At 30.0% G+C, this 57671-nt stretch carries 44 protein-coding genes, 1 tRNA gene and 1 pseudogene (1 of these 46 running past the window's edge); 26 read left to right on the forward strand and 20 right to left on the reverse strand.

The features are described 5' to 3' along the window. Positions 1-305 precede the first annotated feature (305 nt). A complete protein-coding gene (locus tag ACFQZW_RS11990) occupies positions 306-1013 on the reverse strand; it encodes a DUF4294 domain-containing protein (RefSeq protein WP_386783267.1) in 708 nt (235 codons plus the stop codon). 159 nt (positions 1014-1172) lie between these two features. Here ACFQZW_RS11990 and ACFQZW_RS11995 point away from each other — a divergent pair, with 159 nt between their 5' ends. The 4 genes from ACFQZW_RS11995 to ACFQZW_RS12010 all read left to right on the forward strand — a co-directional run bounded on the left by ACFQZW_RS11995 (position 1173) and on the right by ACFQZW_RS12010 (position 5706). After that, positions 1173-2258 carry a M42 family metallopeptidase gene (locus tag ACFQZW_RS11995; RefSeq protein ID WP_298265860.1) on the forward strand — a complete coding sequence of 362 codons (1086 nt, stop codon included), beginning with the start codon at positions 1173-1175 and terminating at the stop codon, positions 2256-2258. Further along, positions 2259-3008 carry a lysophospholipid acyltransferase family protein gene (locus ACFQZW_RS12000; protein ID WP_386783270.1) on the forward strand — a complete coding sequence of 250 codons (750 nt, stop codon included), beginning with the start codon at positions 2259-2261 and terminating at the stop codon, positions 3006-3008. It begins immediately after the preceding gene. Between the two features lie 119 nt (positions 3009-3127). After that, positions 3128-5044, forward strand: coding sequence for a DUF294 nucleotidyltransferase-like domain-containing protein (locus tag ACFQZW_RS12005; protein ID WP_386783272.1), 1917 nt, complete (start codon positions 3128-3130; stop codon positions 5042-5044). After that, positions 5041-5706, forward strand: a complete 666-nt coding sequence (locus tag ACFQZW_RS12010; RefSeq protein ID WP_386783274.1) for a 3'-5' exonuclease — start codon at positions 5041-5043, stop codon at positions 5704-5706. Before ACFQZW_RS12005 ends, ACFQZW_RS12010 begins: the two co-directional genes overlap by 4 nt. 54 nt (positions 5707-5760) lie before the next feature. Here ACFQZW_RS12010 and dsrP read toward each other — a convergent pair whose 3' ends face one another. The 14 genes and pseudogenes from dsrP to ACFQZW_RS12080 form a co-directional block, all read right to left on the reverse strand. Continuing rightward, positions 5761-6984 carry a sulfate reduction electron transfer complex DsrMKJOP subunit DsrP gene (gene dsrP / locus ACFQZW_RS12015; RefSeq protein ID WP_372802083.1) on the reverse strand — a complete coding sequence of 408 codons (1224 nt, stop codon included), beginning with the start codon at positions 6982-6984 and terminating at the stop codon, positions 5761-5763. A gap of 159 nt (positions 6985-7143) precedes the next feature. Next, a complete protein-coding gene (locus tag ACFQZW_RS12020) occupies positions 7144-8196 on the reverse strand; it encodes a 4Fe-4S dicluster domain-containing protein (protein WP_298288493.1) in 1053 nt (350 codons plus the stop codon). 32 nt (positions 8197-8228) lie between these two features. After that, positions 8229-8858, reverse strand: coding sequence for a cytochrome c3 family protein (locus ACFQZW_RS12025; RefSeq protein WP_298265880.1), 630 nt, complete (start codon positions 8856-8858; stop codon positions 8229-8231). Positions 8859-8870: 12 nt separating this feature from the next. Beyond that, complete coding sequence (locus ACFQZW_RS12030; RefSeq protein ID WP_298288498.1) at positions 8871-9542, reverse strand: cytochrome C; 672 nt, start codon at positions 9540-9542, stop codon at positions 8871-8873. Positions 9543-9544: 2 nt separating this feature from the next. Continuing rightward, positions 9545-11872, reverse strand: a complete 2328-nt coding sequence (locus ACFQZW_RS12035; RefSeq protein ID WP_372802079.1) for a molybdopterin-dependent oxidoreductase — start codon at positions 11870-11872, stop codon at positions 9545-9547. A 7-nt stretch (positions 11873-11879) separates the two neighbouring features. Beyond that, positions 11880-12110, reverse strand: a complete 231-nt coding sequence (locus ACFQZW_RS12040) for a chaperone NapD (RefSeq protein WP_386783280.1) — start codon at positions 12108-12110, stop codon at positions 11880-11882. 257 nt (positions 12111-12367) lie between these two features. Then, positions 12368-14353, reverse strand: coding sequence for an acetate--CoA ligase (gene acs, locus ACFQZW_RS12045; protein ID WP_363317305.1), 1986 nt, complete (start codon positions 14351-14353; stop codon positions 12368-12370). After that, positions 14339-16210: pseudogene (locus ACFQZW_RS12050) on the reverse strand (propionyl-CoA synthetase); the annotation flags it as partial. The gene acs and the pseudogene ACFQZW_RS12050, both read right to left, overlap by 15 nt. 35 nt (positions 16211-16245) lie before the next feature. Continuing rightward, a complete protein-coding gene (locus ACFQZW_RS12055) occupies positions 16246-16614 on the reverse strand; it encodes a response regulator transcription factor (protein ID WP_298265891.1) in 369 nt (122 codons plus the stop codon). Position 16615: 1 nt separating this feature from the next. Further along, positions 16616-19246 carry an ATP-binding protein gene (locus tag ACFQZW_RS12060; RefSeq protein WP_372801491.1) on the reverse strand — a complete coding sequence of 877 codons (2631 nt, stop codon included), beginning with the start codon at positions 19244-19246 and terminating at the stop codon, positions 16616-16618. A 264-nt stretch (positions 19247-19510) separates the two neighbouring features. After that, a complete protein-coding gene (locus tag ACFQZW_RS12065) occupies positions 19511-21217 on the reverse strand; it encodes a sodium:solute symporter family protein (protein WP_386783283.1) in 1707 nt (568 codons plus the stop codon). A 23-nt stretch (positions 21218-21240) separates the two neighbouring features. Continuing rightward, on the reverse strand, positions 21241-21495 hold the full coding sequence (locus ACFQZW_RS12070; RefSeq protein ID WP_298265898.1) for a DUF4212 domain-containing protein: 255 nt from the start codon (positions 21493-21495) through the stop codon (positions 21241-21243). An 11-nt stretch (positions 21496-21506) separates the two neighbouring features. Beyond that, positions 21507-22685 (reverse strand): hypothetical protein, encoded by a 1179-nt coding sequence (locus tag ACFQZW_RS12075; RefSeq protein WP_372801488.1) that lies wholly within the window; start codon positions 22683-22685, stop codon positions 21507-21509. A gap of 118 nt (positions 22686-22803) precedes the next feature. Next, positions 22804-23223, reverse strand: coding sequence for an IS1/IS1595 family N-terminal zinc-binding domain-containing protein (locus tag ACFQZW_RS12080; RefSeq protein WP_298265902.1), 420 nt, complete (start codon positions 23221-23223; stop codon positions 22804-22806). A 168-nt stretch (positions 23224-23391) separates the two neighbouring features. Between ACFQZW_RS12080 and ACFQZW_RS12085 the strand changes: the two genes are divergently transcribed. The 5 genes from ACFQZW_RS12085 (at position 23392) to ACFQZW_RS12105 (ending at position 31728) form a co-directional block, all read left to right on the forward strand. Further along, the gene (locus tag ACFQZW_RS12085) at positions 23392-24177 is read left to right on the forward strand and encodes a sulfite exporter TauE/SafE family protein (RefSeq protein WP_298265904.1); all 786 of its coding nucleotides are present in this window, start codon (positions 23392-23394) and stop codon (positions 24175-24177) included. A gap of 170 nt (positions 24178-24347) precedes the next feature. Further along, the gene (gene gltB / locus ACFQZW_RS12090; RefSeq protein ID WP_386783287.1) at positions 24348-28853 is read left to right on the forward strand and encodes a glutamate synthase large subunit; all 4506 of its coding nucleotides are present in this window, start codon (positions 24348-24350) and stop codon (positions 28851-28853) included. A gap of 2 nt (positions 28854-28855) precedes the next feature. Then, positions 28856-30316 carry a glutamate synthase subunit beta gene (locus ACFQZW_RS12095; RefSeq protein WP_298288514.1) on the forward strand — a complete coding sequence of 487 codons (1461 nt, stop codon included), beginning with the start codon at positions 28856-28858 and terminating at the stop codon, positions 30314-30316. Positions 30317-30631: 315 nt separating this feature from the next. After that, positions 30632-31156, forward strand: a complete 525-nt coding sequence (locus tag ACFQZW_RS12100; protein WP_386783290.1) for a hypothetical protein — start codon at positions 30632-30634, stop codon at positions 31154-31156. Between the two features lie 14 nt (positions 31157-31170). Beyond that, positions 31171-31728: a PepSY-associated TM helix domain-containing protein gene (locus ACFQZW_RS12105; RefSeq protein WP_386783292.1), complete on the forward strand. Its 558-nt coding sequence runs from the start codon at positions 31171-31173 to the stop codon at positions 31726-31728. Between the two features lie 41 nt (positions 31729-31769). On the opposite strand, the gene aroC is transcribed toward ACFQZW_RS12105, so the two are convergent. Both aroC and ACFQZW_RS12115 read right to left on the reverse strand, forming a co-directional pair. Continuing rightward, positions 31770-32819 carry a chorismate synthase gene (gene aroC, locus ACFQZW_RS12110; RefSeq protein WP_386783294.1) on the reverse strand — a complete coding sequence of 350 codons (1050 nt, stop codon included), beginning with the start codon at positions 32817-32819 and terminating at the stop codon, positions 31770-31772. A 69-nt stretch (positions 32820-32888) separates the two neighbouring features. Next, positions 32889-33641, reverse strand: a complete 753-nt coding sequence (locus ACFQZW_RS12115; protein ID WP_298265916.1) for a sulfite exporter TauE/SafE family protein — start codon at positions 33639-33641, stop codon at positions 32889-32891. 114 nt (positions 33642-33755) lie between these two features. On the opposite strand from ACFQZW_RS12115, the gene ACFQZW_RS12120 reads away from it, so the two are divergent. After that, positions 33756-33840 (forward strand) — tRNA-Ser (locus ACFQZW_RS12120). Positions 33841-34090: 250 nt separating this feature from the next. Then, positions 34091-35335: a site-specific integrase gene (locus ACFQZW_RS12125; protein WP_386783297.1), complete on the forward strand. Its 1245-nt coding sequence runs from the start codon at positions 34091-34093 to the stop codon at positions 35333-35335. Position 35336: 1 nt separating this feature from the next. Here the strand turns inward: ACFQZW_RS12125 and ACFQZW_RS12130 are convergent, their stop codons facing one another. After that, the gene (locus tag ACFQZW_RS12130; RefSeq protein WP_386783299.1) at positions 35337-36044 is read right to left on the reverse strand and encodes a LytR/AlgR family response regulator transcription factor; all 708 of its coding nucleotides are present in this window, start codon (positions 36042-36044) and stop codon (positions 35337-35339) included. Continuing rightward, positions 36041-36898: a sensor histidine kinase gene (locus ACFQZW_RS12135; RefSeq protein ID WP_386783301.1), complete on the reverse strand. Its 858-nt coding sequence runs from the start codon at positions 36896-36898 to the stop codon at positions 36041-36043. The genes ACFQZW_RS12130 and ACFQZW_RS12135 overlap by 4 nt, the downstream gene beginning before the upstream one ends. 402 nt (positions 36899-37300) lie before the next feature. On the opposite strand from ACFQZW_RS12135, the gene ACFQZW_RS12140 reads away from it, so the two are divergent. The 14 genes from ACFQZW_RS12140 (at position 37301) to ACFQZW_RS12205 (ending at position 56548) form a co-directional block, all read left to right on the forward strand. After that, on the forward strand, positions 37301-38710 hold the full coding sequence (locus ACFQZW_RS12140) for a TolC family protein (RefSeq protein ID WP_386783304.1): 1410 nt from the start codon (positions 37301-37303) through the stop codon (positions 38708-38710). Between the two features lie 5 nt (positions 38711-38715). Beyond that, positions 38716-39786, forward strand: coding sequence for an efflux RND transporter periplasmic adaptor subunit (locus ACFQZW_RS12145; RefSeq protein WP_386783306.1), 1071 nt, complete (start codon positions 38716-38718; stop codon positions 39784-39786). A gap of 20 nt (positions 39787-39806) precedes the next feature. After that, positions 39807-42962, forward strand: a complete 3156-nt coding sequence (locus ACFQZW_RS12150) for an efflux RND transporter permease subunit (RefSeq protein WP_386783309.1) — start codon at positions 39807-39809, stop codon at positions 42960-42962. Between the two features lie 14 nt (positions 42963-42976). Next, positions 42977-44560, forward strand: coding sequence for an ArnT family glycosyltransferase (locus ACFQZW_RS12155; RefSeq protein ID WP_386783311.1), 1584 nt, complete (start codon positions 42977-42979; stop codon positions 44558-44560). Between the two features lie 138 nt (positions 44561-44698). Beyond that, on the forward strand, positions 44699-45178 hold the full coding sequence (locus tag ACFQZW_RS12160) for a hypothetical protein (RefSeq protein WP_386783313.1): 480 nt from the start codon (positions 44699-44701) through the stop codon (positions 45176-45178). Positions 45179-45271: 93 nt separating this feature from the next. Next, entirely contained in the window at positions 45272-46036 is a 765-nt protein-coding gene (locus ACFQZW_RS12165) for a patatin-like phospholipase family protein (RefSeq protein ID WP_386783315.1), read from the forward strand. A 3-nt stretch (positions 46037-46039) separates the two neighbouring features. After that, a complete protein-coding gene (locus tag ACFQZW_RS12170) occupies positions 46040-46660 on the forward strand; it encodes a TetR/AcrR family transcriptional regulator (RefSeq protein WP_386783317.1) in 621 nt (206 codons plus the stop codon). 91 nt (positions 46661-46751) lie between these two features. Next, the gene (locus ACFQZW_RS12175; RefSeq protein ID WP_386783320.1) at positions 46752-47591 is read left to right on the forward strand and encodes an RteC domain-containing protein; all 840 of its coding nucleotides are present in this window, start codon (positions 46752-46754) and stop codon (positions 47589-47591) included. A gap of 116 nt (positions 47592-47707) precedes the next feature. Beyond that, a complete protein-coding gene (locus ACFQZW_RS12180) occupies positions 47708-47986 on the forward strand; it encodes a helix-turn-helix domain-containing protein (RefSeq protein ID WP_386783322.1) in 279 nt (92 codons plus the stop codon). A gap of 35 nt (positions 47987-48021) precedes the next feature. Next, positions 48022-48837 (forward strand): transcriptional regulator, encoded by an 816-nt coding sequence (locus ACFQZW_RS12185; protein ID WP_386783324.1) that lies wholly within the window; start codon positions 48022-48024, stop codon positions 48835-48837. A gap of 73 nt (positions 48838-48910) precedes the next feature. Continuing rightward, entirely contained in the window at positions 48911-49516 is a 606-nt protein-coding gene (locus ACFQZW_RS12190; protein WP_386783326.1) for an AAA family ATPase, read from the forward strand. A 170-nt stretch (positions 49517-49686) separates the two neighbouring features. Beyond that, positions 49687-50685, forward strand: coding sequence for a type IV toxin-antitoxin system AbiEi family antitoxin (locus ACFQZW_RS12195; protein ID WP_386783329.1), 999 nt, complete (start codon positions 49687-49689; stop codon positions 50683-50685). Next, positions 50660-51499, forward strand: coding sequence for a nucleotidyl transferase AbiEii/AbiGii toxin family protein (locus tag ACFQZW_RS12200; RefSeq protein ID WP_386783331.1), 840 nt, complete (start codon positions 50660-50662; stop codon positions 51497-51499). The genes ACFQZW_RS12195 and ACFQZW_RS12200 overlap by 26 nt, the downstream gene beginning before the upstream one ends. Before the next feature lie 6 nt (positions 51500-51505). After that, the gene (locus tag ACFQZW_RS12205; protein WP_386783333.1) at positions 51506-56548 is read left to right on the forward strand and encodes a hypothetical protein; all 5043 of its coding nucleotides are present in this window, start codon (positions 51506-51508) and stop codon (positions 56546-56548) included. 317 nt (positions 56549-56865) lie between these two features. Here ACFQZW_RS12205 and ACFQZW_RS12210 read toward each other — a convergent pair whose 3' ends face one another. Beyond that, complete coding sequence (locus ACFQZW_RS12210; RefSeq protein WP_386783336.1) at positions 56866-57012, reverse strand: hypothetical protein; 147 nt, start codon at positions 57010-57012, stop codon at positions 56866-56868. A 454-nt stretch (positions 57013-57466) separates the two neighbouring features. Between ACFQZW_RS12210 and ACFQZW_RS12215 the strand changes: the two genes are divergently transcribed. After that, a protein-coding gene (locus ACFQZW_RS12215; protein ID WP_386783338.1) for a toll/interleukin-1 receptor domain-containing protein crosses the window boundary here: on the forward strand, positions 57467-57671 show its beginning. 296 nt of this gene lie beyond the right edge of the window; only the first 205 of its 501 coding nucleotides appear in the window; the start codon lies at positions 57467-57469; its stop codon lies beyond the right edge, outside the window.

The raw sequence follows: 57671 nt of genomic DNA on the forward strand, positions 1-57671 counted from the left end.
AGCGGCTGCAAATGTAAAACCTTTTTTTAAATCACCAAATAAAAATTTAGCTTTTTTTAATCTTACTTTTTCAACAAACTCTTTAGAACTTCGTACCAACCCGTTTCCTCGTTAGCGGCTGCAAATATACCACTCTTTTTTATTCCTATACAAACTTTTTTTAACCTTTTTTTGAAGTTTTTTTATTTAAAAAAACAATCAACTGATAAATAGCTATTTATATTATTTAAAAAAATACTTTGGAGTGCGTTCCTTTTAAAAGGACAGCTAATATAATTCAAATTAAGCAAACTTGCAATAGTAATTTAACTTTTCTTTGATGCTTTTAACTTAGGTTTTGGAACATCAATTACTCTTGAACCGAGTTCGATATAGTTAAAATTTAATTTTGAAGGTTGTTCTTCGAGTACACCATCCACAAATGCTCTTTGTAAAATGTCTTCAATTAAATAGTCAAATTTGTTTTCTGCGGGATTGTATTCATCTTTTAATGACAATTTAAACAAGTTAGCGGTAGTGTTGTACCAAAAAGCTTTCCACCCACTTCTATAATCTTTCACTAAATCAAATGCTGTTTGACCTGTTTGTCTATGAATTAACTTAATTAAAATTTCTCCTTCAGTACGAGTTAACTTCTTTAATTGGTCTGTAAATTCTCCTTCTAAGTACTTTTGAATTCTTTTGGTATAGATTTTTTTTCTTCTTTTTGATTTAATATTCTCCAATCTTTCATTTAAAACTTGAATTCTATCCGCTGCCAATTTTGCGTATGGGTATGCCTTTAAAGTTTTTTTTCGATACCAATAATAGTATCTTCTGTCATAATTAGTTTCAAACTTTAATTTTTTAAGTAATAAAACTTCATCTAATTCTATTAATAGAGTATCTCCTTCAAAAACTATATACCTTTCAGATAATGGTATTGAATCTTTAGTTTTTTCTTCTTGTGAAAAAATTGAAGTACTTAAAAGTACTATTAATATATAGGTGTGTTTTTTCCAGTTAATTTTCATCATTTCATAGTTACATCAAAAAAGATTCCAAAAATACAAAAATACAAAGTCTGTTTTGAACAAATTTTCAAAAGTTTAAACTTAAATACTCATAATAAATTGTAAGCATATATAACATTTTGTTATCTTCGTTTTCTTTAATAATATATATGTATACAAATGAGCAAAAAAATATTGAATAAAAAGTCGATTGCATTTTTAGAAAAGTATTTAAATAATGCATCTCCTACAGGTTATGAAAGTGAAGGGCAAAAAATATGGATGGAGTATTTGAAACCTTATGTTGACAATTTTATTACCGATAGTTATGGAACTGCTGTTGGGGTTATAAATCCAGATGCCAAATTTAAAGTTGTGATTGAAGGACACGCTGACGAAATTTCATGGTATGTAAACTATATAACTCCCGAAGGATTGATTTATGTAATTAGAAATGGAGGAAGCGATCACCAAATAGCTCCTTCAAAAATAGTTAACATTCATACCAAAAAAGGAATTGTAAAAGGAGTGTTTGGTTGGCCAGCTATACATACCAGAGTTAGTGGGAAAGAAGAAACTCCTAAATTAGATAATATATTTATTGATGTTGGCTGTAAAAAGAAAGAAGAAGTCGAAAAATTAGGTATTCATGTAGGGTGTGTAATTACTTATCCTGATGAATTTTTTATTTTAAATAAAAATAATTTTGTTTGTAGAGCACTTGATAACCGAATGGGTGGTTTTATGATTGCTGAAGTGGCTCGCTTGTTAAAAGAAAATAATATTAAACTTCCGTTTGGATTGTATATTACAAACTCGGTTCAAGAAGAAATTGGATTACGTGGTGCAGAAATGATTACACAAACTATTAAACCAAATATTGCCATTGTAACTGATGTTTGTCATGATACTACCACCCCAATGATTGACAAAAAGAAAGAGGGAGAAACCATTTCTGGAGATGGACCTGTAATTAGCTATGCTCCTGCGGTTCAAAATAATTTAAGAGATTTAATTGTTGACACTGCAACTGCTAAAAAAATTCCTTTTCAAAGAATGGCATCTTCAAGATCAACAGGAACCGATACCGATGCTTTTGCCTATAGCAATGGAGGAGTACCATCCGCTTTAATCTCTTTAGCACTTCGTTATATGCATACAACTGTGGAGATGGTTCACAAAGACGATGTTGAGAATGTAATTAAATTAATTTATGAAACACTTTTAAACATAAAAGAAGGAGAAAATTTTAGTTATTTCAAATAAATGATACTATTAAGAACCCTTTTAGCAATAATTAGACTTATTTTATTTGCATTAACTACCATAACTATTTATGGTATATTGTTAATTACCAATATTTTTTATAAAAGTAAAGTTAAAAAAGTAGAACGTGGTATTATTTATAGACGTACCATTATACGCTTACTACATTATATTGTAGGTTCAAAAATTAAAGTATATGGAGAAGAACCTAAAGAAAGTGGTTTAATAATTTCAAATCATAGAACTTATTTTGATTCTATAGTTATCTTAAAAAATATTTTAGGATATCCAATAGCTAAAAAAGAAGTAGCTTCTTGGCCTTTAATTGGAAATGTTTGTAAAACAACTGGTGTTATTTTTGTTGATAGGGAAAATAAAGCTGAAAGAACTGAAACTAGAAACAAAGTTTTAAAAACCTTAAAAAATGGTTTTTCAATTTTAAATACTCCTGAAGGAACTACACATATAAAACCTACAACTATTCACTTTAAACCTGGAGCTTTTATTTTAGCAGCTCAATTAGGTGTGCCTGTACTTCCAATTGCAGTAGATTATAAAAATTTAAGTGATGCTTGGATTGGAGATGATACGTTTTTACCCCACTTTATCAGATGTTTTGGAAAATGGAGAACTGAAATTAAGGTAAGTTATTTAAAACCTGTTAAATCTGATAATCCTGAAGAATTAATTCTTACCTCTAAAAAACTAATTGATGATGAGCTTTTAAGGTTTAGAAAAGAATGGAATTAAAATAAATAATTGTAAACCAAAAAGCCTATTCAAAATTTTGAATAGGCTTTTCTTTTAATTAGATAGAATGGTTACAACTAATTTTGTATTTTTAATGTTTATCATCACATCAATTTATTATGAAAAATACCATTGCTGAAAGGATTTTTGATTTTTTAAAAAACTTCCCTCCTTTTGATGTGTTAGAAAAAGATCAACTTTATAAAATAGCTTCAAATGTTAAGGTTACCTATTTAGAAAAAGGAAACTTTATATTTAAACAAGAAGAAAACCCTCATGAAAATTTCTACATTGTAAAAGATGGCGCTATTGGATTATACAGAACCATGGGAGAAGATCAAATTTTAGTAGATATTTGTGATGAAGGAGACATTTTTGGATTGCGCCCACTCATTCAAAATGATCATTATTTAATGAGCGCGAAAGCAAATGAAGAATCTTTATTATATGCCATTTCAGTAGAAATTTTAAAAGAGATTATTAAAACCAATGACAAAGCAACTAAATTTATAACCGCAAGCTTTGTTTCTAATATTAAAACTCCTTATGTCAATAAAGCTAACAGCCATTTGTTTGCAAATGTAGATTCGTTAGAAAAAAACAATGCATTTACCGAAGTTCAAACTGCTCAATTTAGTAAAAATCCCATTACTTGTTTAAAAACTTCAACTATTAAAGATGCTGCATTAATCATGAGTTCTAAAAGAGTTGGCTCTATTTTAATTGTTGAAGACAACAAACCAATAGGAATAATTACCGACAAAGATCTTCGACTTAAAATTGCAACTGGTTTAATTTCTATTGAAGAAAAAGTAACTGCAATTATGTCTTCTCCGGTTATTACTTTTCCTAAAAAAATTACTATTGCAGAGGCTCAAATTGCTATGATAAAGCATCAAATAACCCATTTATGCATTACAGAAAACGGGACTTCAAATTCTGTTTTAATTGGTATATTATCTGAACACGATATTGTAGTGCTTCATGGAAACAATCCCTCTGTTTTAATTAAAGAAATAAAACGTGCAAAAAATGTCAATTCTTTAAAATATATTAGAGAAAAAGCGTCAAGCTTATTAAAAGGTTATATTGAACAGCGTATACCAATTGTATTTATTTCAAAAATTATTTCAGAAATAACAGATGCCATAACTATCAAATCTATAGAACTATCATTAAAAGAAATGAAAACTAGCCCCCCAGCAAAGTTTAGTTGGTTGGCTTTAGGCAGTCAAGGTAGAAAAGAGCAACTTTTAATTACCGATCAAGATAATGCTTTGGTATTTGAAGATGTAACTGATGAGATTTACAAATCTACCCAAGAGTATTTTATGAATCTTTCAAAAAAAATTACTGAAAAGCTACATATAATCGGATATGAATATTGCCCTGCAGAAATGATGGCAAGTAATTCTAAATGGTGTTTATCTTTAAGTGAATGGAAACATCAATTTAATACATGGATTACAAAGCCTTCAGAAAAATCTATTATGCTTTCTACCATATTTTTTGACTATAATTTAGTATACGGAGAGAAAGAGTTGGTAAAAAAAATGTCTAAAAGCATTTTTAAATCCATTAAATCTTATGAGATTTTTTTAAATTTTTTAGGGAGAAATGCTTTAGTAAATCCTCCACCACTTGGCTTTTTTAGACAATTTTTAGTTGAGAATGACGGAGAACATAAAGATCAGTTCGATTTAAAAAGCAGAGCTTTAATGCCTTTGATTGATGCCGCTCGCTTACTTATACTTTCACACAATATAAAGAACAAAAACAATACTATTGACAGATATAGAAAATTAGCAAAAATTGAACCTCAAAATAAAGAGTTGTATTTATCTTGTATTGATGCTTTTAAAATATTACTCCGTTATAAAACTGAACAGGGTATAAAACATAATGATTCTGGTAGGTTTGTTGACTTAAATCTTTTGAATAAATCTGAAAAATTAAAACTCAAAGGGTGCTTTAAACCTATTAAAGATATTCAAGAATTGTTAAATATTAGATATAATTTAGCTCAAATGATGTGATATTTTCTTGGTTTAAACATAAAACGTATCCTGATTTTTGGAAAAATTACTTAAAAAAAATCAAACAAAAACAGTCTCAAAAAATTGAAACTACAACCTTTGTAGTTTTCGACACAGAAACTACTGGTTTAGATATTAAAAATGATAGAATTTTATCTATTGGAGCTGTCAGTATTACAAACAATATAATAGATGTATCTAACAATTTTGAATTGTATTTAAAACAAGATAAATTTAAAGTTGAAACTGTCCAAATTCACGGAATTTTAAAAGAAGGAAACATTTCCAAAACTTCAGAAAAACAAGCGATTCAGCATTTTATAAATTATATTGGAAATTCCGTTTTAGTTGCGCATCACGCAGCTTTTGATATTGAAATAATCAATACCGCTTTAAAACGATTTAACTTACCTAAACTTAAAAATAAAAGCATTGATACTGGAATTTTATATAAAAAATTAGCTGGTAAAAAAGACAATCATTTTAATTTAGATGCTTTATGCGCTGAGTTTAAAATTCCTAAACACGATAGACATACCGCATCTGGAGATGCTTATATTACCGCTCTTTTATTTTTAAAAATAATAGCTAAATTAAAACAAGAAAGAAATATTCATTATTCTGATTTATTTAGAAGAAATCAGAAAAAAGGACTATTATAAAAAAGTCTATTCAAATTTGAATAGACTTTTTTATGATGTTGATTGATTTGGTCGTTAATTTTTCTTTTTATAAACTAGTTGACCTAGTTCAACTGCGATACCTGTTTTTGCTAAAATTGTAAATATAAATGCTCCCATTGCCCAAATACCTAGTGTTACTGAAATTTCAACTAAAGTTGGAGTGTATTCAGCAATTTTACCCCAAGGTCCAGGAATAAATCCAGGAACAATTAATCCAAATCCTTTTTCTATCCATATTGCAATAAATAACATTCCACAAACAACATATAAAATATTTAAGTTACTTCTTAATTTATGAAACGTTAAAACAATTGTTGCTACAACATTTAAACTAATAGAAGTCCAAATCCAAGGTAATAAAGCTGTTTTTCCCTCTAAACCAAAAAACAAATATACTGCACTTATACTATGGTGTGTAGGAGCATAAAACTCTTTAAATAATTCAGAAACTAACATAATTAAATTAATTTGAGCAGCTACAGTAACTATCATACTAATTTTTTTAATGGTAGTATCTGGTATTTTAAAAGCTGTAAATTTTCTAATTATGGCTAATACAATTATAATTAAAGCAGGTCCAGCTGCAAATGCAGATGCTAAGAATCTTGGTCCTAATAAAGCATTATTCCAAAATGGTCTAGCTTGTAATCCTTGGTATAAAAATGCTGTAACCATGTGGATACCGACCGCCCAAAAAACAGATAAAAACACTCCTGGTATATAAATTTTAGGATTAGGAGTTTTTCCTTGATAACGCATAATTAAAATATACATTGGAATGGTAATATTGATAAATAAATACCCATTTAACACCAATACATCCCAAGTAAGCATTGAATTTGGAAAATTAAACACCCCAATAACGGGTATCATATGCCATAATCTAGCAGGACCACCCATATCTGCAATTACAAATGCCAAACACATACATAAAGCTGCAACTGCCAACCCTTCCCCTATTAATACTGCCTGTTTAAAATCTATGTTTTTAAGTACATAAGCTGGTAATACTAACATTACTGCTGCTGCTGCCACTCCTACCAAAAAAGTAAAATTAGAAATGTACAATCCCCAACTCACACGATCTGTCATACCTGTTGCACTTAAACCTTCTTCCAACTGAATGCTATAACTATACATCCCAACCAGCATTATAAAAGATAAAACTGCCATCCAAACATGATAAGCTTTACTTCCGTGAGTAACTTCTAAAAAACCATCTTTAATTAAATTTCCAAAAACTTTTAATGTCTTCATTTTTTATTTTTTATTTGGGCGTATCCTTTTAATTCTAAAAGGTTGGGCTTTCGCTTCTCGCTTTTTTATTTTCTAATAAAAAGAGCTCAAACAAACCGCTCTATCCCTTACGCAATAATGTAACTAGATCAATCTTAAATAAGAACAACTCTAATTTTATTAATCCATATAGTACCAAAACTTTGGTTCGGTACCTAAATCTTCTTTTAATCTAAACACTTTCTTATTTTCTAAAATCCAACGAATATTACTTTTAGGATCTAATAAGTTTCCAAATGTTCTTGCTCCAGTTGGACAAGCTTCAACACAAGCTGGATTTTGACCCTCACGTGAGCGCTGTATACAGAAAGTGCATTTTTCCATAACACCTTTTTTACGAAGTCTGTTTCCTAAATAATGTTGTTTTTTGTTTACTTCTTGTTCAGGAACTTCAGGTGTTTTCCAGTTAAATCTTCTTCCGTCGTAAGGACAAGCTGCCATACAATATCTACAGCCAACACACCAATCGTAATCAATTACAACAATGCCATCTTTTTCTTTCCAAGTTGCTTGTACTGGACAAACCTCAACACAGGGTGGGTTATCACAGTGAAAACACTGTGTTCCCATATAAAAATGTCCTTCGGCTGGAACCTCATGGTAATAATTATCATCAGATTCCTCAAAATTAAATCCTTTTCCATCTTCCATCTCATGGATTCTAATGTATTGCATTTCAGTAGCTCTGTCTTGGTTATTTTCTTCAACACAAGCATTTACGCAATCCATATAGCCTTGGCATTTAGAAATATTGAATGCATAACCAAATAATACATCTTTTTCAGCATCTTTAGAGGTCATATTTATTTTTTCTCCAGTACGCAATTCATAGGATCTTGTTAAGCGATTCACAGTTTCCTCTTTTTCTTTATCGGTCATTAACTTATAATTTCCTTTAAAGTACTCCTCCCATTCTATACCTGATTTCTCTTTGTTTTCATCACCACTCACAACACTACAAGAAGAACTAACCGCTCCAGCTCCAATTAAAAAACCTGCAGTTATTTTTTTAAATGCTGCTCTTCTACCCATAGATACATTCATAACTTGATCGTATCCATCTTTTGTTTTTTCACCTGAACAAGAGCCTGAATTATTTCCGCATCCACAAGAATCTACTTTTGGAGATTTTTTTAAATTTAAAGAATACCATTTTTTATTATCGTTATTCATTGTTTAGTTTATTTATTAAAACAATTGTTCTATTATTGACGCTCTTTAACTTTCTGCGTATTGAACCTAACTGGCCAACGTTTTTCAAATGCAGGTTTATGTGGGTTATGACAATTTACACAAGTATTAGATAATCTAGGTGGTGCCCAACCTCCTAGTTGTTTTCCGTGTGCGCCACCTTTCCAGTCTTTAAACTCTTTTTGGTGGCATTGGCTACATAATTTATAACTGTAATTAAAATCTATTTCGCTATTGGTTAAGCTATGTAAATTATCCATATTACCGTTTGAATGACACGTTGCACAATTCATAATTTCAACTCCAGCGTGAGCTAGTTTGATATTCCAATGTGCTGCTTTTTCACCAACTTGATTTTGTTTTAATTTTTCAATTGGTTGTGTATGGCATTCTGTACAATTGTATGATGTGATTTGACTTTTTCTTTCAGGAATTAAAAATTCATAACCATCTTCTGCAAACTTTACTGTCTTTATATTTTCATTAAAGGTTTTAGAAGTAATAGTTAAATTTTCTGGTGAAACAGTTTTTGCTTCAATTTTATCTGTAACTGTATGATAGTTATTTTCATGACTATGTTTACAAGAGATTACAAATAAACCTATAACTATTATTAATGTTTTTACTACTATTTTTTGTATCATTTCCTTCATCTTTTATCTAATAAAATCTCCAATATCCGTTGTTTCTTTATTGTTTAATACGTGACATTGTCTACAATTTGAACGTTCTGGATGCAATACTCTTATTTCAACTGGAGCTGCTGGTCCTGCGTGGCAAGCCAAACAATTTTCGTGTAATTGAATTTGATGAGGAATTACAGGTGGAGCTCCTATAAAAGCTTCGTTATTAATACTTGGAGTTGGAAATTCTCTTGAATGAATTGCTTTAAACAATCCTGTTGTTTTTTGAGGAACGTGACATTGTCTACAATTCACTTTTTCAGGATGAGGAACAACAGGTGTAAATGCTTTGAACTTTGCTACATAACCACCGTTTTCATGACATTTTAAACAGCTTTTACCTCCCATAGTTAGCTCATTTATAATTGGGTGAGGAATGCTTGGGGGTGCTCCGTGATATGCTCTATTATCATAATAGGTATCTAAACTTCTTCCTCCTTTATAATCATCACGCATTGTAGCATAATCATTGGCAAATTCAGAGCGTTCAAAAACTCCTTTTTCAGAAGGAATTAAAGCAGTACCCTTTTCAACAGGAAGTATAACATAAGCTTCTTCTTGTTCAGTATAATAACTTTTTGACCAAATAAAAATAGTGGTTATTGTTAGTAAAGCAAATATTCCTATAAAATATAATCGTTTCATAATTATACTTTTTCAATTTTTACTGCACACTTCTTATAATCGGGTTCTTTAGAAATAGGACAAAAAGCATCAAGAGTTACATCATTAATTAGCAAACTTTCATCAAAAAAAGGAACAAAAACTTGTCCTTTTGTTGGTAAACCTCTTTCATTGATTGATGCAGGCAATGTGCATGAGCCTCTTCGTGAAGTTACTTTCACTTGCTCTCCATTTCTAATTCCAAGTTTCATTGCATCTTCTGGATGTAATTCTACATAAGCATTGGGCATTGCTCTATGCAAAATTGGAATTCTTCTAGTCATAGAACCTGTATGCCAATGTTCAATAACTCGTCCTGTATTTAACCAGAATGGATATTCTTGATCTGGCATTTCAGGTGCATTTTCATATGGACGTTGCCAAATAATTGCTTTTCCATCTTTTTTTCCATAAAAATGAAAATCTTCCCCGTTTGTACAAGCTGGATCATATTTTGCATTAAACCTCCATTGTGTAGATTTTCCATTTACATAAGGCCAAATTACACCAGATTGCTTTTTTAATACTTCTAATGGAGCCATTCCATGTTTTGCTCCTTCGTGGAATTGACGATATTCATTATAAATTTCTTCTGCATGATTTTCTTCACTGTATGGAAATAAATCTCCGTATCCCATTCTCTTAGCTACTTCAATAGTCATCCAAGCATCTGGCATAGTTTCACCTGGACCTTCAACCATTTTATCCCATTGCTGTGTTCTTCTTTCAGAGTTTCCATACATTCCAGATTTTTCAATGTGCCAAGCTGCTGGTAAAATTACATCTGCAACATCTGAAGTTGGTGTTGGAAAGACATCTGAAACGACTACAAAACAAGATTTTTTTTGCATTGCCGGTCTATAACGACCTGTTTTTGGCAAGGATACTAATGGATTTGTAACTTGAGTCCAAATAAATTTAATATCTCCACGATCTACAGCTCTAAACATTTCGGTTGCATGGTACGTTGGTTTTGATGGAATTCTTTCAACTGGTACTTTCCAAATTCTAGCAGCCATTTCACGATCTTTTTTATTCATCACCACTCCATGTGGTAATTTATGAGTAAATGTACCTACTTCACGAGCGGTTCCACAAGCTGATGGCTGTCCAGTTAAAGAAAATGGCCCATTTCCAGGTTGTGAAATTTTACCTGTTAGTAAATGAATATTATAAACTAAATTGTTTATCCAAGTTCCTCTAGTGTGTTGGTTCATACCCATACACCAGTATGACACTACTTTGTTATTTGGGTTACCATAAATATTCGCTAAATACTTAATATCTTTTACAGATACTTTTGAATATTTTGCAACTTTTTCAGGCGTATAATCTTCTAAAAATTTTTTGTATTCTTCAAAATTAATTTCTTCAGGCTTATCATTAAATTTGAAATTATCTTCAAGCCCATATCCCATATTTGTTAATCCCTTATTAAAGTTACAATGTTTTTCTACAAATGATTTATTTACCCAACCATTATTAATAATTTCATAACAAATAGCATTTGCAACAGCCAAGTCTGTTTGGGGCTCGAATAAAATAGATTTATTAGCAGCCATACTAGAACGTGTTGTTCTGGTAGCAAAATCAATAATTTTTGCTCCTCTACTATTTTTTTGCTCTAACATTCTTGAAAATAAAACTGGATGCATTTCTGCCATATTATTACCCCAAGTTATAAAGTAATCGGCATGATCAATATCTTCATAACACCCCATTGGTTCATCAGCACCAAAAGTTGTTAAAAATCCAGCAACTGCACTTGCCATACATAAGCGTGCATTACAATCTAAATTATTAGTTCCAATAGCTCCTTTCATTAGTTTTGAAGCTACATAACCTTCTGGAATTGTAGATTGTCCAGATGTATACATTGCAACCGAATCTTTTCCGTGATCTTTAATTGTTTGCTTCATTTTATTAGCAACAATATCTAAAGCTTCATGAATCGGAGTTTTTACATAGGTTCCATTTTTTTTAACCAACGCATATGTTAAACGATCTTTCGCCTGAATACACATTGTTTGGTGGTATCCTTTTACACAAAGAAGTCCTTTATTTACAGAACTATTTGGATCTCCTTTTACCGCAACTGCTTTCCCATTTTCAACTCCAACTAAAATACCACAACCAACACCACAAAAACGACAAGGTCCTTTTTTCCAATCTAAATTTCCTCCTTTAGGTAAATTTTCAAGTTGTTCAGAAGCAAAAATTATTCCTGGGAACATTGTTGCGGCAGCAGTCATTGCTGCAGCAGCAGCCATTTTTTTAATAAAAGATCTACGATCTACGTTTGTTTGTACCATATTAATTTTATTTAGCATCAAATCCTGAAACCAATGACAAATGTTTCAAGCCTTTCATTTCTAATAGTTGATTATATATTTTTGTATCTGATTCTTCTGATTCTGTATCTGTTACAACAATAATTATTTCATGATTTTGAGCAGGAATTACCTCGCATTCGGAAAGTTTATGAAGCTCTTTTAGTAATTCTTTTTTACTATTCTCTTCACAATGAAGAACATAACTTTTTATTGGCATCGTATTTTATTGTAACTTAAGTTACAAAAATATGTATTTAAATATTTTAAAATATGATATTTATCATTTAAGAGTTTAAGATCTTCTAATTTGAAATTACTCTAAATAAGGTTTTAAAATAATCTACCAAAAGAAGCATTATTTAAAGATTAAAAGTTTAGATTTTCTCATTTACCAAAAAATACTGAAATTTATTTCACAAAAAAAGCGTTTCCAAAAATTATGAAAACGCTTTAGATTACATTTAAGGTTATAATTTATTTCACCAATGAACCATCCATAATTGCTTGTACTACATCTGGGTTTAGTAAGGTTGAAATATCTCCTAAATTAGAAGTTTCGTTTTCAGCAATTTTACGTAAAATACGTCGCATAATTTTTCCTGAACGTGTTTTAGGTAATCCAGGCACAAATTGAATTTTATCTAATTTAGCTATTGGTCCAATAGTACGTGCAATTAAATCGTTAATTTCATGACGTAAAAAGTCATCATTCTCAGGTGTTTCATAAACTATTACATAAGCATACAAAGCATTTCCTTTAATATCATGCGGATACCCAACAATAGCAGATTCCACCACATTACTATGCTCATTTATTACATTTTCAATTGGAGCTGTACCTAAATTATGACCAGAAACGATAACTACATCATCTACTCTACCTGTAATTCTATAATTTCCTTCTAAATCTCTAAACGATCCATCTCCGGTAAAATATTTACCAGAAAAAGCTGTAAAGTAGGTTTCTTTATAACGATTATGATCTCCATAAATAGTTCTTGCCATAGAAGGCCAAGGGTATTTAACACACAGCCTTCCTTCTGCAGGATTGGTATTTAATTCTTCTCCATTTTCATTAACCAAACAAGGTTGAATACCTGGTAAAGGTCTTGTTGCAAATGTTGGTTTTGTTGGTGTAACCCCAGCTAAAGGAGAAATCATAATTCCACCTGTTTCCGTTTGCCACCAAGTATCTACTATTGGAGATTTTTGTTTCCCAATTTTTTCATCATACCAGTGCCAAGCTTCTTCATTAATAGGTTCTCCAACAGTTCCTAAAACTTTAATTGAACTAATATCATGTTTATCAATTAACTCATTAGGTTGCGCAGCTAATGCTCTAATAGCTGTAGGTGCAGTATAAAATTGATTTACTTGGTGTTTTTCGACAATTTCCCAAAAACGTCCATAATCTGGATAAGATGGAATTCCTTCAAACATTAAAGTAGTTGCTCCGGCAGCTAAAGGTCCATAAACGATGTAAGAATGGCCAGTAATCCAACCAATATCAGCTGTACAGAAATAAACATCACCATGTTTGTATTGAAAAACGTTTTTAAAACTATATGCTGTATGGATCATATAACCCGCACAAGTATGAACCATTCCTTTTGGTTTACCTGTAGAACCTGAAGTATATAAAATAAACAACATATCTTCGGCATCCATTTCTTCTGCTGGACAAATATCTGATACTTTTGCTAACTCTTCATGCCACCAAATATCTCGTCCTGCTTTCATGGTAATATTTGCATTAATTCTATTTAACACAATAGAGGTTTCAATAGATGGTGTTGATTCTAAAGCTTCATCAACAATCCCTTTTAAATCAACTGCTTTACTTCCTCTATACACTCCATCAGTTGTTAAAATTACTTTACACTCCGCATCATTGATTCTTGTTGATAATGCTACTGAAGAGAATCCTGCAAATACCACAGAGTGCACTGCTCCAATTCTAGCACACGCTAATACAGCAATTGCTAACTCAGGGACCATAGGCATATACACACAAACTCTATCCCCTTTTTCTACTCCGTTATTTTTTAAAACGTTAGAAAATTTACTTACTTCTGCATGCAATTCTCTATACGTGAAAGTTCTATTGGCTTCATTAGGATCGTTAGGTTCCCAAATAATAGCCAAATCATCACCTCTTTTATCCAAATGTCTATCTAAGCAGTTTTCTGTAATGTTTAACTTTGCTCCTTTAAACCATTCAAATTTAGGTGTTTCCCAATCATATTCAACAATTTTATCCCATTTTTTACGCCAGGTAAAAGTTTCAGCAATTTGTGCCCAAAATCCTTCTGGATCATTTACACTATGTTGGTAAGATTTATAATATTTGATGAAAGAATCTACCTGTAAATCATCCAGCGTTTGTTTTTCTTCCTCAGTAGCATGTTCATAAATACCAATTTTATGTAATTTTAATTCATGAGTTATTTCTGAAACAATTTCTGGATCATCAATTGTTGAAGGAATTGTATATTCAACACCATCTGCTATATTTCTAAGTAATTTTCGAAGAATTTTTCCTGAACGTGTTTTAGGCAAACGCTTAACAATTAATACTTTTTTTAAGGAAGCTACCGGCCCTATTTGTTTTCTTACTTCTTGTACAATATTATATTCTAACTCGAAACTCGAAACATAATCACCAGATTTTAAAACAACTAAAGCCAAAGGTACTTGCCCTTTCAGTTCATTCTGAATTCCAAAAACAGCGCATTCAGCCACAGAAGGATTTGATGAAACCACCTCTTCCATTTCAGCTGTAGATAATCGATGTCCGGCCACATTTATTACATCATCAACTCTTCCAGTAATATATACATAACCATCCTCGTCTTTATAACCTCCATCACCAGAGAAATAATACCCATCAAATCTTTTTAAATAGCCATCAACAAAACGTTCAGTATTTCCCCAAATGTTTAAAAGTGTTCCAGGAGGTAGTGGTAATTTTACCGCAACAAAACCTTCTTGATTTGGTTCTAATTGTTTGCCTTCAGAGTTTAAAATTTGGATATCATAACCTCCAACTGCTTTTCCAGCAGAACCAGGTTTAACAGGCAAGGCTTCAACCCCCATCATATTGGATAGCATGGGCCATCCAGATTCCGTTTGCCACCAATGGTCTATAACAGGAATATTTAATTGATTTTCTAGCCAATTAAGGGTAGCAGCATCACAACGTTCACCCGCTAAAAATTGATATTTTAAACAACTTAAATCATACATTTTTAACAATTCACCATCAGGATCTTCCTTTTTAATTGCTCTAATTGCTGTTGGAGCTGTAAACATAGCCTTCACCTTATTTTCACTAATAATTCTCCAAAAAGTACTTGCATCAGGTGTTTTTATAGGTTTCCCTTCAAAAACTATGGTTGTATTTCTGTTTAAAAGTGGTCCATAAACAATATAACTATGTCCAACTACCCAACCTACATCCGAAGCAGCCCAAAAAGTATCTCCTTCATCTACTCCATAAATATTTTTCATTGAGTATTTTAATGCCGTAGCATAACCTCCTGTATCTCGTAAAATTCCTTTTGGTTTTCCTGTTGTACCTGAAGTATATAAAATGTATAATGGATCGGTTGCATTCATTGCAACACATTCTACAGGTTTTGATTTTTTTACAAGTTTTTTATAACTAATATAACGTTCTGTTTTTGGGTTTACTGCTCCTAAATTACGTTGATATACAATTACTTTTTCTGGCTTGTGTTGAGCTAATTTAATAGCTTCATCCACCATAGGTTTATACGCAATTAACCGATCAACTTCCATTCCAGAAGTTGCTGTTATAATTGCTTTTGGTTTACAATCGTCTATTCTAATAGCCAATTCATGAGGAGCAAAACCACCAAAAACAACAGAATGTATGGCACCAATACGTGCACAAGCTAACATACTAAATGCTGCATGAGGAATCATTGGCATATATATAATAACGGTATCTCCTTTTTCTACACCTAAATCGCGAAGTCCGCCTGCCAAACGCTCCACTTTGCTTTTAACTTCATTATAAGTGTAGGTTACTTTTTGTTGAGTAACTGGAGATTCATAAATAATGGCTTGTTGTTCTCCAAAACCATCTTCAACATGTTTGTCAACTGCTAAATAGCACATATTCAATTTTCCATCGGCAAACCAGCGATCAAAACCATTTTCATCTTTTGATAAAATAGTCGTTGGGTCTTTATACCATTTTAAGTTGCTTGCCTGTTTTTTCCAGAATTTTTCAGGATTTTCAATACTGCTGTTGTAATGTTTTTGATAACTCATACTATTAATTTTTGATTGTGTACTTAGTTGCTTGTATTAATTGCAATAAGCATTTATTTTTTAGTTAATAATGTTTTTACTTCTTTTACTAGTTTTTTTGTTGAAAAAGGTTTAGACAGGTATTTATCTGCCCCTAATTGTAATCCTAATTCAACATCTGATATTTTATTTTTGGCTGAAAGAAAAATTACTTTTATTTCTTTTAGTTTTTCATTGGATTTTAAATAATTTAGTACCTGATAACCATCTACATTAGGCATCATAATATCTAACAAAATAATATCTGGTATAGTAGTTTCAGCTATTTCAATTGCCTCTTCACCATCACGTGCAATAAAAACTTCAAAATTTTCTTTTTTAAAAATGTACTCTAATGACATTACTATGTTGGGTTCGTCATCTACTATTAATATTTTTCTCATGTTAATTAGAATTTAAGGGTAATGTAAATGTTAATCTTGCTCCGTTAGGCTTGATATTTTCTGCCCAAATTTTACCATTATGACTTTCAATAATTTGTTTACTAATAGCCAACCCCAATCCCGTACCCTCAGGTTTAACCACAGTTTGATTTTTTGATTGGTAAAATTTATTAAATATCAAATCCAACTCATCTTGAGGTATTCCCTTTCCATTATCTTCAACAGAAATTTCAATTTTATTTTCATTTATGTATGTAAAAATTGCTACGGCTCCATTTTCTTCATTTGAGAACTTGATAGCATTGGATAAGAGGTTTAATATAACTTGTTGTATTCGATCTTCATCATATAATAATGTTGTATTTTTTACCCCTTCTTCATTAATTTTTACTCCTTTTTTAAATGCTAATTGTTGAACAGCATCAATTGATTTTTGGATGGTTGTTTCAATTGAATTTTTATTTAAGTTTAATTTTTGTTTTCCAGTTGCCAACTTTTCTAAATCTAAAATATTATTAATCAACCTACTTACACGATCACTTTCACTTACTATACTTGTTAAAAATTTATTTTTAGTAGTAGTATCAATTTCTTCATCGTCTAACAAAATTTCAGAAAGTGCTCTAATTGAAGTTATTGGAGTTTTTAATTCGTGTGCTACTGTATCTAAAAATTCGTCTTTTTGTTTGTCTCTTTCTTTAAGTTCTTTATTAGATGCTTTCGCTTTTTGAGTTTCATCTAAAATATTTAAAACTTCTGGCAAACTAATTTCTTCTTCTTTTACTACTGATGAAATTAAAATTCTTGAAGAAGCACTTCCAATACTTCCTGTCAATAATTTTTCAGAAAAATTTACCAACCTAGCATCTGCATATTGAATATTTTTATTCAAATTATGCTTCATATAAAATAAATTTAATGCTCTTTCGGTTCTTTTATCACCTAAAAAACGGGTTAACACCTTCTTAATATCTTTAACATACGCTTCTCCTTTCCATACATACGCATCTTCATGCATTGAAGCATATTTATTACTATCAACAAACATTTCAGCAAAATTTCGTTCTCTATAACTTCCTTTTATTGCAACTGAAATAGCTGCATAAATTAAAAAGTTAAAAAATAGACTCCAAAAAAAAGCATGAGGTACAGGATCAAAAATTTGCAATCCAAAAAGCTGATACGGTTTTAATATGTTACTACCAAATAAACCTTCATTAATTAATGATGTTGAAATTAATTGAGAGTCTATTGTAAATGGAATTACTAAAGTGTAAATAGTAATTATAACACCTGCAATAATTCCATAAATGGCTCCTTTTGAAGAACCTCTTCGCCAAAATAAACCTCCAAAAAATGAGGGTGCCAACTGTGCTATTAACACAAATGAGATTAAGCCAATAGAAACCAGAGACCTATCTAACGTAAAAAATTTATAAAAAAAGTACGCAACAATAATTAATGAAAAAATAGCTAAACGTCTAATTGTTTTAATAGATTCCGTATTCTCTTCCGATTCACCTTCACTATATTTTCTTAAAAAACCATAAGGAATTATCAAGTTATTACTTAACATAGTTGAAAGTGCCAATGTTGAAACTACTACCATTGATATTGCCGCAGAAAAACCTCCTAAAAAAACTAATAAGGCTAAAAATTCGTGATTATTATTTAAGGGCAGTAATAAACTAAATAAATCTGCATCTACTTGTTGGTTCTCAAAAACTACTTTTCCTCCCCAAGCAATAAATACTACAAAAACATTAAATAATAATAAGTACAAGGGAAACAGCCAAGTTACTTTTTTTAAATATTTTTCGCGTTCATTTTCAACTACTGTAACCTGAAATTGTCTTGGTAATAACATAATGGCTATCATTGATAAAATGCTTAACAAAAACCAATTAAACCCACCTTCAACACCATTTATTGTTTGCTGAATTTCAAAATTTGGCAATTTTGAAACCTTACTATAAATATCTGTTGGACCATTAAATAAATAAAAAGTAACATACAAACCTATTATTAAAAAGAACACCAATTTTATAATAGATTCTAAAGCTACAGCAGTAATAATTCCTTTATGTCGTTCCGTTGCATCGGTATGTTGTGTACCAAAAAATGCTGCAAAAATGGCCAACAAAATGGCTATATAGAAAGTGGTATCATTAATAATAGAGTTTCCTATAATATGGTGCTTAGTTATTACATTAAATGTTTCAGAAATAGCCTTTAATTGTAAAGAAATATAAGGTACGATAGCTAAAACGCACACAAAAGTGATTAACGCTCCTAAAAAGCGATTATTTCCATAACGCAAAGAAACAAAATCAGCTATTGAAGATATTTTATTGATTTTTGAAATCCTAATAACCTTTCTCATTAAAATAATCCAAACAGGAATAATAATAACAGGTCCTAAGTAAATTGTTAAAAAAGTTAATCCCGAAGTTGCAGCCAATCCTACACTTCCATAATAGGTCCAGGCTGTACAATAAACAGCTAAAGAAAGCGTGTAAATATAAGGATTGTTTACCCATTTGCTTTTTGAGTTTTTTTCAGCCCAAAATGCTACATAAAATATGACAGCTAAATAAACAACAATAATTAAAATAACTAAAAGACTACTCATAATACTTTTTTAAAATACTATAGGAAATTATAATACTTATAATCCATACCATAAAAATGTAAAAGTAAATTAGTGGAAACCCTAATATGGTAGCTCCACTATTAAATATTAAAAGTATAGGTATGTTAAATAAACATACTAACAATACCGTTAAAACAATTAATTTTTGTTGGTGTCTTTTTTTCAATTGATTAAAAAATTAGCTTTAAATATAACAAAAACAGCACTATTAAAAATAATAATGCTGTTTTAACTAACTATTTATTAGTGAGAAGTAGCTTCTCCTGCTCCAGATGGAATTCTAATATCCTCAACAATGTCTTGTACATTTTGTGGTGGAGCTACTGTAATTCTTGAAACGACAATAGATACAATGAAGTTTACAATCATTGCCACTGTTCCAAAACCTTCTGGTGAAATTCCAAACCACCAGCTTTCTTTCAACCCAGCAACCGCTTCTTTTCCTCCATCAAAAATTCCAAATTTAAACTTTAGCATATAAAATAACATTAGCGCTAACCCAACAATCATCCCTGTTATTGCTCCTTCTTTATTCATACGTTTATCAAAAATACCTAACAAAATTGCTGGAAAAAATGATGCTGCAGCTAAACCAAATGCCAAAGCTACAACGGCGGCCACAAAACCAGGTGGATTAATACCAAAATAACCTGCTATACAAACTGCTATAAAGGCACTAAAACGAGCTGCTACTAACTCTCCTTTTTCAGAGATGTCTGGCTTGATAATTTTCTTAAATAAATCATGAGAGATTGACGAAGCAATTACCAATAATAAACCCGCGGCTGTTGATAATGCAGCAGCCAATCCTCCTGCTCCAACTAATGCTACTACCCAGTTAGGTAATTTTGCTATTTCTGGATTTGCCAACACCATAATATCTCTATCAATCACCAATTCATTTACTTCATTGTCTGCGACATATTGAACCACTCCATCTCCATTTTTATCATCAAACTTAAGTAAGCCTGTCTTTTCCCAATTTCCAAACCATTCTGGTAATTCTTCATATTTAGTATTACTTACTGTTTCAATTAAATTGGTTCTTGCAAAAACTGCTACTGCAGGTACTGTTGTATAAAGTATCGCAATAAATAATAATGCCCAACCAGCTGAAACTCTTGCATCTTTTACCTTAGGTACCGTAAAAAAACGCACAATTACGTGTGGTAATCCTGCTGTACCTACCATTAAAGCTACTGTAATTGCAAAAACATCTATCATACTTTTGCTTCCAGAAGTATATTCATTAAAGCCTAACTCTCGCTGTAAACCATCTAACTTATCTAGTAAATAAATTCCATCTTCACCTGAACCTCCAAATCCTAATTGTGGAATTGGATTTCCTGTCATTTGAAAAGAAATAAAAATTGCGGGTACCATAAATGCAAATATTAGTACACAATATTGAGCAACTTGGGTATAAGTAATTCCTTTCATTCCACCCAAAACTGCATAAAAAAGTACAATTGCCATACCTATATAAACTCCTGTGTTGATATCTACTTCTAAATAACGAGAAAAAACAATACCTACACCTCTCATTTGTCCTGCTACGTATGTAAACGAAACTATTAAAGCTGCTATAACAGCTACAATACGTGCTGTATTTGAGTAATATCTGTCACCTATAAAATCTGGTACCGTAAATTTTCCAAATTTTCTTAAATAAGGTGCTAATAAAAGTGCTAATAACACATAACCTCCTGTCCATCCCATAAGATAAACTGATCCGTCATATCCTGTAAATGAAACGATTCCTGCTAGCGATATAAATGATGCTGCTGACATCCAGTCTGCAGCTGTAGCCATACCATTCATTATTGGTGGAACTCCTCCGCCTGCTACATAAAATTCTTTTGAAGACCCTGCTCTTGCCCAAATTGCAATTCCAATATAAATTGCAAAAGTGATTCCAACAAGTATCCAAGTCCAAGTTAATATTCCCATGATTTAATTTTTTATACGATTAATTATTCATCAACTCCATATTTTTTATCTAGTTTATTCATCAATTTTACATAGACGAATATTAAGATAACAAACACGTACATTGAACCTTGTTGCGCAAACCAAAAACCAAGTTTAAATCCTCCCAGTTTAATGGTATTTAACTGATCTACTAATAAAATTCCAAACACATAGGAAACTAAAAACCATATACTTAACAAAATTGCTAAATAACCAAGGTTTTCTTTCCAATATGCTTTCATATCTTTTTTTGACATAGTGGTAAGTTTTAAAATTTATATATTGCTGTAGTTAGTAATCTAAAATTATTTACGGCATCAACACCTGTGGTGTTTATATCGCCGTTTCCGTCAATTGATCCGTATTGAGCATTTGTAAATTCTCCTTCAACACCTATTTTTAAATTGCCTGACTTCCATCCAATTCTAGGTGAAATTCTAAATGCACTTTCAACTCCACTGCCTAAAAATCCATTAACGTAATTAATAGCTTCTCCAAATCCATCATTTTTAGTATAACCTCCAAACAATCCCCACTCCATGGTTTCAGAAAAATCACCTTGAAATTCTGTCCATATGGATAATGTGTTATTATTTACATAATCTCCATTTGCCAAACCAAATCCTCCTACTTGTAAAACATCTGTCATATTTTGACCATAAGTAACTTCGGCTTTCCAAGTAGCATCTCCCAATTTTGTTCTAAAATACCCTATAAAAGCAGTACTTGTTAAATTATCTTCCCCCAATTGTGGTCTTGAATTTTTCAAATTAAATCCGACACCTCCTAAAGTTTCAGTTGCTTTTCCAAATTGTAATTGAGCGTGTACTTGAGGAATTCCAGATTGACTAACACTTGCTCCTCTAGTTTTAAAATCTCTTTCAGTAAATAAAACTCCAATAAATTTAACGGTTCCTTTAGTTGTAATTCTTAATTGTGGGTTTCTAGAAAAAGGTTGAAAAGGAACTCCTGTATTGAATGAATATACCCCAGGAAAAACTGCAGTTACAAACATAGGATGCCAATATTGCCCCATTAAAATTTCAAGATTCTCATTTGATAGTTTAACAAATGCATGTCTCAGTCTAAATTCTCCCGTTGATCCGTCTGAGTTTCCAAAAAAAGCTGCTTCTATAACTCCTGAGGTTTTCATCCCAAAGAAATCAGGACCTGTGATAGCTCCTTTTAACCTGGACTGAATCGCCAAAATATTAAAATTTGCTTGATCATTAATATCTTCTCCATTAACCATATTTACCGAAGTAGGTAAAATATTAAAGTGACCTTCTCGGGCATTTACAACCTGACGTGTGTCATACATAAAATCTGCCTTTACAAAGCCACTCCAATTTATTCCGATTTTTTTATCAGCATTTCCAGATTGACTATAGCTGAGTGATGCTAATCCCATAAATGCAATTAACAAAATTGAAAATTTGTTTTTCATAAAATAAAGTTGGTTAGTTAATAAATATTTTGTTAAAATGTTCATTTTTAACCATTACAATATGAAAATAATAATGCTTGAAGCTAAATTTAATATAGATTTTTGTAAATTAGTATAGTTATTCTTTAAATCGCTCCCACCGAATTAACATAAACTTGTCTCCTAGCTCAGTAACAATAACACCTGCACCAATTAAATTTTTATTCTCAGAAAAATACTTGGCTAGTTCTTGAGCGTTTAAAATTTTATACGTAGAATGATATTCAAAACTATAAGGTCGTTTGATATTGTACTTTTTTACCCAGTTTATGATACTCACATGTGAAACCCCTAGTATGCGTTCAATTTCACGATAACTTAACCCTTCTAAATATAACTGCAATGCCTTATTTACATAATAGGAATCTATTTGCTTTCCCATTTTATTTACTGTAAAATAATAGTTGCATTTTTTACACTTATACCGTTGTCTTTTTTTTACAACACCGCTTTTAACATACTCATTTGAGCCACAGTTTGGGCAAAAATCTACTTTCATATATATAAATTTTGCATAAATATACCTTTTTAGCATAAAAATTCAAAATAAAACAAGTAATACAATTAAAGTCTTCTATTTTTTCTAACATTTTAAAAATTTGCATGTAATCACAATTACTTTATCAAAAGGTATTTTGTCTATTTTTGTTAACTTAAAAATCATTTTATGATAACTCTTCAAACCGTAATAGAAACCATTAGCTTTAACTGGGAAATAATAACACTCTTCTTTTTGATAGCTATTTTATACTCCTCTGTTGGTTTTGGAGGTGGTTCAAGTTATTTAGCCGTACTAGCATTATCATCATTAGCATTTACACAATTAAGAGCAATTGCTTTGCTATGTAATATAGTGGTGGTTACAGGGAGTACCTATATTTATATACAAAATAAACTTTTCAATTGGAAAAAAATTATCCCTTTAGTACTTGCAAGTATACCTATGGCTTTTATTGGAGGGTACTTAAAAATTAGTCAAACTTTTTTTTTCATTCTTTTAGGTATTACATTATTAGTTGCTGCAATTTTTATGTGGACATCTAAATACATTACCAAAAAAGGAAATCATCTTCATTTTAAAAAATCAATTAGTAAAGATATATCTTATGGCAGTGGTATTGGTTTTATTTCAGGAATGGTAGGTATAGGAGGTGGTATTTTTTTAGCTCCCTTATTACATCTTACAAAGTGGGATACTCCAAAACGCATTGCAGCAACTTCAAGTTTTTTTATTTTAGTGAATTCTATTGCTGGATTATTTGGTCAATATTTAAATCCCAATTTCTCTATAGAACCAATAATTACTATCATTTTAATGTTTACAGTGTTTGTAGGGGGTCAAATTGGATCTAGATTGAGTGTAAAATTAATATCTCCAACACTCCTTAAAAAAGCCACTGCAATTTTAATTGCATTTGTAGCTTTAAGAATTTTATGGAAACATTTGCTGTAAACTATCACTTTACTAATTAAATAAATCATAAAAAAATCTATATTTTTTCATATTTGATTATTTTCAACACTTTAATTATTTATTTGAGATAATTACAACGTTTTCGTAGTTTTTAAAAATTATATTTAATAATTTATCTATTTTTGTGATAATTCAAAAATTACTTAAACATGATAAAACAAGGACTTTACTTACCAGAATTTGAAAGAGATAACTGTGGCGCAGGATTCATTTGCAATCTTAAAGGTGAAAAGTCTAACGAAATAATTCACGATGCCCTTGAAATTTTAATAAAGCTAGAACATAGAGGAGCTGTAAGTTCTGATGGAAAAACTGGTGACGGAGCAGGTATTTTAATAGACATTCCGCATGATTTTTTTGTAAAAAACACCTCATTTAACCTGCCTAAACCTAGAGAATATGCTGTAGGCATGACTTTTTTACCTCCAAATGAAAATCAACTTAATTATTGTAAACAAATTTTTCAAACTGAAATACAAAAGCAAAACTTATCTATTTTAGGATGGAGAAAAGTTCCTGTAAACAAAGCACATTTAGGATATATGGCCTCAAAAAGTGAGCCATATATTGAGCAAGTTTTTATTGGTAAAAACGATCAAAATTTAACAGAGAAACAATTCAATGCTAAATTATTTGCAGCTAGAAAAATAACTGAACATACTATAGAAAATTCTAAGCTATCCGATAGAAATAAATTCTATTTTCCAAGTCTATCATCAACAACCATTATTTACAAAGGTTTGTTAATACCAGAAGACATTAGAAATTATTATACCGACCTTTCAAACCCAGAATTGGTTACACGCCTAGCTTTAGTTCATCAACGTTTTTCTACCAACACATTTCCTTCATGGGATTTAGCTCAACCGTTTAAATTCATGTGTCATAACGGTGAAATAAACACCCTCCGTGGAAATGTAAACAGAATGAAAGCTCGAGAAGAATTGATGAAAAGTGACATTTTTGGTGAAGATATTAAAAAATTATTTCCGATCATTTTAGAAGGAAAATCAGATTCTGCTTCCATGGATATGGTTGTTGAACTTTTATTAATGACTAATAGAAGTTTGCCTGAGGTAATGATGATGATGGTGCCTGAAGCTTGGGAAAAAGATACTACAATGAGTGATGAAAAGAAAGCTTTTTACGAATACAACTCATGTGTTATGGAACCTTGGGATGGTCCAGCTTCCATTCCTTTTACTGATGGAAACTACATTGGAGCCCTTTTAGATAGAAACGGATTAAGACCATCCAGATACACTGTAACCAAAGATGGAAATGTAATTATGTCTTCAGAAACAGGCGTGTTAGACATCAAACCTGAAAATGTGGTTAAACATGGCCGTTTAGAACCTGGAAAAATGTTTTTAGTTGACATGAATGCAGGTCGGATTATTAATGATGATGAAATTAAACAAAAAATAGTTTCAGAAAAACCTTATAGAGATTGGCTAAATAAAAATTTATTACCTCTGGCTAATGTTCCATATACAGGCAATAAAACTCCTCAAGAGAAAACAAATTTACTAGCTCGTCAAAAAATATTTGGGTACACCATAGAAGAAATTAACAAAATAATTACTCCAATGGCCATTCAAGGAAAAGAAGCTATTGGATCTATGGGAAACGACACTCCTTTAGCTGTTTTATCGGATCAACCACAATTACTTTACAGTTATTTTAAACAATTATTCGCTCAAGTTACCAACCCTCCTTTAGACGGAATTAGAGAAGAAATTGTTACAGATTTTAGTTTGGCTATTGGTGGTGATAAAAATATTTTTAAAGTCACCGATGAACACTGTAAAAAATTAAAAATTGAAAACCCTGTCATTTCAAATGAAGATATAGATAAATTAAAAAATATAGATCATCCTGATTTTAAAGCAATTTCTATACCTGTTTTGTATGATATTACCAAAGGATTAAACGGTATTGAAGCAGCACTTAAAAATATTGTTAAAAAAACATATCAAGCTGTGACAGATGGTTGTAATATAGTTATCTTGTCAGACAGAGGTGTAGATAAAAATAACGCTCCTATTCCTATGCTATTGGCTTGTTCTTATGTTAACAATCAATTAAATAAATTGGGTAAACGCTCTAGTTTTGGTATTGTTATTGAATCTGCTGAACCACGAGAGCCTCATCATTTTGCCACCTTATTTGGTTATGGTGCTAGCGCCATAAACCCTTATATGATTAACGAGATTATTCGTCAACAAATTCAAGAAAATATTATCACCAATTTAAGTGAAGAAAAAGCCATTGAAAACTACAACAAAGCTATAGCAAAAGGAGTTTTAAAAATTATGAATAAAATTGGTATTTCAACTTTACATTCATACAGGGCTTCACAAATTTTTGAAATTTTAGGCCTTAACAGCCAATTTACTAATGAATATTTTCCAAATACACCCTCTCGTATTGAAGGAATCGGGTTGTATGAAATTGAAAAAGAAATTTATTTACATCACAGAAATGCTTTCCCTAAAACAGCAATTTCTGGAAGTCAAAGCTTAAACATCGGAGGTGATTATCGCTGGAGAAGAAATGCAGAACGCCATATGTTCAATCCAACAACTGTTGCTAAATTACAACAAGCCGTTAGAACCAATAACTACAAAAGTTACGAAGCATATTCCACCGCCGTAAATGAACAAAGTAAAGAATTAATGACCCTTCGTGGGATGTTTGAATTTAACAACTACGATCCAATTCCTTTAGAGGAAGTTGAACCTTGGACAGAAATTGTAAAACGTTTTAAAACTGGAGCCATGTCATACGGTTCTATCAGTCAAGAAGCTCATGAAAATTTAGCTATTGCTATGAATAGAATTGGTGGTAAAAGTAATTCAGGTGAAGGTGGCGAAAACAAAAATCGTTTTAGGAAAGATCTAAATGGAGACAGCAAAAATAGTGCAATTAAACAAGTTGCTTCGGGAAGATTTGGAGTATCTACTAACTATTTAACCAATGCTCAAGAAATTCAAATTAAAATGGCTCAAGGAGCTAAACCTGGAGAAGGAGGTCAGTTACCTGGAGAAAAAGTATTACCTTGGATTGCAGAATGTAGAAACTCTACGCCTTATGTTGGTTTAATTTCACCTCCTCCACACCACGACATTTATTCCATTGAGGATTTAGCACAACTTATTTACGATTTAAAAAATGCCAATAGAGATGCTAGAATCAATGTAAAACTCGTTTCAAAAGTTGGAGTTGGCACCATTGCCGCTGGAGTAGCAAAGGCTAAAGCAGATGTAATATTAGTTTCAGGCTACGACGGAGGCACAGGAGCTTCACCTTTAACCTCTTTAAAACATTGTGGACTTCCTTGGGAGTTAGGAATTGCCGAAGCTCAACAGACATTGGTTTTAAACGGACTTAGGAATAGAGTTGTATTAGAATGCGATGGACAATTAAAAACAGGTAGAGATGTTGCTATTGCGGCATTACTTGGTGCTGAAGAATTTGGTTTTGCGACTGCTCCATTAGTAGCTTCGGGTTGTATTATGATGCGTGCTTGTCATTTAAATACTTGCCCTGTTGGGATAGCCACACAAGATCCTGAACTTCGTAAAAATTTCAAAGGAACCCCAGAGCATGTAATTAACTTTATGTACTTTATTGCCAAAGAGTTAAGAGAAATTATGGCACAATTAGGCTTTAGAACCTTAAATGAAATGATTGGTCAATCTCAAAAAATTGACATCAATAAAGCCATAGAGCACTACAAAGCAAAAGGATTAGATTTAAGCTCTATTTTGCACAAGCCAACAACAACAAAACCTCTTTATAATACAGAAACTCAAGATCATGGCTTAAACAATGTATTAGATTTTGATATTATTAGATCTGCACATCCTGCTATATATAGAAAAGAAAAAATGCAATTAGATTTTTCTATTAAAAATACTGACAGAACTGTTGGTGCAATTTTAAGTAATGAATTATCCAAAATTTATGGTGAAAATGGCCTTCCAGAAGACACTTTAAAACTAAACTTTAAAGGTTCTGCAGGACAAAGTTTTGGAGCATTTGCAACCAAAGGGCTCACCTTAACTGTTAATGGAAATACAAATGATTATTTAGGTAAAGGCTTGTCTGGAGCCAAATTAATTATAAAAACTCCTGAAGAAGCTACATTTGCTTCTGAAGAAAACATTATTGTTGGAAATGTATCATTGTATGGAGCTATTAATGGAGAAGCTTATATTAATGGTATTGCCGGTGAACGCTTTTGTGTTAGAAATTCTGGTGCTACTGCTGTAGTTGAAGGCGTTGGAGATCACGGGTGTGAATATATGACAGGTGGAAAAGTGGTGGTTTTAGGTGCTACAGGTAGAAATTTTGCCGCTGGTATGAGCGGAGGAATTGCTTATGTATATGATAAAGACCATAAGTTTAAAAACGAATTATGTAATATGGAAATGGTTGAATTAGAGTCAATCTTAAACGAAGATGAAAAAGAATTACATCAATTCATTAAAAATCACTTTAAATATACTCAAAGTGAATTGGCTTATAGAATTTTAAATGATTGGGATGAACATCTAAAGCATTTTGTAAAAGTAATGCCTACAGATTATAAAAAGGCTCTAATTAGATTAGAAAATGAAAAAAATATTAATGCAGAAACAACAATTTAATTATGGGAAAAGTTACTGGATTTAAAGAATTTGAAAGAAAAAATGAATCGTTAGTTGCTGTTAAAGAAAGAATTCAAAATTATAAGGAATTTACCATACCTTTAAAAACTAATGACATTGAAAAACAAGGATCACGCTGTATGGACTGTGGTATTCCTTTTTGCCATAGTGCTTGTCCTTTAGGAAATTTAATTCCTGATTTTAATGATATGGTTCATAAAGGGGAATGGAAAAAAGCATTGGAAATATTACATGCAACAAATAATTTCCCAGAATTTACAGGGAGACTTTGTCCAGCGCCTTGCGAACAAGCTTGTGTACTAGGAATTATAAAACCTTCAATTACTATTGAAAATTTAGAAAAAAGTATTGTTGAAAAAGGTTTTTCTGAAGGTTGGATCACCGCTAAAAAACCAACTGCAAGTACTGGAAAAAGAATTGCCATAGTTGGATCTGGTCCAGCTGGATTAGCCGCAGCACAACAACTCAACAGAGCAGGTCATAACGTAACTGTATTTGAAAGAGATCAGGCAATAGGTGGCCTACTCCGTTATGGCATTCCTAACTTTAAATTAGAAAAAGAAATTATCGATCGAAGAATTACTATTCTAAAAAAAGAAGGTATCACTTTTAAAACTAATATAAATGTTGGCGTAAACTACTCTGTAAAAGAGCTGAATAATTTTGATGCTATAGTTTTATGTGGTGGTGCAACTCAACGCAGGTCACTCCAAATTAAAGGAAGCGATGCTAAAGGGGTTGTACAAGCAATGGATTTTTTAACCCAACAAACTAAAGTACTTTTTGGTGAAGAAACTAAAGATCAAATTGTTGCAACCGACAAGAATGTTATTGTAATTGGTGGTGGAGATACAGGTTCAGATTGTATAGGAACTTCTAATAGGCAAGGCGCAAAATCTGTTACAAACTTTGAAATTATGCCAAAACCACCTGTTCACAGAAGCGAAACTACACCTTGGCCATATTGGCCGTTAAAACTTAAAACTTCAACTTCTCATGAAGAAGGTTGTGATAGAAATTGGTTAATTTCAACTAAAGAATTTATCACTGATAAAAACGGCAACTTAACTGCTTTAAAAACTGTACAGGTTGAATGGATACACAAACCTGGGGAAAAACCAATATTAAAAGAACTACCCAATACTGAAAAAATTTGGCCTTGCGATTTAGTTTTATTAGCTCTAGGTTTTACTGGTCCAGAAAAAACTTTAAGCGAACAGCTTGGTATTGAAACAGATTTTAGAACAAATTATAAAGCTTCTACAAAAACATATCAAACTAATGTTCCACACATTTTTACCGCCGGAGATATGAGAAGAGGACAATCGCTTATTGTTTGGGCTATTTCTGAAGGGAGGGAAGCTGCAAGAAACGTAGATGAATATTTAATGGGGTATAGCAACTTGCCAACCAAAGGTAAAGGTGATTTACCAGGAGTATAATAAATGTGGAAATAAAAAAGGGTATTTTTATATTTATTCAAAACCCATCTTTGTTACATATAAGGTGGGTTTTATTATATAATTAACTCCTTAATTTTACTTCAAAATCATTAACTATTTCTTTTCGATTAAATTTAACGTAATAATTTAGTTAAACTCGAAAAAGCTTCTTATTTAAAATCATTATAAATTGCTACTTAAGTCACATCAAAAAAGCTTCTTAGCTGACAATAATCATCCTTTTTAACAACCATCAATTATAAATTAGTGGTTCCATTAATACTTAATGTGATTCAAAAATTAAAAACAAAAATGATGAAAAAAATGGTATTTATTTTTACAGTTATTACTAGTTTAATTTCTTGTAAAACAGAAACAAAAAAAACTGAAAACACTCCAGAAGCTAGCCAAGAAAAAGTACTAGAAACCCCATCCATAGCCTTAGGTGAATTTGATATAAAAGCTGGTGATTTTGTTGGTAAAGAGGTTAAAATTCAAGGAATAGTTGACCATGTTTGCAAACATAGTGGGAAAAAATTATTGGTTGTCACTGATGAAGGTGATGTACATGTAACTTCAGATGTAAGATTTGAAGATACACTTAAAGGAAATGAAATTTCTTTAGTTGGAGTGGTTTTAGAAAATAAAATTGATGAAGCATATTGTTTAAAAATGGAAGAAGACAATATTAAAAGTCATTCTGAAGGAGCTTCTAATGAAGAACAATTTGAAAATAAAAAGAAACATATTCAACAATATAGAGATAAAATGAAAACTGAAGGTATCGATTATATTTCAGAGTTTTCGTTACAATACGTATCACACACTATAGTTGATTAATTTTAATTTCATATATGAAAAAGTTACGAAAATGGAGTAGAATTCTTCATAGAGATATTGGGTACTTTTTTATAGGAACTACGATACTTTATGGAATTTCGGGAATAGCTTTAAATCATCTTAGTGACTGGAATCCAAATTATTCAGTAGAAATAAAAAACTTCACTACAACTTTAAATCTAGAAAATTCTCCATCAGTAAAAACAACTATTTTAGCGCTTTTAGATAATATTGACAACCGTGATAACTACAAAAAGCATTATTATCCTGATAAAAATAAACTTAAGATATTTATAAAAGGAGGCTCTTCAATTATAGTTAATGTTAATAGCGGAAAAGGGTATGCAGAATATTTAAAGAGAAGACCTTTATTTTATGAAGCAAATTTTTTACACTACAATCCAAATAGAATTTGGACTTGGTTTTCAGACATTTTTGCTGCAGCCTTAATTTTATTTGCCATAACCTCATTATTTATGGTAAAAGGTAAAAAAGGAATAACAGGAAGAGGTGGTATTTACACTGCTTTGGGCATATTACTACCTATTTTATTTTTGATTTTTTACCTCTAAAAACAAAAGGCTGAAAATAAATTTTCAGCCTTTTGTTTATTTTATTTATTTAACAATGTAAAATCTGCTAACACCAAAGCAGCCATAGCTTCAACTATTGGAACAGCTCTTGGAACCACACAAGGATCGTGGCGTCCTTTACCATGCATTTCAACCATATTTCCATCTTTATCAATGGTTTGTTGAGCTTGCATAATAGTTGCTACGGGTTTAAATGCTACTCTAAAATAAATATCCATTCCATTACTAATTCCTCCTTGAATTCCTCCTGAAAGATTAGATTTGGTAGAACCATCTGCATTAAACATGTCATTATGCTCACTACCTCGCATTTTTGCTCCGCAAAATCCACTTCCATATTCAAATCCTTTCACTGCATTTATTGAAAGCATTGCTTTTCCTAACTGCGCATGTAACTTATCAAAAATTGGCTCTCCTAAACCTACAGGAACATTTTGAATAACACAGGTAACTGTACCTCCAATGGTATCACCTTGTTTTCTAATTTTATCTATTTTTAAAATCATTTGTTCAGCAATAGCATCATCTGGACAACGAACAATATTATCTTCAATTTTGCTAAAATCTAAGTCTTGATAGGGTTTTTCTAAAAATAAATCTCCAACAGAAGATGTATACGCATGTATTTTAATTGAAGGAATTACTTGTTTTGCTACTGCTCCACCAACAACCCAATTGGCAGTTTCTCTTGCTGAAGTTCTTCCACCTCCTCTATAATCTCTATGTCCATATTTTTTGGTATACGTATAATCGGCATGAGAAGGTCTAAACGAATCTTTTATATGAAAATAATCGTTAGATCTTTGATGAACATTTTTAATTATAAAACCAATAGAAGCGCCCGTAGTTTTTCCTTCAAAAATACCTGATAAAAACTGGACTTCGTCTGGTTCTTTTCGTTGTGTTACAATTTTAGATTGACCTGGTTTTCTTCTATTTAACTCATTTTGAACAGCTTCAATATCGATTTCAATTCCAGAAGGACAACCACCAATGACCCCTCCAATTGCTTCTCCGTGAGATTCTCCAAAAGTAGTTATTGTAAATATATTTCCGAATGAATTAGACATAGTAATAATTTAAGAGACAAATGTAAAAAAAGTATTTAATTGTAGGTTTAATTATCGATTGAAATAAATTTAAAAAAACCATAGTTTTATTGCCATTAACACAACCATTACTATTAAAAATTTCTTTATTAAACCATCGCCTTTATTAACAGACCATCTACTAGCTAACCAACCTCCTGATGCATTTCCTAGAGCCAAAATTAAACCAATTTTCCAGTTAATTACATCATTATAAGCAAAAACTATAACCGCTGATATTGTATAAATTAACACAACAGTTACTTTAATAGCATTACTTTTTACCAATGAAATATTATTTAGTGAAGATAAAATGAGTAACATTATAAAACCTACTCCTGCCTGGATAAACCCTCCATAAACTCCAACAAAAAAGAAAAGGATGGTACTTATCCATAAATGTTTTCCTGATGTTCTTTCAATTAAATTAAACTGCTTTGAGTTTGGCTTAAAAACCATTAACCCCACAACTAACACCATAATAATTGCCAATATTTTATTAAAGATATCTCCTTTGATATCTACAGCAATTTGTGCTCCTAAAATTGAACCCAAAAGCGCAGAAACACCTAAATAAATACTAAAAGGAAACGTAACAATTCCTTTACTTTTGAAACCAGCTGTTGTAAAAATGTTTTGAAATAAAATGGCTATTCTATTGGTTGCATTAGCAATATTTGGAGGCAAACCCAAAAAAATTAGTATCGGTAATGTTAAAAGTGACCCACCACCTGCTAAAGTATTTATAGCTCCTGCTACAAATCCAACAAACACTAAACCAGCAACTTCAACAAATGAGCTCATCCATTAATTTTAAAAGAAACAAAAGTACAAGAAAATTTATTAGAAAAATTCATAAAAAAAAGTAAAAAAAGTTTGAGCAAAACAAAAAAGGGTTTTATATTTGCCCTCGCTAAGGGAGAAATGGCAGAGTGGTCGAATGCGGCAGTCTTGAAAACTGTTGAGGGTCACACCTCCGGGGGTTCGAATCCCTCTTTCTCCGCTGAGAGAATCACAAATCTCAACAAAACGCTGTAAAACTTATGTTTTACGGCGTTTTTTCATTTGTAACTATCACATAAAGTTCATTAAATGGTATGCTTTCAGTGACCTATTTAGTGACCTATTCCAAAAATTTCAAATAGGTCACTAGAAATCGCTGAAACACTTGTATAATAAGGAATTCACATTTTGAACATCTTGTTTCAAGTGGTTTTAAAAGATAGTTTTATCAACCTAAAAAGTTACCACAAATGACCAAAACATTCAATTTACTTTTTCTAATCAAGAAAAGTAAAACCAAAGCAGATGGCACAGCACCAATTTATTTACGAATTACAATAAACGGTAAGCCAAAAGAAATTGCTTCAAAAAGATATGTAGAGCCTGAAAAATGGGATAGTAAACTTCAAAAAGTGATAGGTAAATCTGAAGAAGTAAAATCTTTAAACACGTATCTTAAAACGTTAGAACAACAAGTTTATGATGCACATCACGAAATAATGAAAGACAAAATCGTAACAACCTCTGCGGTTTTGAAATCAAAACTTCAAGGAGTCGATAATAATCCAAGAATGCTTATTCAAATTTTTCAAGACCATAATAATAAGATTGAAAAATTAGTAGGCAAAGAATATGCTCCGGGAACACTAGAGAGATATAAAACTTCATTAAAGCATACCATTGCTTTTTTAGAATGGAAATATCAAATCTCTGATATTGATATTTCTAAAATCAATCACGCTTTTATAACCGATTATGAATTTTACTTAAGAAGTGTTAGAAATTGTAACAACAACACAGCAGTAAAATACATTAAAAACTTTGGTAAAATTATTAAGATTTGTTTAGCAAATGATTGGCTAGATAAAAACCCATTTTCAAATTACAAAGCAAAAGTTAGAGAGGTTGAACGTGTTTATTTAACAGAAGATGAAATTCAAATAATTCTCAATAAAGAATTTTCAACTGAAAGAATGTCTTTGGTTCGTGATATATTCTTATTTAGTTGTTTTACAGGGTTAGCTTATATAGATGTTAAAAATCTTACCAAATCACATATAAGTATTGGAATAGATGGTGAAAAATGGATATTCACACATCGTCAGAAAACAGAATCGGCTTCAAAAATTCCAATACTTCCTGTTACTCAAATGATAATTGATAAATATACCACACACCCACAATGCATAAATGAAAATAAATTACTACCAATCTTAAGCAATCAAAAAATGAATACCTATTTAAAAGAAATTGCTGGAGTTTGTGAAATTGAAAAAGAGCTAACCTTTCATATTGCTCGCCATACTTTTGCTACTACAATAACTTTGTCAAATGGAGTTCCTATTGAAAGCGTAAGTAAAATGTTAGGTCATAAAAATTTACGAACTACGCAGCATTATGCTAAAATTTTAGACAAAAAGGTGGGTGAGGATATGAAAATATTGAGAGATAAATTTTTGTTTCATAAAAAAAGAGAAGTTAGCGTACTAATATAATTTATAACTCTTTATTCAAATACTGTTTATGAAAGTTTTCTTGGTATAACTTACCAATAGGAATTTCATAGTCTTTAATATAAATGGTATGATTGTCAAAAGATTCAATAGCTACCTCATTCACTATATACGATTTACTTACTCTTATAAAACTAGTTTTTGGTAATTTAGTATGAATAGTTTTTAAATTCATTGCTGTAATGATTTTATCATTTTCAGTATATAATACCACATAATCTTTCAACCCTTCAATAAATAAAATTTTATTAAATAGTATTTTATAATATCTGCGTTCTGCTTTTATAAAAAGAAAGTCTTTAGTTATATTTTCTATTTCTGAATCTACATTTAAAAGTAATTTATTAAATGAAAGAGCTTTATTAACAGCTCTTTCAAAATTCTCATATAAAATAGGTTTTAATAAGTAATCAACTGCATCAACAGCATAACTTTCTATGGCATATTCTTTGTATGCTGTAGTAAATATAACAAGTGTCTTTTCCGGAATATTTTTAGCAAATTCTAAACCATTTACTCCTGGCATTTCTATATCAAGAAAAATCAAATCGATACTATTATTCTTTAAAAACTCGTTTGCTTTTATAGCATTATTAAAAGTTCCTTTAAGTAATAATTCACCTTGAGTTTTAACAAGATCAACCATTCCTTCTCTTGCCAATGGCTCATCATCAACAATTATACAATTCATAGTGGCAGTTTTAAGTCAATTTTATAGGTGGCTTTTAAATCACTTATCTGTAATGTAAATCTATTATCATACAGCAATTCTAACCTACGTTTTACATTTTTTAAACCCAAACCTTTCTTACTTTCAAATTTCTTTAATTCAGATTTAGTATTTATACATACAAATTTTAAATTATTAGATTCAATAATAAAATCAATCATTATATAAGAAGGCAAATTAGTGTCTAAACTGTGTTTTACTGCATTTTCTACAAAAATTGTAAAAATATTTGGAGGAATTTGTATAGTAGGTTTAATTTTTCCTTTAATATTTATTTCAAATGTAAAATCATCTCTTCTTATTTTTTCTAGCTCTAAAAAATCGTTAATAAATCTTATTTCTGTTTGTAGAAAAACTGTAGGTTTATTATTTTCATATAAGTGATGTCTCAAAAAATCAGATAGTTTAATGGTAACTTGTGAAGCCTTTTCTGGATCTTTTTTTATGAGTACATTCAAATTATTTAACATATTGAACAAAAAATGAGGATTTATTTGATTCTTAAGAGCTTTTAATTCACTTTTGAGAGCTTTATTTTCTAATTCATTTATTTTTTTATTATCAATTATCCATCTTTGAAAAAGTTTGAGTGTAGTAGACGATAGAATAAAAGGTATCATCGTAAAACTTACATTATAAAATTGCTCTAAAAAACTTTGTTCAATATAAACCCCATTGTTTATTCTATATGGATCAATGTAAGTATTAGCAAAGATTTTTATAGTAAAAAAACCTATAGAAACAGTAATTAGTAAAAATGAAAGATATAGAATGTAGCTTTTATTATAAAGAAATTTTGGTATTAATAAATACATATTTATGTAAAACATAATTACTAAAATTATATAGGTAAAAGAAAGTATATAATATCTCAACTTTAAATCTGAAAGTTCTCTTATCCTACCATCTGAATAATTTGTAATTGCAAAAAACAAAAAAATTAGAACAAAAAGATGTCTTAATACTCTGTATTTTTTAAGAATTAGAAAATTTAGAAAAAAATTATCACCATTATTCATTAATCCTGTTATTTTTTATTGTGCAATTTACAATACTTACCATTTATTTATTTTTAATTATACCAAAGCTTAGCATTTTTATACAAAAATACAACTTTAACTATTTCGTATAAAAAATATAATGTTTCGTATAAATACTAAATACAGTCTTCATTTAGCATATAAGTTTGCATTAGAAAAACAAGCTAAACTTAAGATATGAAATATTTTTTTTGGGGTGTACTAGCTCTAGTATTTATAAACAATAAATCTTTTGCTCAAGAAAACATTAAAGTTTCTCTAGATTCTGTTTCAAAAAGTATATCAAAACCATTTATTAATGAAAGGTTAGAACTTTCATTAAAAGATGCAATAATTTATGCTCTACAAAACAAAGCAGATGCTACTAAAGCAAAACTTCAAATTGAAAATGCAGAATATAAAATAGAAGAAACAAAGGCGCAATTATTACCTCAAATCTCAGGAAGTGGAAATATAACCAACAACCCTTTATTGCAAAAAAGTGCAATACCCGGTGAAATAATTGGTCAGCCCGGCACTACTATTTTAGCAACATTTGGCCAAAAATGGAATGCATCTATTGGAGCTCATCTTTCTCAAAATATTTTTAATCAATCAATTTTTACAGGTTTAAAAGCTGCAAAAACCACTAGAGAATTTTATCAAATAAATGCTGAACTTACTGATGAAGAATTGATGCAAAAAGTTGCCCAAAATTATTATCAAGTTTACACAACCAAAGAACAGTTAAAGGTTATTGATAGCAGTTTAGCAAACACAATTAAAATAAAAGAAATTTTAAAAGGGTTATATAATAATGGACTAGCTAAAAAAATTGATTTGGACAGGTTGGATGTAAAACTATCTAATATACAAACCCAACGTCAAAAGTCACTAAACGCTATCGAAATTCAAGAGAACACTTTAAAGTTTTTTATAGGAATGCCAATAGAACAAACTATTATTTTCCCAAAACTTAATTATGAAACAGTTACATTATCAAATTTTCAAGAAGAACTATTTAAAGTTGAGGAGCTTTCTAAGTATAAGCTTTTAAATACTCAAAAACAACTACTTTTTCTTCAAAAACAATCCATAAAAGCAAATTATTACCCTACACTTTCTTTAGATGCGAACTACAGCTATCAGGGAATCGGCGATGATTTTCCAATTTTTGCCAGAGACAACAGTAATGCAAATTGGTTTGAAGTAGCTTCAGTAGGGTTAAATTTAAACATACCTGTTTTTAGCGGGTTTTCAACACATGCAAAAGTAAAACAAACTGAAATTGATATACAAAGTATTGATGAAGATATTAAAAATCTTAGGCTTGCTTTACATCTAGAATTTACAAATTCTAAAGCACAACTAATAAACAGCATAGTTACCATTAATAATCAGAAAAAAAATGTTGAATTGGCTCAAAGTGTTTTAAATAACACTGAAAATAATTACTACAACGGGTTGACATCTCTAACCGATTTAATTGAAGCACAAAATGCATTAATTGAATCACAAAATAATTTAAACCAGGCTATACTTGAATATAAATTAGCCGAAATCAATTTACTAAAAGCAAAAGGGCAACTAACATCACTAATAAAATAATTCAAATGAAGAAAATATCAAGAAAAACAATAATTTATATATTAATAATAGTTGGTATTATAATTTTAATTTTACTGAAGCTTAATTATAATAAACAAAAGAATGATGAAGAGACTGCTGTAGCAGCTATAACCAATGACAAAATAAGTGTTCAAATAGATACCGTTAAATACACTGTTTTAAATTTATCTTATAAAAGTGATGGTGTTTTTACTCCATTACAAGAATTGAATCTTTCAGCCGAACAATCTGGTAGAGTTGCTAAAGTTTATGTCGATATAGGAGATAATGTTAAAATAGGTCAAGCTCTTGCACTAATTAAAACTGATGAACTATCAGTAAATCTTGAAAATATGCGCGTAGCCTACAATACCGCAAAAACAAATAGCGAACGTTATCAAAATGCATATAAAACTGGTGGTGTTACAAAACAACAACTAGACCAGGCCTTAATGAATCTTGAAAATGCCAAAGCAAATTTTGAACAAGCAAGAATTAAGTATGGAGATGCTACCATAAAATCAACAATTAACGGAATAGTTAATAAAAGAGATGTAGAACCTGGTACAGTAGTAAACTCTGGTACAAATCTATTTGAGTTGGTAAACGTTTCAAAACTTAAATTAAAAACTACCGTTAATGAAACCCAAATTGTTAATTTACAAAAAGGGGATACTGTTACAATTACAGCAAGTGTTTTCCCTGAAAAAGAATTTATTGGTATTGTTACATTTATTGCTCCTAAAGCAAATAGTGCTTTAAATTTTCCTATTGAAGTTGAAGTCCAAAATTCAAAAAATTCACTTTTGAAAGCTGGTATGTATGGCTCTATTAATTTTGAAGTTACCAAAAATAAAGTTCTAACAGTTAATAAAAATGCTTTTGTGGGAAGCTTAAGTAATCAAGAAGTTTTTGTAATGAAGCCAGATAGTACCGTTATATTAAAAAAAGTAATATCGGGAATAATTTCGGATAAAAATGTAGAAATAATTGAAGGTTTAAAGCTTGGCGATAGGGTTATTATAAGTGGACAAATTAATCTACAGAATGGCAGTAAAGTTAGCCTTATAAATTAATATAATTTAAAAAAAATATTTTGAAAATAGCAGAAATTTCAATAAAACGCCCAAGTATTGTTATAGTGGTATTTACTGTGTTAATACTAGGTGGCTTATTCAGTTATACTCAACTAGGATACGATTTAATACCTAAATTTACCGTAAATGTAATCTCAGTAACTACAACTTACCCTGGAGCATCACCAAGTGAAGTTGAAAGTACAGTTACAAGAAAAATTGAAGATGCAGTATCTTCAATGGAAAACATTAAAAAACTAGAGTCAAAATCTTTTGAAAGCGTATCTATTGTTACAATAACTCTAACAACAAAGGCTGATGTAAACTATTCACTTAATGATGCACAAAGGAAAATTAATACCATATTAAAAGATTTACCAGAAGATATTGACCCACCATCATTGGATAAGTTCTCCTTAAGTGATCTTCCAATAATTTCTATGGGAGCTACTGCTAATATGAATGATATAACATTTTTTGATTTGATGGATAAAAAAATTCAGCCTGTACTTTCAAGAGTTAATGGGGTAGCAAGGGTTAATTTAGTTGGTGGTAAAGAAAGAGAAATTCTAGTGGCCATAAATCCAAATCTACTGAATGCTTATAATCTATCAATTTCTCAAGTTCAACAGGCTATAGCTAGTTCAAATCTAGACTTCCCTACTGGGAATATAAAAACAAGAAATGAAACAATGATTGTAAGATTGGCAGGGAAATACAAAACTGTTGATGACTTGAAAAATCTTGTTATTTCATCTGAAAATGGTATTCAGGTAAGACTATCTGATGTAGCTAATATTGAAGATACTCAAAAAGAAGCGGAGAAAGTTGCAAGGATTAACCAGAAACCTGCAATTTTGGTTCAAGTAATAAAACAATCTGATGCAAATGCTGTAGCTGTAAGTGAAGGTATTTGGGAGGTAAAATCACAATTAGAAAACGAATATTCAGATATCGACTTAAAGCTAGATATTGCTAATGACACATCTGAATTTACTTTAACTGCTGCAAACTCGGTTATTAAAGATTTGTTTTTAGCTGTTGTGTTAGTCGCTTTTGTTATGTTGTTCTTTTTACATAGTATCAGAAATTCATTAATTGTAATGGTTTCTATCCCTGCCTCATTAATAGCAACTTTTATTGGTATTTTTCTTTTTGGTTTTACACTGAATTTAATGAGTTTGTTAGCGTTATCACTTGTTGTTGGTATTTTAGTTGATGATGCTATTGTGGTATTAGAAAATATATATCGTCATATGGAAATGGGCAAAAGTCGTATTCGTGCCTCCTATGATGCTACAAAGGAAATTGGATTTACAGTTACTGCTATTACATTGGTAATTGTAGTGGTATTTTTACCAATAGCGCTAAGTAGCGGATTGGTTACTGATATAATCAAAGAATTTTGTGTAACAGTAATTATAGCTACACTATTTTCATTACTCGCATCATTTACAATTGTTCCTTGGTTATCTTCAAGATTTGGAAAATTAGAGCGTATTACTGGGAAAACCATATTTGGGAAAATCATTTTAAAATTTGAAGAAGGTCTTAGCAATTTTACTGATTTCATTACAACAATTTTAAAATGGTCTTTAACCAACAAACTTAAAACAATATTTATTGTACTAATTCTTTTTATTGCTTCAATAATATTAATTCCGGCAGGTTATATTGGAACCGATTTCTTTCCAAATGCCGATCGTGGTCAATTTTTAGTACAATTAGAATTACCTAAAGATGCTACACTTGAAAAAACAAATTTAGTAACCCAAAAAGCAGAACAATACCTAAAACAAAAAAAGGAAGTTGTAAATTTAGTAACTACTGTAGGTCAAAGTAGCGACGGAGTAGCTTCAACACAGGCCACCATATATAAATCAGAAATAGATGTTAAGCTCGTAGATAAAGATGACCGTGATGATAATACTTATGTGTATGCTGCTAAAATAAAAAGAGAACTTCAAAAAATACTTGTTGGTGCTAAAGTAAAGACAGTGCCTGTTGGCCTACTGGGATCGGCTGAAAATGCACCTTTAGCTTTGGTTGTTAGAGGTAATACCTTAGATAGTGCATTAGTTTTCGCAAATAAAGCTGCAGATGAACTTCAAAAAATTAAAGGTGCAACAGAAATAAAACTTTCAGTAGAAACAGGAAATCCCGAAATTTTAGTACAAGTCGATCGTGACAAAATTACAGCTTTAGGGCTTTCTCTTTTAAATGTTGGAAAAACTATGCAAATAGCTTTAAATGGTAATGATGATGTAAAATTTAGAGCTGGTGACTATGAGTATGACATCAATCTTAAATATGGTGATTACAGCAAGTCAAACATTAATGATGTAAAAAATATTACTTTCACTAATAATAAAGGAGAGCAAATAAAACTTTTTCAATTTGCAACGGTTAAAGAAAGTTCAGGTCCAAGTGTATTGGAAAGAAGAGACAAAAGCGCTTCAGTAACAATACAAGGTCAAACTATTGGGCGCCCTGCAGGTTCAATTTCTTCAGAATGGGAAAGTGAATTTTCCAAAATACCAAGACCTAAAGGTGTTAATTATGTATGGAGTGGAGATATGGAAAACCAAAGTGAGGGGTTTGGGAGTCTTGGGATAGCATTAGTTACTGCTATAATTTTGGTTTACTTGGTAATGGTAGCTCTTTACGATAGCTTTGTTCATCCGTTTGTGGTATTATTTTCTGTCCCATTATCTTTTATAGGGGCATTACTAGCCTTAGGGTTAACTAATAATTCATTAAACGTATTTACCATTATGGGTATTATTATGCTTATTGGATTAGTAAGTAAAAACGCTATTTTACTTGTAGATTTTACAAACCATAGAAAAGAAGAAGGAGAAAATACTTTTAACGCATTAGTGCAAGCAAATCATGCACGTCTTAGACCAATTTTAATGACAACTATAGCAATGGTTGCAGGTATGGTACCTATTGCACTAGCAAAAGGTGCTGCTGCTGAACTAAACAATGGTTTGGCTTGGGTTATAATTGGAGGGTTATTAAGCTCACTTTTTTTAACTCTGATTATTGTTCCGGTAGTATATGCAGTATTTGATAGTCTTACTAATAAGTTTACTAAAAATGAAAAAATTGATTACGAAAAAGAAATGTTAGCTGATTATGAACATATTGAATTAAATGAAGATCACTGGTAATATGAATTTAACCTATGTTTTTTATTCAAGAAATAATAAATGGCAATATTCTTAAAAAGCAATCATATAATAACTCCTTATATGGATGGAAACATGTTATTATTTTATTTATAGTTGTTGGCATTCTTAGATTTCTTTTTGTTTTAGTTGGTGGAATAGATCTAGATCCTGAAGAAGCTCAATACTGGTTATGGTCTAAATACCCTGATTGGTCGTACTATTCTAAACCACCTCTTATAGCCTATATCAACGGTATAAGTAGTTTAATATTTGGAAATCATGCTTGGGCTGTACGCTTAAATGCTATTATTATAGGAAGTATAATAGGCTTAACAACTTACTATATTTCAAATAAACTGTACAAATCTAAAAAACTGGCTTTTTTTATTGCAGCGGCATTATTGTTATTACCTGCGTACCATTATATATCTATGTTTTTTACTACTGATGTTTTAGTCTCTTTATTTTGGCTACTTACTTGTTATTTCTTTTGGAAAGCTATTGAAAGTAACTCTTTGAAATATTGGATTTTAACAGGAATAACAATTGGCATTGGAAGTATGGCCAAATACGCTTTACTTTTCTTTATTCCTTTTTCTTTTTTATACCTGCTGTTTAAAAAGAAGTATTTGCTGAAACAAAAGAGCTTCTATATTTCTTTACTAATAGCCATCATAATTTTTAGCCCTGTGTTAATTTGGAATATTAATAACAATATGATTGGTTTATTTCACATTTCAAATTTAGCAGGTTATGGAAGAAAATTTGTTAGCCTTCATAAAACTATTAATTATGAATTGGAGTTTTTTGGTGGTCAGCTTTTATTGAATCTTCCGCTTTTATTTTTACTCTTTTTCTGGAAAAAATACAAAATTGGCTCTTATTTAAAAGGTGATTTTGAGCAATTCATTATTTACAAAATGATTTTTATTTATATAATATTCACTGCTATTGCTTTAATAAAAAGGGTGCAAATTAACTGGCTTATCTTCTCCTACATTCCTTTATATATTATCCTTTTTAAAGCTATTTGGGAATCTGAAATACTTAATAATACCTTATCAAGAAACTATATTGCTTTTACTTCTTTACTACTTGTTTTATTATTACTACAACCCGTTTTAGAAACTCACACACCTAAATTTTCTAAAATTATTCCGGCTAAAATTGACCCTTATGGAAAATTAGTTGATTGGAAAAATCTTACAAATTTTGTTAATAACGAAATGAAAATCAAAACTAATGGTAATGGATATATTATATTATCTGATAAATACCAAATTGCCAGTCAGTTATCATTTTACAGTCCTGGAAATCCTAAAACATATTGTTTACCTTATTCTGGAAGAAGAATGAATCAATTTGATGTATGGGGCATCCCAACTTCAGGTTTTGATGATAAACAAATTGTATTAGTCAAAAATTCCCCTATAGAATCAAGTGAAGAAATAAATTTTTTAATTGATAGAAACAGTATTATCTACTCAACCAATTACCATATCTTTTATAAAGGGAAAATAATTAAAACATATTATATCTATCTTTTAAATAGAATGCCCAAAATAAACAGTCTTAAAAATGTGATAGCAAAATATTAATTCAATTTTACTTTAAAAAATGTATTAAAAAATAGAAAAACTAAAAATCAACATTTTAAATGTAAATAGAAAACAAACCATAGTACTATATATACATATGTAAAAAAGCGTACTCAAATACAAGTGATATGAAATAATATGGGATTAAAGTATAATTTAAATATAATCTATGTTTTAATAATTTTTGTTTTTAATGCGAATTTGATAGGACAAAACAAAAATTTAACATCATCATTCTCAAATGATAGATATCAGTTAACTAATACCCCTAAAGGTTATATAGTTGTTTTCAGTATTATAGATACTGTAGATTCTAATACTATTCAAAAATTAAATGACTTAGCTAAAAGTTATAAAAATAAAAATATCGTCTTTATTGTAATAACTGATGATAATTTGAATAATTGTAAGATAAATCTGCTAAAAAATAAATATTTAAATTTTCTATCAGAGAATGAAAATAATAGAATTTTTAACACTTATCAAATAAGTATGTACAAAGTGTTTCCAATGTATATTGTATTAAACAAAAAAGGGAAAATAATTTATAAAAAGAAAGGAAGAACTAACAATATAGAAAATAAACTAAAAAAGAGAATTAATAAAGCTCTTAAATGAGAGTTTTTATTACAAATCTAAATTATAGATTTAAAAGTAATAAAATATTTACTATCAATTGGTAAAACCGATTATTAATTTAAAACATTAACTATGAGTAATATAGGTATAACATTTTCCGGAGGTGGTATAAAGGGTATTGCACATTTAGGTATATTGCAATATTTAACTGAAATTGGAATCAAACCTACTGTAATGTCTGGCACTAGTGCCGGTTCATTAATTGCTGCATTTTATGCCGCTGAATATAGCCCTAAAGAAATTTTTGAAATTGGTAAAAAAGAAAACTTTTTCAGCCGTAGTGGATTGTTTTTACATGGCGGTGGATTATTTTCTCCTGATGTATTTTCTAATATTATAAAAAAATATATTCCACATGATAATATTAAAAAATTAAAAATCCCTATTTATATTACTGCTACAGATATTACAAATGCCAAATTGGTAACTTTTAAAGAAGGGTCTATTGCCTTAGCTGTTAAATCTTCTTGCGCTGTACCCCTTATTTTTCATCCTGTTTTACACAACGGAAAATTACTTTCAGATGGTGGCTTATTAAATAATTTACCTGTTGACCTTATAAAAGATAAATGCGATAAGATAATTGGCATTAATGTAAATTCTGTTTTTAAAATGGAAGGTAAAGCAAGTTATCAAAGAATGATAGAACGCTCTATTCAAATTGCAATAAATAAGAACTCTGAAGACAAAAAAAATATATGCCATATCTATATGGAACCCCTAAACCGAAAAAATTACAAAATGTTCGATTTTAATAAAATGGATGAAATTTATGACATTGGATATGCCTATGCCAAAAGTTTTGATAATGAATTATTTGCCCTATTAAATAATTGATCTATGAATCGCTCTAAAAAAAATATTATCATAGAAAAATCTATAGAATTATTCTTTGCCTATGGCATTCAACATATTACTATGGATGATATTGCCGAAAAATGTGGTATTTCCAAAAAAACAATCTACAAATTTTTTGAAAATAAAAGTGACCTACTGCATCATATTATCAAATCTCAAGTTGAAAAACTTAAAATTTTTATCTTAGAAAATAAAGCTAAAAGAAAACATGCATTAGAAGAATTAATCTATTTCTTTAATTATATAAGTACAATTTCACAAACTATTTCTCCAACTTTTGGGAAAGAACTAAAAAAATTTCATTCAGTAAATCTTATTGAAGTACTAAAATTTAAAAATGCTATAGTAACCCCATTTGTAAAAGAAAACATAAACCGTGGAATACAAGAAGGTCTTTATAAAAAGGATTTAAATGCTGATGAAATATGTGATTCTTTTGATTCTATTGCCAAAATTATTTTTTCAGATGAATTTTTCTCTAATTCAGAATCCAATAAAAATTCCATAACTTTTCTTAACTCGCTTTTCTTATACCGCTTAGTTTCCGTAAAAGGGTTAAAAGAATTACATAAAATAAATACAACAATTAACAATAATATTTAAAAACAACAATCCTTTTAAAAACCATTAAAGAAAACCCTTGATAAATATTTTTCATTTATCTAATATTTAAAATTGCTATAAATTAACTATATTGAAAATTACAGACTTATTAAATCAACTTAATGAACAACTCAACTTTATAGATTTAGAAATTGATGATACTATTATAAAATGTGAAAAAGCTATTGAAATAATACTAAAATCACTAGAAAATCTTAAAAAGCATGTTCAAAAGAGACAATTTAAATCTCAAGATGAAGAAATTCATTTTTTTAAAGATTTAAAGCCTCAATTTGTTTCAAAACTAATTTATTATAATAAAATTTATAAAATTGAAACAAAAAAACCACACGGTGGCCAACGTGTAGTTAAAAAATATTACAAATTAGAACTACATAAATTGAAATTGTTTTTTGATAACGAACTCGAATTTTATCGCTATTTCAGAACAGGAAACAATTATCTTGATTATAAATATTTTGTTCGTGGAAAATTTGATATAAAATTCAGTCTAGATTCGTTTTACTTCGAGTCAGATACAAATTTTGTAACAGCACATAGCTTTAAAGTTTCTAAAATTATGGCGCACGATTTATTACAGGTCTTTTTAGAAGATAAATTATTAGAAATGAAAAATAATATTCAAACAGGAAAATCACAAGTTAATCCGAAGATAAAGCAAATTTGGACTGCATCAAAAGTCTCTTTAGTAGAACTCCTATATGCTTTACATTCAGAAGGTGTTTTTAACAATGGTGCTTCTGATTTAAAAGATATTGCTTCATATTTAGAATATATGTTTGATATTAATTTAGGTCAGTACCATAGGGCTTTTCTCGAGATAAGAATGCGTAAAGGCGACAGAACAAAATTTATAACTTCTTTAAAAGAAAACCTTATTAAAAGAATGGATAACACTGACGATTCTTAATAAAGTTCTATTTTACAGCTATTTAAATAAAAAACACTCACAACTTCGGGTTGTATTGTGAAATAAACCAAATCAAACTTCACAAATTTGTACCATAACAATATAAAACATAAGTTATGGAAGTAGAACTAATTACAAGAGAAGATTTACATAAGTTTAGAATAGAACTTCTCAACAGTATAAAAGCAATCATTACACATCAGGCAGGTTATACTGAAAAGCAATGGCTTAAATCTAATGAAGTTCGAAAGTTATTAAAAATATCTTCCGGTACCTTACAAAACCTACGCATCAACGGTACGCTTACCTATACCAAAGTTGGTAGTATCATCTTTTATGCCTATGATGATATTCAAAAAGTATTAGAAAAAAATAAAATCAATAACTCATTATAAAACAAATTCTACCCATTGGGGAGTAAGAGGAGCTTATGAATTACATAAAACACTTAACAGGTTTCTTTGACCGCATCATCAAAGATTCTAGTTTAAATCCTACCCATATAAGTTTATACTTAGGTTTATTTCAATATTGGAATGTTAATCGATTTAAAAACCCAATTAGTATTACTAGAGACGAGGTAATGCGAATTAGTAAAATATGCTCTAAAGCAACCTATCATAAATGTATTCGTGAATTAAACGATAAGGGATATCTTAAATACGAACCATCTTATAATCCATTTAAAGGCAGTATGGTATTTATGTTCAATTTTTCAGAAGACTTAAAACCTGTTCAAAAAAAAGAAATCAAGAATAAAAAAATTTTACCAGTTAATAAACAGGTTTTGAATAAGCAGGATACAACTACTGAACAAGCACTGGTATCTTCTATAAACAGTATAAACAATACAAACACTTTAAACATTTTAAACTTGGAAGAGCAATCACAAAATTTTGAAAATAAAAGCTTAGGTTTAAAAAAAGAGAATGAAGAAAAAAAGTTGCGCCAAAAAAAGAAAAATAGTGTCACTCCGAGTGCAATCGAGAAGCCAACTATAGAAGAAGTGAAAAAGTATTTCCAAGAACAAAACCATCCGGATATAGAAGCTCAAAAGTTTTACAATTATTTTTCCAGTAATGGTTGGTTAGTAGGTGGTAAAACCAAAATGGTCGATTGGAGAGCTGCTGCAGGAAATTGGATACTAAATAGTTTAAATTTCAAACACAACACCGATACTTCACCGACTAATCGAGCAAAGCACCTCAACTCCCCTACTAATAAAAATTATTCCGAACCATTATAAAATTTACTTTTACTAATCTAAAGGAGTGATTTTGCTTTGCAAAATTGTATCGAGAACAAATTCATCAACTAAAATGAATCATAATTACCAAGAAATAACCAAATCTCTAGAAACTAAAGGTCAAGAACTTTTCGGTAATCATTTCAAAATCTATAAAGAAGATGAAAGTATTATTGAAAAGCTTATTGTCTACGCAATTAAAGATGAAAAAAGAGCCAATGAACTTAATATTAATTTGGAGAAAGGTATATTATTGTCTGGTCCTGTAGGTTGTGGCAAAACATCATTAATGACTTTGATAAAACATATTACCGAAAAAGAAAAGTATTATGTAAAATCTTGCAGAGATGTAAGTTTCGAATTCATACAAGATGGTTATGAAGTAGTACATAAATATAGTAAAGGGAAATTATACCAACCTAAATACAACACCATTTGTTTTGATGATTTAGGAACAGAAAGCAATTTAAAATACTTTGGTAATGAGTGCAATGTAATGGCTGAAATCATTCTTAGCCGTTACGACCTATTTATCAATAAAAAACTAATAACACATATCACAACCAATTTATCAGCAACGGAAATAGAACAACAATATGGCAATAGAGTAAGAAGTAGAATGAGAGAACTATTCAATTTAATCGCTTATAATAATACTTCTGTTGATAAACGTAGGTAAGTTTACCTTCATATTTCAGACGAGAGTGAAGAAAACCAAAATACGCCCTCATTCATTTATTTTTTTTAGTAACGTATTTAATTCAATTACTTTTATTATATTTGTTCACGTTTTGATATTGTTCACGAATAATGAACAGATAGAAATAATGAACAAAAAGACTTACTAAAATGAACGAAGCAGATATTTTAAATACAGCAATTCATAACTTAGAAAAAGAGATTCCATTAACTTGGAACTGGAAAACTATGAATTACAATAATTACATTGGAGTTGATGGAGAGCTGGATATAAAAATAAATAATCTAAAAATTAAAATGTTTGTTGAGGTCAAGAGAGACGTTAAAAACCATCAATTATTTAATATTATTGACTATAATAGAAAATTTCAAAACTTTTTATTAGTTGCAGAAAAATTATATCCAAAAGTAAAAAAAGAACTTCGTGAAAATCATATAAATTATTTAGAAGGTAATGGTAATGTATATATCAATAAAGATGATATTTTTCTTTATATAGACACCAATAAAACAGCCAAAAATCAAAAAGAGAAAGGAAATCGAGCTTTTACAAAAACAGGATTAAAAGTCGTATTTCATTTCTTATTGAATCCACAATTAATTAATCAAACACAACGTGATATTGCAGATATTACTAAAGTTGCTTTAGGTAACATCCCATTAATTATAAATGGTTTATTGGATAATAATTTCATTTTAAAACTAAATAAAAATGAATATGTAATTAATAATTATAAAGAATTGCTAAACAAGTGGATTACAGAGTTTAAGCAAACTTTAAAACCTACAATATTTAAGCAACGTTTTAGGTTTCAAAATGAAAACCAAGATTGGAGAACATTACAGTTAAATAATGAAAAGACCGTTTGGGGTGGCGAACCTGCAGGAGATATTATAACCAATCACCTACGTCCGGAAAAATTCACCTTGTACACCAATGAAACAACAAAAGATTTAATGATAAATTACAGATTATTGCCAGATAACGGAGGTAATATTTGGGTATATGAAAGGTTTTGGAAAACTAACTTTAATAATAACACAGCACCAAAAGAATTAGTATATACTGATCTAATGATTAATGATGATAAAAGAAGTAAAGAAACAGCAAAATTAATTTTCGATGAATACATCCAACCAAACATATAAAGAATTAGCCATCCCTTACTTCAAAGAAGTTTTTGACTGTATAGATGAAGTAATGCTAAAACTCAATGTCCCTTATTATTTAATTGGAGCAAGTGCGATAGCTTTAGAGTTGCTAAAAGAGGGCATCAAACCAAGTAGAGGAACAAAAGATATTGATTTTGCAATTATGATATCCTCAATACAAGAGTTTGAATCAATTGTAGAAGAATTAAGTAACTACGGATTTAATAAAGTAGAAGCACCTTGGACATTGTATAATGATAATTTTAACATTGTTATAGACCTACTACCATTTGGTGAAATTGAAGAAAAGTTTACAGTAAACTTTAATGAGCGCTATACTGATTTACACGTATTAGGCTTTAGCGAAGTATTACAGAAACCGGAAACAGTCCAAATTGAAGAAAAGTCAATACAAATTCCATCCTTACCGGGAATGGTCATTTTAAAACTAATTGCTTGGAGTGATAGACCTGAAGAACGAGATAATGATTTGTATGATATTTTAAAAATTATAGAACATTATTTCGACTTAAATTTTGATGAAATAGTTGAACACCATAACGATACTTTTCCGGAAGAAGATGACTTGGACCAACTCAAAATTGCAGCAAGAGTATTAGGCAGAAAAGCAAGCCAGTTTTTAAATGTTTCTAGAGCTATTAATGATAGAATTTTAAAGACTCTAAACGAAAATATTACAGATGCCAAAGATTCAGCAATAGCAAAACAATGGGTTACCAAAAAAGAATGGGATTTAGAATATGCTGTTCAAATTTTGGAAGAATTAAAATTAGGTTTAATAGAAAAGTAAAATAAAATGGCTGGAGAAGCAACTGTATTTCAAACTGGCGGTGGTGGTTTTAATTATGAAAACTATGTACAGTCATCATTTTTATTACAAATGATGATTAATGGTGTTGTTCCGTCATTTCCTAATGGTAAGATTATTGAAATTGGATTTCAAAATAAAAATAAGGGATACCAAACAGATGACTTATTTTTAAAGGTTGAAGAAGATAATACTTCTAAAAGAATAATTTCTCAAATAAAGTATAACATCCCTATCTCATCAAAGAATGAAGTTTTTTTAGAAGTAATAAAAGCTTTTTGGGACGATTTTAATAATACCAGTCATTTTGATAAACAAAATGATAAAATGTTTCTCATTAAATCCAGTCTGACTAATAATGATAAAAATCATATAGTTTATTTATGCCAAATAGCTTCTAAACAGAGTAATTCAGTAGATTTTTTCTCTGAAGTTAACAGGGTAAAAATAAAAAAGTTTACTCTTGATATCTTTGAAGAAAGCCTATCACTAGCAAAAGGAGAAACTGTTACTGAAGAAGAATTATTTCAGTTTTTAAAATGCTTTCATTTATTGGCTTATGATTTTACTACTGAAACAAGTACGGATGAAACCTATACGCTTAATCTTATTCAATTATCAAAGTCTAAAGATGTAGTAACTACCCCTAAAGAAATTTGGAGTGTGATTCTTAACGAAGTTGCTACATATAATCGAAATGGAGGTAGTATTTCAAATGATGATTTAAAGAATTTTGAACCATATAAGTATTTTGATTTATCTATATCTTATGACGCCTATTCTTCATTTAAAAAAATACACCAAGATGGAGAACTACTTTTAAAGCCATTCAAAAACACCATAAAAGGCTTTCATATAGATAGAGCAACCGTTAAAAGGTCAATAATACAATCTTTAAATCAATCAGATATTTCAATTATTACAGGTTATCCTGGTGTTGGCAAATCTTCGATTGTAAAAGACATTTTAAGTGGAGAGTTATCTGATACAGTTCCTATAATTTTTAAGGCAGACCAACTTAATAAGACTTCTTTAGCTCAAGTATTCAGTGAAGTTGGAATAAACCATAATTTAATCGATTTATTTAGTTTAATATCAACACTTCCAAATAAAATTATTGTAATTGATAGTGCAGAAAAATTATTGGAAGCACAACCCGATTCTGCTTTTAAACAATTATTATCAATTATTTCTGAAAATAAGGGTATAAAACTTTTAATGACCTGTAGGTCTTATGCGGTTAACGTGATTAAGCAAAAGTTCGGTATTGACTCTGAAAAGATAAATGTTGTCGATATACCTCTTTTAAATGATGATGAAATAGAGCTAATAAGAAATGAATTTCCTCAACTAAACCATTTTCTTTCGAACAGCAAAATAAATGAAGTCTTAAGAAGTCCTAAATATCTTGATTTTACAGTATGTACAATAAAAGAAAGCGAAAACATATCGAGTGATATTAGTTATTCAGAGTTTAAAGAGATATTATGGAATGAAGTAATAGAAAATTCAACTGTATCAAAGAATGGTCTTCCAAGAAAAAGAGGAATTACTTTTATGCACATAGCTGTAGGAAGAGCAATTAATATGAGATTGTTTTTTGAACCTGTAGATGACAAAATAGATTATGAAACGGTAGAGCTTTTGGAAAGTGATAATATAATAGTTAGAAATGGTAATAAATTTCAGTTTTCCCCTTCTCACGATATTTTAGAAGATTGGGCATTAATAAGATATATAACCTCAATTGAAAATAAACTTTCTAATAAAGCGGATTTATTTAATCAACTTGGTAACCAACCAGCTTTACGAAGAGCTTTTAGGTTATGGATTGAAGAATTACTTACTAATGATATTGATACAGTAGCAAACTTAATTTCTTTAACATTAGAAGACGACTCGATTCTTACATATTGGACAGATGAAATACTTACAGCTGTTTTTAGGTCAGATGATTGCAGTTCTTTTTTCAAATATTTCTCTTTAAAATTATTGGAAAACAATTGTATATTTTTGAATAGGTGCATTTTGCTTATAAGAACTACTTGTAGGGAATATAGTTTTAACAAAGAAAACTCTAAAGACATTTTATTTCCTGTAGGTTCTTGTTGGGAAGAAATGTTATACTTTTTATCTTCAAATATTTTAGAAATAGAAAGTATAAGGAAGTCTATTTCAAATTTTTTACTGGACTGGGAATATAAATTTCTTTTCCAATTTAAGCTTTGTTCTATTAAAGAGATAGAAGCAGCAAATATATTGGTTTTTCATTATGTAAAAGAAATGTACGATGGAAGTGACCATTGGGGCTATTCATCAAAAAATGACTATCAAAAGACAAGCTTTGTATATATGCTTTTTGGTTTTGCGTCTTATTGTAAAGATGAATTAAAGAAATTCATTGAAGAATGTAGTTCAAATACAGATGAGTATGGAAGATTAAAAGGTTTTAGTGAATTGGTAATTAAAAAGGCTATAGGTGGTGTTGGAAATGGCTTACTAATTAAAGAGCTACCTGATACATTAATCCAAATAGCAAATAAGCATTGGAAACGTATACCACCTGAAAGCCTACCTAAAAGAGAAAGCCCTTTTGGATTTTCTTTTCCGGAACGTAAAGAAAGAGAAGATGCCTGGGGTGTAACAAAGACTAGATTCGACTTTTTTCCGTCTGGGATTTATAAAACATTTGTTTATAATTTACTAAAACATCATCCTTTAAAGGCTGTAGTTTTTATTTGTGAGTTCACCAATTATATAACATCATCTTATAAAGAATCTGATTTTAGTGTAAAAGAGGAACTAAAGGAAATTAAAATGATGTTAAATGATGGTAATGTAAAGGCACTCTATGGAAATGAGTATTTATGGAACGCATATAGAGGTACAACTGTAACTCATTACTTGCTTGAATCTGTTTTAATTAGCCTTGAAAAATATTTATTAGAAATTGCTCGATTTGAAGTTCCTGACAACAAATTACTAAAAACAATAACCAATTATTTATTAAAAAATTCAAATTCAGCTACAATAATTAGTGTTTTAACCAGTGTATTTATAGCTTATTCAAAAGCTTTTGGTGATGCCATTTTACCAATTTTAAGAGTTAGAGAGTTTTATGAATGGGATACACATAGAGCAACAAGAGAACATTCCGCTACAGCAATTTATGATCAAAGAATTTCTTATGCCCAAAAAGAAAAAGGAGAGTTTAATAGACTTCCTCACAGAACAAAATATCAACGCGGTCTTCGAGAATTTTTACTTCATTATCAAATAAATAGTGGTTTGCTTAATAAAGAATTACAAGTAATATTCGATGGTTTTTATGAAAATTGTGGTGATGATATTTTTTGGGAAAAGGCTATTACTGAAATGGATGTGAGAAAATACAAAGCATCTATTGTTGATGAAGAAAAAGGGGTTTTTCAGTTAGAGGTTAACTATCCAGAACCGATTTTTAATGCTGTTGAAGCTTTTACAAAAGAAAATGAAAATGATAATCTTTCTTTACACTATTCTCATTCATTAAGGCAGGTTAAAGAAAAAAAATCTGAAATGTCATTTGATGAATGGGAGACTATTTTCAAACACTTTTCTTCAGATGAAATTGAGAATACAATGTGGGATTCACCAGTAACTTTATCTGTTTTTGGGTTAGAATTATTTGACGAAAAATTAAGTAAAGCTCAGAAAGAGTATTGCATTAATACAATTATTGATGCACTGGAACATATTATAAAAGAAGCAAATGATAGAGGTAGTTTCAATATTTTAAACGGATACAATATATTAGAAAAGCAATTAACAATTGAATCTATTCATTTACTATATAAATTTAGAGAAAATATTATTGATGAGAAAGAGCTCGACGTTCTTATTACATATTTATTAATTAGTCATTTAGCCGACCACGAAATAAGAGATTTTCAAAAATATTTCAGAAATACTTTTAGCAAGAAATTGCCGGAAAAAGCACAAAAATTAATCATTTCACTAATAAAATATGCGAAATTCTATAGTGAAAATAGGATCAATCATTATCGTAGCCAACAAGAAACAAAAGAATATAGTGAAAAAGAATTTGAATTTATAGAAAGTATAATAAATGCAAGTGATTTACCTGAAATTTATTCTTTATCTCATGAATTGTACGAGCCACATTTTTTAAACAATGCTTTACTTCTCATAACTTCAGATATAAATAGGGAATTCTTTCGAAATTATATTCTGAAAATGTGTGAATTAATTTTAGAAGACTTAAAGTTGGAAAATGATTTGTCATATTCTCGTTCAAAAAAATCAAGAAAAACAAATCACACAATTCTTGTTGACTTACGTTTTTATTTTAATGAAGTACTTCTACTTAATGATATAAATTTTAGCAAATTATTAATAGATAAATTATACTACCCGGTTCTAAATAATGACTTTAAGAATTCGTATAGTATTAAAGATTTGTATGAACTTATGACAGGTGTTTTTAATACAACTGTTACAAGATTCGACGATTTAATTAACGAAGATAATGATGTTGAAAGATATAGAAATCATTTTTGGGAACTATGGAAATATCTTTTCAATAAAGTTAAGCAATCAGGTAATTATTTTTTTGTAAAAGAACTTTTGTTAAATGTTAACGAAAATTATTGGTCTATAAAATCAGACAATTGGAAGGGTTTTATCAATTATAAAACCCAGTATTATGAGTTTATAGATTATTTTAAAACTAAATCATTGTCACATATAATTCCTGTTTTTTCCACTTTTGGAGAAAAAGTTTTTCTTCCATCAGGAATTAATTTAATAGTGAAAAATTTAAAAGAGGATGATAGCATTTACAAGAGTTTAGACACATCAAATGCAGTTAAATTGATTCAAGTACTTTTCAATAACCATATACAAGAAATTAAAGAAAGTCAAAGTTTAATAGAGAATTTTATTTATATATTGAACAAGATGATTGATTTAGGATATTGTGAAGCCTATTTAATTAGAGAGTGTGTGATTACTTATAAAAAAACAGCTTAAATCCCCACAAACCTAAACCCAGTTTATTGCTACCGCAACAACCCTCTGTGTTTTGGTTTGTTCCGCGCGCCAACGCTCTTGTAGTTTTTGGTTTCCAACCCTCACACAGCACATTGCTTGTTTTGCTTAAAGTATTGCTTATGGTAATTTGGATAAACAAAAAAGCAAAGAACTGTTTCCAACGCTCACACCAAAAACTCCCCAAAGCTATGTTTACATAACGGGTAGTTATGGTAGCATTCATTCACTTTCTGTACCATAACTCCATTATGCAAAATAGCCAACATTTCAACGCTCACATCTGTACTAAAATAAAATTAAGTACTAATAGTAAAATTCCAAAGCCCACTTTCCCCACCACCCTTTTCATCGGTGTAGGTTACAGCAATTATTAATGTTTGCCTTGTGTCTGTGGTAGGTAAACTACATTCATACAACCCCTTATCAGGAATTACTCTTTTCATTTACCCACCTCAACACCGCTCATAAAAAAAGAGCATAAAAAATGCCCTTTTTTTATCTTTTCCAACAGCTACAACATCAATAATCACTTCCACCTACAACACTTTACCCCAAAAGTGACTAGAAATTAAAATAGTAGTACGAATAAAAACAAAAAAAGAATGCAATACTATGCGCTCCCTTCATCCAAACCTTTAATGCTATAAAGGTCAAGCCCTATGGGTTTTGAAAAAAATCTCCACCAACTAATGTCCTATTACTAAAAATTAAAAATTAGAGTGTTGGTAGTATTTTTCTCAAAAACCTTGACAGCATTTCCTCGCTTCCTAAATAATACGCTTTCTTTTTTCTGTTTTTCTTTTAAAATTATAACAATAAAAGATGGTATTATTATTGATTCCTAATTACATAGAAAAATCAATTTAGATTTCTTAAATTTGTATCAAGGAATAAGTAATGCAAAATAATATTTATATAACATATAATCCTGATTCTGAAAATGAAAGGAATCTGGCAAATGATCTTTATAATAAAGGTCGTCAAAATGGTTATTTCATTTATTTACCAGAACGCAATTATCATAATAGAATCTCACCACAAACTAAATCTAATATTGATTCTTCAAATTGGTTTGTTATTTTTTCAACTTCTCTTCTTTCAG

This window comes from Lutibacter aestuarii, assembly GCF_042676885.1.
Taxonomy (GTDB): Bacteria; Bacteroidota; Bacteroidia; order Flavobacteriales; family Flavobacteriaceae; genus Lutibacter; species Lutibacter aestuarii.

Coding starts and splice junctions, on each gene's coding strand:
- ACFQZW_RS12100 (WP_386783290.1), top strand. CDS start 30,632: ATGAAAAAAATGGTATTTATTTTTACAGTTATTACTAGTTTAATTTCT.
- ACFQZW_RS11990 (WP_386783267.1), bottom strand. CDS start 1,013: ATGAAAATTAACTGGAAAAAACACACCTATATATTAATAGTACTTTTA.
- ACFQZW_RS12185 (WP_386783324.1), top strand. CDS start 48,022: ATGAATTACATAAAACACTTAACAGGTTTCTTTGACCGCATCATCAAA.
- ACFQZW_RS12165 (WP_386783315.1), top strand. CDS start 45,272: ATGAGTAATATAGGTATAACATTTTCCGGAGGTGGTATAAAGGGTATT.
- ACFQZW_RS12020 (WP_298288493.1), bottom strand. CDS start 8,196: ATGAATAACGATAATAAAAAATGGTATTCTTTAAATTTAAAAAAATCT.
- ACFQZW_RS12055 (WP_298265891.1), bottom strand. CDS start 16,614: ATGAGAAAAATATTAATAGTAGATGACGAACCCAACATAGTAATGTCA.
- ACFQZW_RS12140 (WP_386783304.1), top strand. CDS start 37,301: ATGAAATATTTTTTTTGGGGTGTACTAGCTCTAGTATTTATAAACAAT.
- ACFQZW_RS12190 (WP_386783326.1), top strand. CDS start 48,911: ATGAATCATAATTACCAAGAAATAACCAAATCTCTAGAAACTAAAGGT.
- ACFQZW_RS12195 (WP_386783329.1), top strand. CDS start 49,687: ATGAACGAAGCAGATATTTTAAATACAGCAATTCATAACTTAGAAAAA.
- ACFQZW_RS12085 (WP_298265904.1), top strand. CDS start 23,392: ATGATAACTCTTCAAACCGTAATAGAAACCATTAGCTTTAACTGGGAA.
- ACFQZW_RS12070 (WP_298265898.1), bottom strand. CDS start 21,495: ATGTCAAAAAAAGATATGAAAGCATATTGGAAAGAAAACCTTGGTTAT.
- ACFQZW_RS12095 (WP_298288514.1), top strand. CDS start 28,856: ATGGGAAAAGTTACTGGATTTAAAGAATTTGAAAGAAAAAATGAATCG.
- ACFQZW_RS12135 (WP_386783301.1), bottom strand. CDS start 36,898: ATGTATTTATTAATACCAAAATTTCTTTATAATAAAAGCTACATTCTA.
- ACFQZW_RS12130 (WP_386783299.1), bottom strand. CDS start 36,044: ATGAATTGTATAATTGTTGATGATGAGCCATTGGCAAGAGAAGGAATG.
- ACFQZW_RS12035 (WP_372802079.1), bottom strand. CDS start 11,872: ATGGTACAAACAAACGTAGATCGTAGATCTTTTATTAAAAAAATGGCT.
- ACFQZW_RS12125 (WP_386783297.1), top strand. CDS start 34,091: ATGACCAAAACATTCAATTTACTTTTTCTAATCAAGAAAAGTAAAACC.
- dsrP (WP_372802083.1), bottom strand. CDS start 6,984: ATGAAGACATTAAAAGTTTTTGGAAATTTAATTAAAGATGGTTTTTTA.
- ACFQZW_RS12030 (WP_298288498.1), bottom strand. CDS start 9,542: ATGAAACGATTATATTTTATAGGAATATTTGCTTTACTAACAATAACC.
- gltB (WP_386783287.1), top strand. CDS start 24,348: ATGATAAAACAAGGACTTTACTTACCAGAATTTGAAAGAGATAACTGT.
- ACFQZW_RS12170 (WP_386783317.1), top strand. CDS start 46,040: ATGAATCGCTCTAAAAAAAATATTATCATAGAAAAATCTATAGAATTA.
- ACFQZW_RS12025 (WP_298265880.1), bottom strand. CDS start 8,858: ATGATACAAAAAATAGTAGTAAAAACATTAATAATAGTTATAGGTTTA.
- ACFQZW_RS12040 (WP_386783280.1), bottom strand. CDS start 12,110: ATGCCAATAAAAAGTTATGTTCTTCATTGTGAAGAGAATAGTAAAAAA.
- ACFQZW_RS12155 (WP_386783311.1), top strand. CDS start 42,977: ATGTTTTTTATTCAAGAAATAATAAATGGCAATATTCTTAAAAAGCAA.
- ACFQZW_RS12205 (WP_386783333.1), top strand. CDS start 51,506: ATGGCTGGAGAAGCAACTGTATTTCAAACTGGCGGTGGTGGTTTTAAT.
- ACFQZW_RS12145 (WP_386783306.1), top strand. CDS start 38,716: ATGAAGAAAATATCAAGAAAAACAATAATTTATATATTAATAATAGTT.
- ACFQZW_RS12200 (WP_386783331.1), top strand. CDS start 50,660: ATGAATACATCCAACCAAACATATAAAGAATTAGCCATCCCTTACTTC.
- ACFQZW_RS12115 (WP_298265916.1), bottom strand. CDS start 33,641: ATGAGCTCATTTGTTGAAGTTGCTGGTTTAGTGTTTGTTGGATTTGTA.
- ACFQZW_RS12210 (WP_386783336.1), bottom strand. CDS start 57,012: ATGAAAAGAGTAATTCCTGATAAGGGGTTGTATGAATGTAGTTTACCT.
- ACFQZW_RS12180 (WP_386783322.1), top strand. CDS start 47,708: ATGGAAGTAGAACTAATTACAAGAGAAGATTTACATAAGTTTAGAATA.
- ACFQZW_RS12060 (WP_372801491.1), bottom strand. CDS start 19,246: ATGAGTAGTCTTTTAGTTATTTTAATTATTGTTGTTTATTTAGCTGTC.
- ACFQZW_RS12105 (WP_386783292.1), top strand. CDS start 31,171: ATGAAAAAGTTACGAAAATGGAGTAGAATTCTTCATAGAGATATTGGG.
- ACFQZW_RS12080 (WP_298265902.1), bottom strand. CDS start 23,223: ATGAAAGTAGATTTTTGCCCAAACTGTGGCTCAAATGAGTATGTTAAA.
- ACFQZW_RS12065 (WP_386783283.1), bottom strand. CDS start 21,217: ATGGGAATATTAACTTGGACTTGGATACTTGTTGGAATCACTTTTGCA.
- ACFQZW_RS12005 (WP_386783272.1), top strand. CDS start 3,128: ATGAAAAATACCATTGCTGAAAGGATTTTTGATTTTTTAAAAAACTTC.
- aroC (WP_386783294.1), bottom strand. CDS start 32,819: ATGTCTAATTCATTCGGAAATATATTTACAATAACTACTTTTGGAGAA.
- ACFQZW_RS12160 (WP_386783313.1), top strand. CDS start 44,699: ATGGGATTAAAGTATAATTTAAATATAATCTATGTTTTAATAATTTTT.
- ACFQZW_RS12000 (WP_386783270.1), top strand. CDS start 2,259: ATGATACTATTAAGAACCCTTTTAGCAATAATTAGACTTATTTTATTT.
- ACFQZW_RS11995 (WP_298265860.1), top strand. CDS start 1,173: ATGAGCAAAAAAATATTGAATAAAAAGTCGATTGCATTTTTAGAAAAG.
- ACFQZW_RS12075 (WP_372801488.1), bottom strand. CDS start 22,685: ATGAAAAACAAATTTTCAATTTTGTTAATTGCATTTATGGGATTAGCA.